Here is a 57671-nt window from a genome sequence, read left to right as displayed (position 1 = left end):
AATATTTGAGAATACATCACTGTTTTTCAGGGTTATACAAAGTATCCAAACTAGTGCAACTAGTAATAAAAACAATGCTACAGCCCAGATAATTGCAATTTGTTTATTCGTTTTTGCGTCTGTTTGGAAATCAACACCTTTATCTGCAAATTCAAGCTTGGCTTTAAAGGAATTTAGTTTTTCCTCTTCCAAAAGAATACTTTCAGTCCGTTTTTGAAGGTCTTCTTTAATCTGTTGTATCGCATTTGATTCTGCTTGAAGTTTTTCTCTTTCTTTCTCGGCCTCTTCACGAGCTTTTGCTAGAATCTTTTGTTTCTCATCTTCAGTAACAAAATCAAGATTTCGAACAGACAAATCTATATCATCCATCATTGCGCTAATTACGCTACGAAGTTGGTTCATAGAACTCAAAAAAGAATTATAGTCTATCACGCTAATATCTACTTCGTCAACTAATTCTTTGTAATCTGGGTTATTGTCAAATAATCTTTTAATATAGAGCTTGAGTTTATTACGAACACTTGTTAAAGTTGCCGTATCAAATTCTCCCCGAGATAACGCTTCATCAAGCTCTGTGAGCAATTCGAATAATTTATTTTTAATTTCATCCATAGTGTTGATTTGGTTAAGTGTGCAATATATCTGCCAACTGTGTTTTTTACGAAGTTTATTTCGTCAAAAAGCATATCGCTATGCCTACAAACACGTAAGAAACTCATTTATACACAACAAAGCAATACGTATTTTTACCTAATTTACAAGATAAAATATTGAAATAGAATCCGTAATAAAAAAAAGAAAGTCGCTTTATTTACCAGAAAAGAAAATCGCAAAGTATAACAAATAAAAAAAGCCTTGATCATAAATCAAGGCTTTTGTAAGAAAAATCTGTCGGACTGAGAGGTATCACAATCGAACACCTGATGCCGCTTTTGTTGTATTTTAATAAGGTTGGATGATTGAAAATAGGTTATAGGTTTATTATTTATAACGGTATGGCATCGCCAAATGTTGGGATTCTTTGCTTTAGAGTTTAATTGAAGAACGAAAGTTTAACCTTGTACAAAATGTTCAACCGAAGCCATTCAGCACCGATTTTGTCAATACTTTGCTGGCTGCTGGTGTTTTCTATTCTAATCCTCGTCAGCAATTGCTTCTTGTTCTAAAAATTCTTCGCTTGTTATTTGAGCGTCATTATTTATTGCTAAAACTTTTTTGAGTTCTTCTTTTAATTTTGTCTTTCTTTTTTCGTAAAATATTAAAAAGTCTTTAAACTCTATACTAATGTCTTCTGGTATATAATTGCTGGTTTTGAAATGTGTCTGATCATATTCATTTTTTCTGGATAACCAAATATTAAATGCAGTTGCGTTTTTTGACTCGTTTTGTCTGCCTTCTAAAAGTTGTAGATTAGGAATAGAATCTCTTCGTTTTAACCATTCATCGTGTTCTTCTTTATTCAGACCAATTAAGTTAAAATTGTCAATGTCAAATTTAGATGCAGGGTGTATGTGGTCTTGATGAAATTGAACTTCTTTATATTTTAAATTAGGATATAATAATGACAGAACAAAGAAAGATGAAGCACCTTTTCGGTATGACATAAAATTGTCTAACTCAATTTCAGTTATGTAAAGAGATTTTTTTGAAGGAAGTTCAAGTTTTAATATTTCTTCAAAAGAAAAATAATTGTTCTTTAATTTATAAACTGCTTTGCCATTTTCATCTTTTGATTGTGTTCGGAAAAAGTTTCTTAAAAATGCAATCAATTGGTCTTGTGAACTACCATAAATACCATTCAACAATGAATGTATTAGATATTTTTTTATGTCAATTTTTGTTGTATCGTTAATAACGCCACTTTTGTATATGTAATAAGCAATTATTATGGTCGCATTTTGAGAAGTTAGTAAACTTTGATTGAATCCAAATTCCACTAAAAGTTCTACAGTTTGTTCTATTGCATTTGCAATCTTTCTCCATTCATCTTTGATTTTTTGAACATTTTCAGATTTAAACGAATTAACCTTGTAAAGAATAGGAGCATCAGTCAAAACCAAACAAGAACGCATTAAAAACTCGTTTGAGAAGCCGAAACCATCGCCTTTTCTGTTGATTTTTTGTAATAGCGCTTCAATTTCATCTCTTCCATTGTCCCAAGTAGCGACAATAGTAGAAAATAACAAGTCTGTTTTATTTAATTGCGTTCCTCCGCTATTTACTCGTATGAATATTTTCAATATATCTTCTAAATCTTGCTTGTCAATTTCAAAGTAGTTAATAAGTTGGTCAGATGATATTCTTTTATATAAAGTTTCAAGCGTTTTTTTGACTAATCGTCTTTTCTCATTGAGAATATCTTTTTGTTTTTGGGTCTTACATTTTGAAATAAAAGAATCAATGATAACATCAATTTCTGGGTCAGCTTTCCATGTCAATATATCTCCGACCTTGAACCAAAACATATTATCTTCAAGAACTCTTTCATTTTCGTTTTCGTCTTGTTGCTTTATTTTTCTATAAATCCAATCTTCACTTTCTCCGTCTGTTAGAAATCTAAATTCAAAATTTTGTTCTTCAATAGTTTCAATATCATTTTCCGTGTTAACTCGATATGGTAATGAAAGTAAGTTTAGATAGAGTTTTGACTTACGATAAGCATTATCGTCTGCCCAACGCATATATGGTGCTTTTTCGGTGTGTGTTCCTTGGAGTCCAATATACATAGAGCTTAGTCTTTGTTGTCCGTCAAGTACGCCAATTATTTCTGTGTTTAAAAAACTCCCGGATTTCTTTATATTATAAGGATTTCTTTGATCGTATTCTCGTAGAAACTCATAAAAAACATAGTTATTTGCAACTTCTTTATTTAGATTCCAAAAAAGAAAAGTTCCAATAGGAAAGTTTCTCATTAATGAATCAAAAAGAAGTTCAATTTGAGGTTTACCCCAAACAAATTTTCTTTGTAAAGCTGGTAGGAAAACTTTACTTTCTTCTATCTCTTTTACAATTTGTAATATGCTTTTGCTTTTGTATGCCATTCCTTTGATCGTTGATTTTTTTGTGTGTTACGTTAGACTTGCTGCCAAGATTTCGCGGCTTTACGAACTTGCGAACTTCGGCATCCTAGACTTTCTGCTAAGATAAAATTTCTTGTAAGTGAAATGTGCAAAAATCACATTTTTCACTCGCAAAACCATTCTTAGCTGTAGTTTTTTAATAAGAACTAGAAGTGTTTCTAATTATGAAAACTAAATCTGCTTTTCTTTTAGACTCTTTTTCTTCAATTTTTTCATCGTTTTTCTCAGATGCTTTTGAAATAAGCGATTCTATGTCTGTTTCAAATTCGACTTTCTGGTAATTATTAAGAGTTTCGACAATATCTTGATATGTATATATTTTTACTTTAGGATTATATTCTCCCATACAACAAACAATTTCGGATAGTGGATGAGAGTAAACAGTGTGAAAATCAGAAAATTCCCAAGTGTTTTTGGACAAAGTAATACGTTCTACAGTATCTATGTCCACATAACTTAAACCAAGTTCTTTTTCACTGTAGAAATTACTACATCTATTAGTGCCATTATATCTAAAATTCCTAACACCGTTATAAAAAAGATAATTTACATGACAACCTTTATGAATTTGATAATCTCGTAACTTTTGCCATTGATATGTACCGAGCGAATTTCTGTTTAAACCATCATACATATTACCTAATTTTAAAAGTTTTGCTTGGAAAGCATAAAGCTCAAAATCATTAGTTCTACGCTCTATATAAATGTCAATATCTGAGCCCCATTTTTTTTCATTTCCTGGTTCAACAGCCCAAATTGAATAATTTAAATTATTAGAGTGATTAAGAATTTCTGAAAGCAGTTTTTTAGTGTAATAAATTTCTGCAGCGTTTACTCCTGCAGTATGAAATGAAATTATTTCATTCCAAATGCATTCTGAGACGTCTTTAATTAATTTACATCGATTCGTCCTTGATAAATTATTAGACATAGTTTTTAATTAATATCTTTTGTATCATATATATTTTTTTTTGTATTCTGTATTTTAAGTTGAATGCTTTCATGATCTATTAATTTATTATCCTGTGAAAATACTTCGTCAACAGTTTTTATAGCATTTATAAGCGCTACTTCATTTAGTTTTCCTTGTTTCAATTTAAATGCACTATATTCTTTATGAGAATTGTTTTTGAATGGAACATTATATCTTATAGTATGTTTTTTTAGAAATTGTTTACCTTTTTCAAAAGAACTCAAATCTTTAACTACATTTTCATCTATGATCGCCCCCCATTCTTGAGCTTCTGCAATATCATGGGCATAAACTAAACCTTTCCCATATAAACATTGTACACAATATGAACCGCCATTTATGTTTTTATTTTTACCTAAAACAACTTTAATATTCCCTTTTACAATAGAGCCTCTTAATGGGAAGTTATAACCAATTTCTCGCCAATTAAAATTATAAGCTACTTCAACTAATTCAAGTAAATCTTCTTGGTTACAAGTATTTGTCCAAAATAAAAGACTGTATCAGAAATACTTAAACAATTAATTTTAGACTCAGACAAGTCTGCAAGTAATACACCGTTTTTTGGTTCTTGATATTTTCCTTTTCCGAGACAGTTTTCTATATCTCTAAAAATATGTCCCATTCTACACATTAAAATTTCGTCTTCGTTGTTTTGGATAAATTGCTTGAAGCCCATGAAATCAAAATATGCAAGGTAAAGTTCTTTCTTCGTAAATGTTTTCTAAAATTACATCTAACATTGTTTTTACGAAACTTCCCTCTTTTTTTCGTAAAAAAGCTTTATAGCTCTATTTTATAGACTCACAAGAAAGCAATTTATACCCAACAAAGCAATACGTATTTTTACTTAATTTATTAAGATAAAATATTGAAATACAATTATTAATAAGAGAGAGTACCTTATTTGCCAGAGGAGAAAATGCTAAAAGTATTGTAAATAAAAAAAGCCCTGATTTACATCAGGGCTTTTTAAAAGTGGCGGAGAAAGAGGGATTCGAACCCCCGGACCTGTTACAGTCAACAGTTTTCAAGACTGCCGCAATCGACCACTCTGCCATTTCTCCAGTATGTTACAACCATTTCCTGATTGCGGTTGCAAATATAACAAGCTTTTTCGTATCTGCAAATCTTTATGACTAAAAAACAGTAAACTTTTTACAACAATAGCTTAATTCGCTCAAAATCAAAATACAATTAGTAAAAATAAACATAGCGTCAGTTCTACAAATTCGTTACTATACTATCTTTGAGAATCGAAACGAAAAGTATTTGCCCATTTCTGAGTTTATTTTAATAATAAAACTATGTATTATAAAACATTTGATCCGGCTTCGGAGTTACGCGAACTTATAAAATGCTATTGGATTCTGGAAAGTCCGGAAGAAGCAACACCGGAACGACAAACCATTGTTCCCGACGGTTGTATGGAAATGATTTTCCATTATGGCGATCTGTACCGGCAATACCTGCCCGACGGGAACAATATTCTACAACCCAGATGTTTTGTAATCGGACAACTCACCCAACCGTTGGAAATTGAGTCTACAGGAATAACCGGAATTTTTTCGGTTCGCTTTCACCCTGGCGGTTTTCTTCCCTTTACCAATGTTCCAATTCGGGAAATGGAAAATACCGCCGTTTCACTGGAACAACTATTTAGCAACGACGGACTCGAAATGGAACAAAAAATCCTGAATGCTTCATCGGTAACAGAACGTATTCAGTATATTGAAAACTTTTTACGAAATCGGCTAACCGACGCCAATACCATTGACCGGATTATCAAAACTACGGTTGAAACTATTTTAACCGCCAACGGTCAGCTAACCATTGAAACCGTTTCCAAACAAACCAATGTCAATCGCCGGCAACTGGAACGCAAATTTGCCACCGCTATCGGCTTAAGTCCCAAACAACTTTCTAAAACCGTACGACTTCAAGCGACTCTTAAAATGTTGCTCAGCAAACAATTTACCAGTTTTACCGCTCTAGCCCACGAAAATGAATATTATGATCAAGCGCATTTTAATAAAGATTTCAAAGAGCTAACCGGACTTACACCAAAAGAATTTTATGGTGATCAACTAAAAATGTCCGCTCTTTTTTATGGAACGGAATAGTAGTGTCGCATTTTTACAATTTTAAAAGCATCATATCCTGCAATTTTGTAGTGTCAAAAAACAATCAACTATGAAAACAAAATTAGCGTTACTGTTTGTCGGTCTTCTCATTTTAGGGGCCTGGACAGTACAGGAATCAACCGACATCAAAAAAGCCAATTGGATCATTGGCACGTGGGAAAACAAAACGTCCAAAGGTAGTCTTTACGAAACCTGGCGTAAAATTAACGATCACGAATACCGTGGCAAAAGTTATATTTTACAAGGAAAAGATACGGTCGTTTTTGAAACGGTTCAACTCGTTCAGGAAGGATCCAATCTGTTCTATATTCCGACGGTTAAAGATCAGAACAACAACCAACCGGTGCATTTTATTGCTAAAATAAGTTCCGAAAATCAATTAATATTTGAAAACCGACAACACGATTTTCCACAGATGATCACCTATACCAAAACAGGCACAAATACGCTAACCGCCGAAATTTCCGGTAGCAAAAACGGACAGGAACGGAAGCAGTCTTTTCCGATGAAGCGGATAAAATAAAAAGCGTTCCATTAGAACGCTTTTTTATCATTTTTTTAGAAATAGACTTCTCAAATTATAAATCGTTAATATGATTTAAAAGTCGGTCTACTTCGTCGATCGTATTAAAATAATGTGGTGAAATTCGAACCACGCCTTTTATTCCTTTTTTATCAAAATCAATCACGCCCGATTCACGAGCACTGATGCTACAATACACATCTCTTTTTAGCAATTCCTCTTTTAATGTTACAATTGGTTTTTCTCCTTTTGTAAATGTCAGGATATTGCAAGTCACAGAACCCTGATCAAAAGTCACTACTCCAGGTATCGTAGCGATATTTTTCCGAAGGTATGTCATTAACTGATCATTATAGGACTGAATGTTTTCTATTCCAAGACCTTTCTGATAACGGATAGCTTCTTTTAAGCCCAACAATAAAGCATATGGAAGTTCCCAATACTGAAAACGTTTCCCTTGTTCGATTAGTTCAAATGTATCTTCCGAACGCCAGATCGCTCCGGCTCCATCGATAAAAAGCGGGTGAATTCCCTGCTCCAGCATCCGATCCGAGATATATAAAAATCCCGTACCTCTTGGTCCGCGTAGAAATTTTCGTCCGGTAACACTCATAAAATCACATTTTATTTTGGCTACCGAAACCGGCAACTGTCCAACCGACTGGCAGGCATCCAATAAAAAGGTCAGTCCTTCACGTTCACAGATTTCACTCACTTTTTCAACATCCTGGACAAGACCTGAATTGGTAGGTATATGCGTTACACAAACCAATTTCGGCTTTTTTATAGCGATAAGACGTTCAAAATCTTCAAAATCGATATCGCCGTTTTCAGTATTTCGTACCTTTTGAATCGCAATCCCAAATCGTTTTTGCAATGATAAAAACTGCATTTGATTGGTCACATAATCATCGGCTGTAGTCAGAATCACATCCTCTTTTTGAAAATCGATTGCTGATAGTGCTTTGGCATAGGCATCGGTAGCACTATGCGCAAAAGCGATATTATGGGGTTTTGCTTCAATTAATTCAGCTACTTCGTTATAAAACTGTTGGATTTCGGCACTATTCCGATCGAAAGCCGCATAGCCACCATACTTTTCTTCTTCAATAAGATATTCCTGTATTTTCGCCATAACCGGTTTGGGCATCAACGAAGCACCGGCGTTATTAAAATATAATTTATCGAGACAATTGGGTGTGTCTTTTCGAATCTGATCCAGATTTAAGTTGGTATTATAAAGCATTACTATAGTCTAAACCCCTTTTAAAAAAGGCATTATTTTTTAAGAAATTTATAAAACTGTTTTTCGGTTTCCTTTTGAATCTGAACAAAATATGTACCGGGAGCAAGCTGTGCTGTATCGAGTTCTATCACTTCATCCGTTTTGGAAACTGCAACACGCATCGATTTCCCTAAAACATCGCATACCGTGATTTGATCAAAATCGACAGCTGTTAGATAAATCCGATCAGTAGTTGGATTCGGATACATCCGGATTCGTTTTTTAGTAAAATCGTTGTTGGATAATGCGGTAGTGGTAACCGTTTGTGTTTTGATTGCATTCGTATTACAGGCATTGGTTGTCAGGCTAACGGTGTACGTTCCATTGGTCTGATAGGTATGTTGTGGGTTTTGTATAGTGGCTGTTGCTCCGTCGCCAAAATTCCAAAAATAGGTTGTCGCGGTTGGATTTAATGATTCAAATTTATACGTTCGGTTTTGAAGGTCGTCCCATTTGAAATCGGATGGATTGTCATGTACTCCGACAAACCAGGTTTCAGGATGATCAAACACAATATTTTTTACGATTCCTTTGATCATATTAGCATCGTCTTGTGACAAATCACCCATAAATGGTGTTAATGTGGGATCCTTTTTAAAAAAAATGGTATAAAATGTAAACGCGGCAGCCATGGAACCGATATAGGATGGATGCGAATTATCTTCTACATACAACTCCATACCCGGATCTTGTTCCCGGATAGCGCGCCAGACTTTTGCTACCGGTGAAACCAGACTTTTATTATCGGTAGCCATTTGCATATACGAGGTATACAGGGCATTGTCCATTCCTTCATAGGTACACAACTGTGGGAGTCCGTTATTACAGTTTTGCTCATCGCCATACTTACGTCCCCAGGTCATATAAAAAACCGCAGAACCACACGGATTGGCTGTTTTAAACGCATCGACCAATTGCCGGGCATACGGATATACCATAGTAGCCACCTGTTGCTGTGGAAACGACGGCAACTGACTCTGTTCCTGTAAAACCACATGGTCCCAGTTCCCTTCAGCGATTTTATTCAACACCGTTGGATTGGCAGCATGCTGTTGAAAACGCGAACCACCGGGCGTATGACTATCATATTCTAAATGATCATTTGTAGATAGTGCTATTTTTTGGATTAACTCCGGCAGGTTGTTATAATACGTATAACTATTCCCTACAAAATATACCCTTTTGGTGGTCTGCGCATAACTCCAGGTTATCCATAACAAACACACGATAAGCAAGCTTTTAAATTTCATGGTTTTACCGAATTATATTTATTTTAAATAATGCAAACAATTCTTAAATAATATATACGAATATACTTAAGTATTCTGATATTTTTAATAAATCATCACTTCAAGTAATAAAAAATAGTAATTCCTATAATTAAAAAGCCCCCGGGACGATCCCGGAGGCTTTCACCTCACTAACTATCAACAAAATTTAATAATCGCCCTTACAGGCGGAATATTTAATTCCATCCACCACCTAATGCGCGGTATATGTTTACCATCGCATTCATTTGCTTCATCTTGGTTTCGATCAGGTCAAATTTGGATTCCAGAGCGTCACGTTGGGTCATTAAGACCTCCATATAATCGGCTCTTGCCGAACTGAAAAGATCATTTGAAATTTCAATCGACTGGTTTAAAGCTTCCACCTGTTTGGATTTCAGGTCGAAGGTTTTTTCCGTATTGCTGATCTTAGCCAACTGGTTGGCCACTTCGATATAAGCATTTAAAAGCGTACGCTCGTAATTATACACCGCCTGAATTTGTTTGGCATTGGCCGTATAATACGCTGCTTTTATAGCATTTCTGTTAATTAACGGCGCGGCAAGATCGCCGGCCAACGAATACAACAGGGATTCCGGTTTGATTAAATAACTTGGATTAAACGCCTGGTAACCGATCCCGGCCGAAATCCCCAAAGACGGATAAAACCGGGCTTTGGCCACTTTAATATCTAATTTGGCTGCAACAAGATCCAATTCGGCTTGTTTAACATCCGGACGGTTTTCCAATAATTGCGACGGAATTCCGGTATGAATCATATTGGGTACCAAACCGCTAAACGTAGCCGTGCTTCTTTCCACCGGTTGCGGAAAACGGCCTACTAAAAAGTTGATTTTGTTTTCCGTTTCCGTGATGCGTTGTTGAATATCGAATTGCAGACTTTTGGTATTTAACACCTGTGCTTCGAATCGGCGCACAGCCAGTTCGTTCACACGGGCTGCCAGTTTTTGTAATTTTACAATTTCCAGTGCATTTCCCTGGATTTCGATATTCTGTTTTACAATAGCCAACTGATTGTCCAAAGCCAATAACTCGTAATAGGAATTTGCAATTTCGGCAATCAGGTTGGTCACCGTAAAGTTTTTACCTTCCACCGATGCCAGGTATTTGCTTACGGCTGCTTTTTTAGCATTATGCAATTTATTCCAGATATCCAGTTCCCAGGTAGCATAGGCTCCAATGGAATAATCCTGTAACGGTTCCGGCATTTCTTTTCCGGGTTTGATCTCGGTATTGGCTTCCATCGCACCGATGTTTGTAAAACGGGCTACTTTATCGAAACCGGCCGAACCTTTTAATCCGATAAACGGTAGGTATTCTCCTTTTCGCGCCCGGATTTCGTTACGACTGATTTCAATCTCCTGCATTGTGATATTCAACTCCTGATTTTTCACCAATGCCGTATCGATAAGCGCTACCAGATATTTATCGGTAAAATACTCCTTCCATTTCATTTTTCCGGTATTCACCGAATCCTGTACTGCTGTTGTGTTATAGGCAGCCGGAACGTTTTTATTTTCCGATCTCCCCAACGTTGCAGGGGCTTTACACCCCGCAACCGTTAGTAGTAAACAGCTTACTCCTATACCTATATATGAATTTAATCGCTTACTCATTTTCTTGTTCTTCTTTTGTAAAATTATCTATCTGATGTACAAATTCGTGTGATAAAGAACTATCCTCTTCATCGCGTATTAATTTTCTTCCCGCTGCCAATGAGCCGAAAATATAATACAATCCCGGTACGATAATTACCCCGAAAACGGTTCCGAAGAGCATTCCTCCAAGTGCCGCAGAACCCAGTGTTCGGTTACCGATAGCTCCGGCTCCACTGGCAAGCATCAACGGAATTAATCCGGCGATAAACGCAAAGGAAGTCATCAGGATCGGTCGGAAACGCACTTTGGCACCTTCAATCGCCGCTTCGAGTATCGTGGCACCTTCATGGTGCTTCTGGACGGCAAATTCGACGATTAGTACAGCATTCTTACCGAGTAGTCCGACAAGCATGATCAATCCGATTTGCGCATAGATATCATTTTGAAGTCCCATCATTTTCAGTAATAAAAACGAACCGAAAACCCCAACCGGAAGCGAGAAAACAACCGCCAACGGAATGATAAAGCTTTCATATTGTGCCGCTAAAACGAAATAAACAAACGACAATACGATTAAAAAGATATAAATCGATTCATTTCCTTTACCGGCTTCGTCATACGAAAGACCTTCCCAGGCAATGTCATATCCTTTTGGTAATGATTTTTTAGCGACTTCCCGAACCGCCTGGATGGCTTCGGCTGTGGTATATCCTTTTGCCGGAAGTCCCTGAATAGCAGCTGAGTTGTACATGTTATAACGGGTAATCTCGTTGGGTCCCTGTGTTTTTTTCAATCGCATAAAGGCAGAATACGGTACCATTTCGCCATGATCATTTTTGATATACAGGTTTAAGATATCCGATGGCAGTCGTCTGAATTTAGGATCCGATTGTACGTATACTTTAAAGAAACGCTCGAATTTAATGAATCCCTGTTCATAGGTACTACCAATAAGGATGTCCAGATTCTCCATTGCTTTCCCGATAGATACTCCTTTTTGCATAGCCAATTGATTGTCTATCTCCAATTCATATTGTGGATAGTTGGCCGCGAAGAACGTGAACAAACCGGTTAACTCTTTACGTTTACCCAAATCTTCCATAAACTTTTTGTTTATTTTATCGAAGTCTTTGTAATCCACAGTGGTACTCTTATCCAAAAGACGCATGGAGAAACCACCCGACGAACCAAATCCCGGAATGGCCGGCGGTTCGAAGAATTCTATTTTCGCACCAAGACCTTTGGTTTTTTCTTCCAATTCTTCCATGATTTCGGTAACGGTGTGCTTTCTATCCGACCACTCTTTAAGGTTGATCAAACATGTACCGGCATTGGATCCCCTACCTTCTGTCATGATTTCATAACCCGCCAGTGAGGACACCGATTCTACACCATCCACATGCTCACAAATTTTCTGTAAACGTTGTGAAACCTGATTGGTTGTTTCCAACGTCGATCCCGGTGGTGTTTGAATAATGGCATAAATGGTTCCCTGATCTTCACTTGGAATAAATCCGGACGGAAGAATCTTATTCACAAAGAAAGTACCGGCACAGAAGGCTATCAATACTCCAAATGTTAGCCATCTTCTGCTCACGATCGATTTCAGTAGGCTTACATATTTACCGGTCATTTTATCAAAAACACGGTTAAAACTGTCCAAACTTTTGGTCAGTAAATTCTTTTTAACCTCTTTTCCGTGGTTATTTTTTAGTAACATCGCACACAATACTGGTGTCAGCGTAAGCGCGATCAAGGCCGAAATTACAATTGAACTCGCCATTGTAATCGAGAACTGGCGGTAGAACGTTCCAACAGGACCGGACATAAAGGATATCGGTACGAATACAGACACCATTACCGCGGTAATCGCGATAATTGCACCACTAATTTCACCCAATACTTTTTTCACCGCCTGATATGGTGTTATGTGTGGGAATTCTTCAAATTTGGCATGGACTGCCTCGACGACGACAATCGCATCATCGACCACAATACCAATAGCTAATACAAGCGCAAACAAGGTTACCAGGTTGATCGAGATTCCGAAAAACTGAATGACAAAGAAGGCACCAATCAAGGAAACCGGAACCGCCAAGATCGGAATCAGCGTAGAACGCCAGTCACCGAGGAAGATAAATACTACCAGTGCTACTAATATAAAGGCATCGCGTAAAGTATCGACAACCTGTTCCATAGAAGCATCCAGGAACTTCGATACGTCATAACTAATTTTATAATCCAATCCCGGAGGGAAGGTTTCTTTCATTTCCTCCAGCTTGGCTTTTACCTGCTTGATTACATCGTTGGCATTACTACCGTAGTTCTGTTTTAATACGATGGAAGCCGAAGGATGTCCGTCAAGGTTGGAATAGATATCGAAGAATTCACTACCCAGTTCCGCGCGTCCGATATCTTTTAATCGGATACTTTCTCCATCTGCATTGGCGCGGATAATTACATTTTCATATTCTGAAGGCTCGCTATAACGCCCTTTATAAGTCAATACGTATTCCAACGATTGCGCCTGAATACCGGAACTTTGTCCGATACGTCCCGGACGTCCCACGATACTCTGCTCGCCCAATGCTTTCATTACTTCATCTACCGAAACATTATAGGCACGCATACGATCCGGATTTAACCAAATACGCATCGCATAGGTTCTACTTCCTAATATCTGAGATCGGGCAACCCCTTTAATACGGTTAATCTCAGGAAGCATTTTTACGTTGGCATAGTTGTACAGGAATTTTTCATCCATGTTTTTGCCTTTCGCATATAGGTTGATATACATCAACATACTCGGCTGAATTGGTGTGATTACCACCCCTTCCCGTTGTACCAGTTCGGGTAATAACGGCATCACCTGATCCACCCTTGTTTTAACCCTTACCACCGCCTGATTCGGGTCGGTTCCGGGTTCGAAGATGATTCTTAAAGTCGCTTCACCGGCACTGGTCGCATCGGTTGCCATATAACGCATATCCTGAACCCCGTTAATCGCATTTTCTAATGTGATCAACGTTGATTTTACCAATACGTCGGCACTGGATCCCGGATAGGCGATAAAAATATTTACTGTCGTTGGCGCAATATCTGGAAATTGCGATGTAGGCAACTGTTTAATTGCCAGGGAGCCCATAAAGACAATCATAATCGAAATTACAATCGCAAATACAGGTCTATGTATAAATTTACTAAACATGTTTTCTCTTTTTAGTTATTCGATTATTCTGCATATAGCTCTAAATGCGACATAACATATTCGGGCTTCTCAAATTTGTAATTGATTTTTTCATTCTCTTTTACAAGACGAATTCCTTCGATAAGCACCTTATCAGTAAGTGCCAAGCCGCTTTTAATTACGAAAATATGCGGTAATTCTGCTGCGATTTGAATTTCTCTTGATCGCAATACATTGTCTTTATCGACTACATATACATACTTTTTGTCAAGGACTTCAAAAGTTGCTTTTTGAGGAATCAGGATGGCATTTTTAAGAGGAATTCCCATTTTGATATTCCCCGTTTCCCCATGGCGTAACAATCCTTTCGGGTTCGGAAATGTTGCTCTGAAGGCAATATTTCCGGTTTCATTATTAAACTCTCCTTCAATCGTTTCCACCACACCAGAATGATCAAACATTTTGTTATTGGCCATTAATAAGCCAACAGTTGGAGTGCTATTGCTATTTACTTTGGCTTTATAATCCAGATACTCAGCCTCCGGTACATTATAATATACCCACATTTTACTGTTATCCGAAAGATTGGTTAACAGATCACCTTCATCTACAAGGCTACCTTGTCTTACGTGAAAACGGTCGATGATCCCGTCGAACGGAGCACGGATTTCGGTAAATCCAAGGTGTACTTGTGTTAGTGCTAATTCGGCTTTTGCTTTATCCAATTTCGCTTTCGCCATAGCCAATTCATTTGGTGCAACTACATTTTTATCGGCAAGTCGTTTGGTATTTTTATATTCAATTTCGGCAAAACTCGCTTCGGCCGCAGCTTTTTGTGTTTCAGCCTGGTATAATTTTGGCATGATCTGGAATAACAATTGTCCTTTTTTTACAAATTGTCCTTCATCTACAAAAATTTTCTCCAGATATCCACGTTCCTGAGCTCTAAGCTCGATATGTTGAATGGAATGAATCTGGGACACATAGTCTTTGGTGATCATCGTATCCTTTTGAACAGGATTGGTTACCAGATATTTTACCTGATCTTCTTTTTCGTTTTCTTTTTTTGACGTACAGCCAATGGAACACAACAAGGTACATAACCCTGCGAGCATTAGGATTTTCTTCATAATGGTTTTGCTTTTAAGCAGTATAAAATTTTATTGATTTTTTAGTGTACGGGCATAGATATCCTTACTCCGAATCGGGCAAAAAAATCCCAGGAGCATGGAGCCGCAAAACAAATGTTAGTGGAGATAGCGTTTTAACGCCAATGGTAGTTTGAAATCAAATTCTGATAACGCGGAAGATGATAAATTTTTTGCAAGAAGGCAAAAACAAAAAAGGCTTACAAAGTTGTAAGCGCTTTTTTATGGTGTAGTAATCCCTAGCGGGTACTTGTATGTATAATACGGTAGTAAAATAATTATTTAACTCCAACCATTTTTTAGAAGACGTCAGTTCATTTTCTTCGGTCTCATTATCGGTAGGATATGTTTTATCATTTAATTTTTCTACGTGACATGAAGTATAATTTGTGATATCACTGAGTGCACTGTATACGCCAGCCTTCTGAAATTTTCCAGAATTACCACTTGTTTCATAGCCGAGAAACTGCTGATGTGCCGTTCGGGCAAAAACCCCAACAGTCCCTGTCAGCAGCACAAAACATAGTGCTATAAAAAGTCTAATTCTTAACTTCATAATAATGGATTCAAAATTATATAAAGTTGTGTATACAGACCTTTTAAGAAATGTTAAATTTTCAATAAAATAATACTTGTCAATACAAGCTGTTTTTCCGGTTATGAATCGGTTACAGGCATTCTCAAAACTTTCAAAAGCGAGAAAACAATTCTTTTAAAAACACATCCCCAAAGCAAGAACCAGAACACAAACAATTATATTTCAAACCTATAACAATTAATCCGATAACTTTCCTACATTTTCATTCTCGAAAACAGTAACCCAATACAATCTCGGTCATCGTATCAATAAGTTCTCTTTTATTATTTGTGCGTATTTTTCACTACATAATTTTTTCGAAATTCGTCTAATTTTTTAGGACTTCTGTTAATTAATCGTTCGTTTAAAGCGACTTCTATGTCTGACATCCGATAAAGGCATTTTCCTCTTAATTTTGTATACGGCAATAATTCGTCCTTACGCAAACGCTGTAATGTTTTGGTACTAATATGAAATAATTGACATACATCATAATTGTCCATCCATATTTCCTCCTGCTCTTTTGACGGTTTTGGTTTTGCGTCGTCTGCTTTAATGTATTCTTCAATTTTTGCAATTTTTGCTAATAGCATCTGATATGCTTTGCTTTCTAAAGTAACTAACTCCATAATTTCTGTTTTTTTCAATAGACAATAAAAGTTTCGTCTCCGTTAACGTTTTCTAAAAGTATCCCGATTTTTTTATTTTTATAATCTATTTGGCTCTTTCTTAGTATGTTTTGACCTATAATTCCTTTTTTTAAAACTCGATTTATTTTCTGTTTTCCAAAAGATAGGGCCGTCAAATCGTTATAAACAACGCTGCTTAGGTGCTTTTATTCAACTATTTCCCTACTCTATTGATTACCAAACTATAAATCATTAAATTGATTACCATTTCGTATAGTAACCTCAAAATCTGATGATATGATTAACTTTACCCAAACTGCATTCCGGTTTTTTAATAATACCCGATGTTTCTTTGCTTTTTTTCTCCTAATTTCCCTCACACCAGAAACTATAAAAGCGTGTACCCGTTTGGTTTACAAAGGCCCTAACAATACGATCATCACCGCACGATCCATGGATTGGAAGGACGAAATACCAGCGAACCTTTGGATTTTTCCAAGAGGAATGGAACGCAACGGGGAAGCAGGAAAAAACTCTTTGTTTTGGAAATCCAAATATGGTAGTTTGATCACAAGTGCTTATGATATTTCCACAACCGATGGTATGAATGAGAAAGGTCTTGTTGCGAATGTTTTATGGTTGGTCGAATCGAAATATCCGTCTTATGATTGGAATGGAAAACAAAAAGGCCTGGCTATTTCGGCATGGGCACAATATGTTCTGGACAATTTTGCGACTGTTAGTGAAGCTGTATCGGATTTAAGCAAAGAACGATTTGTCGTGGTTTCTGATTTTATTCCGGGTACCGATAAATTTACGACACTCCATTTATCGATTTCCGATATTTATGGCGACAATGCCATTTTTGAATATATTAATGGTAAACTGATTATTCATCACGATCCTACTTATACCGTGATGACCAACTCGCCTATTTTTGAAGAACAGCTGGCTTTACATAATTACTGGAAAAACATTCCGGGTAACATTATGCTTCCGGGTACCAATCGTGCAGCTGATCGTTTTACCCGAGCCAAATATTACCTGAGTGTGATTCCTCAAACAGATGATACCCGAATTGCTGTAGGAAGTGTTTTTAGTTTAATCCGAAATTGTTCGGTTCCTTTTGGCATTGCTACTCCGGAAGAGCCTAATATTTCTTCCACACGCTGGCGTTCGGTATCCGACCAGAAAAACCGCGTGTATTACTTTGAAACGGTACTAACACCAAATACCTTTTGGGTTGATTTAAAGAAAATAGATTTTAGAGAAAAAGCAACCGTTAAAAAACTGAGTCTCGAAAATCAGGAGACTTATTCCGGTGATACCCTGAAACATTTTAAAAATGCCAAGCCTTTTGTTTTTGCAGGGTTAAACTAATCCAATCCTTCATAAAAAGCCTATTCTTTCAAAATACGAAAAAGATAGGCTTTTTTAATTTGAAATGAATCTATCGGTTAATTAACAGCTTTTTATGTGCTTTAAAGCGTTTTTCAATTCCGGTTACCTCAACCCAATACATCCCTCCATTGGGTAAATCTCTTGCAGTTATCGTTCCGTTACCAGAGATTAATTTACATTTTTCATGGATAATTGCTCTTCCGATTCCGTCATACACAATAACAGTACAAGCTTCGTTTTCATATTGCTGATGTCCACTCAGACGAATATTGATCTGATTTCCTGTGAGCGGATTTGGATAAACCGCTAATTCTGTTTGCAAAGCTTCCCACGACGGATTGGCAAGTGTGCTCGTTTTTTTGAAAAATTTCCAGATTTCATCGGTATAGGAAATATCATTAATACCTTCACGAAGCCATATATTGTGTGGTCCATTATTCACTTTAAACAGTACTACTTCGGTATCATTAAAATTACTGGTATATGTAAAACGTTCCACAGTCATAGCATCTTTTGTTATTTTCGGAAATATAAAATGCTCCGGATTTAACCCTCCCAGATTGTGGGTTTTCCAGAAATCAATCAGATTGTCAACATTTAATCCAAAGGCATTATTATCATATCCGACAATTTCATCTTCAGTTCCGTGAAAATGGGCTATCGAAACCGGACGCGCCGGTATGTCTGGTGCTATTGGCAAGATTCCATTTCCGATAGTACCGGCAACCGAAGCAAACGATTGTATTTTATCACTTAACTCCAAAGCAAGTCGCTGTGTCATAAAGCCACCCATTGAGAAACCAAAGGCAAATATATTGTCCGGATTTATTGTATACTGGTTTGAGAATTTGTTTACTAAAGAGCGAATAAACCCTACATCATCTATATCTCTAAATTCATTTATATCAAGAGTTGCAAAACTTGCTCCGGAATTCCATCCTGTAACTTTAAATCCTAAAGCCGACCTAGCTAATCCCTGTGGGCAAACAACAATAATATTTTCCTCTTCGGCTAGTTTTTCAATTGCTATGATACGACTAAATTCGATCATGCTTTGAGATAGCCCGTGTAGTGCAAAAACCAGCGATGCCGGTTTTGAATCCTGATAATGCGAAGGTATATAAATCCTGTATTCCCGGATTATTCCACCATGTTCCAACGTTTCATTTTTCCATTGTGCCATTATTGGTAATGTCAATAAAAGCAAGAACAGCGTAATTTTTTCTTTCATTTTTATATCGTACAGATTGATTTAACATATGTATATTAGGTTACTTTTTAATTTGCTACTATTCTGGCAAATGACCTTTTGAAATTTTCCTTATTTTTTATTTCTATCAGATAAATCCCTTTTTTTAATACAGTTGTTATTATGCTGGCTTCTCCCAAAAGAAAAACACATTCTTTTTGTAAAATCGTTCTGCCTAAGTTATCATAAACAGAGACAACAAAGACCGTATCGGGGGGACTCGGAACATTTCCTGACAACTTAATAGTGAACCCATCACCATCAATCGGATTTGGATATACCGCTAATTCTGTTTGCAAAGCTTCCCACGACGGATTCGCAAGTGTACTCGTTTTTTTGAAAAATTTCCAGATTTCATCGGTATAGGAAATATCGCTATTATCTTCATCGTTTAGCCATCTGTGAAAACCGCCATTTATTTTAAACAATTCGATTATAGCGCTATTAAACTCACTGGTATACCGATAATGATCTACAGTAAGACCATCATTAATCCGATCCGGTAAAAAATGATGTTCCGCCTCGGGTTTACTTTTATTATTTTTTTTCCAGAACGCTAACATCATACTCACATTACTCCCATATGCATTATTCGTATACGCCACCACGCTATCTCCTGTACCGTGAAAATGAGCAATTGAAACGGGTCGAACCGAAATTGTTCCCAGTATAGGTAGCAAACTTTCACCTATGGTTCCGGCCACAGAAGCAAAAGCAGTTATTTTATCATTTAATTCCAAAGCCAACCTATGCACCATAAAACCGCCCATCGAAAATCCAAAAGCAAATACCTTATCCGGAACAATTGCATATTGTTCGGAAACCATAACAATCAGCGTTCTAATGAAGTCCACATCATCAATACTTTCATTAAATTGTTTTCCGGGGCCTATCCCTGCACCGGAATTCCACGCCGTATGCCCCAGAATTGTATCGTGCAATGCCTGTGGGCAAACGACAATGATTTGCTCCTGATTGGCCAAACGTTCTATATTTATGGTTTTACTAAATGCCTCCGAGGTGTCACTCATTCCATGTAATGCCATAATTAAAGAAGTCGATTGGGAAGGTTGAAAATTTTCCGGTATGTAGAGCCAGTATTCCCGTTCGAGAGTATTATGCGAGATTGTCCTATTAAACCATTGTGCCATTGCTGGACAGGTTAGCATCATTAAAAGTCCAAAAATTACTTTTTTCATTAATTCTATTTTTTATTAAAAACTCTCTTTTTGGTATTTCACAAAATAAAAAGTATTATAATGCTCCCCAAAGTGATGCACTCTTTTTCAAGAAAAATGACTTGTTTGAACAACTTCTCCCATAAAATCCAACCCAATTGTACATATTCGATTTTAACCAATTCAACCGCTTAACAATTACATTACGTATAGCATAGTTATCAAAAAACACAAATAATTCGCATTACGCCTGCACTTAAACCTAAAAATCTGTCATTTCATTTAACAAATAATTTAAACCGGTAACATTCTGTTTAATAAAGAATAACCTACAGCTTACTATAACACAATCTTAGAAACGGCAATTTTTAACACCTAGCCGCTATGTTTGTATCGTATTGATAATCAATAGTACAACCAAATCTTTTAATTTATGAAAACACATTTACACAAGACAATCGGCAATGCCGGTCTTCTGTTCACGGCCTTGCTGGCCTCGACTGTGATGTGGGGTCAGGTAACCTTACCGGGTACCTCTCCTTACTCCGAAAATTTTAACACCACACCAGGTGCAACGGGAACTACGTATCCTACGGGATGGACATCGTATAACGGTACGGCTGTGGACAATGCCATGACAGTGGGTAATGCTACTTCTAGTGGAGGTGCAAACTACAACTATGGGTCAAAAATCGGGATCCTTGGTTCTGGAAGTGCATTTGTACCAGGATCAATTGTATTGCGACTAACCAATACAACAGGTAAATCAAATTTAAAAATTTCGTATGATATAATCAAAATCAGAGAGCAGGCCCGTAGCAACTCTTTTGATCTTGAGATCAGTACGACCTCAGCTACCAGCGGGTTTACAGCGGTGAGCGGAGGAGCTTATGCATCCGGTACACTTGCAGAAGGTACCGTAACCAATTACACGAATATTGATCTTTCTGCCATCGACAATAACACCGGAAACGTATGGATCCGTTGGAAATACGATGAAATCAGCGGATCAGGTAGTCGTGACGGTATTGCTTTAGACAATGTAGTGGTATCATGGGCCGATGCTCCAACAGTAACTACTGTAGCTGCTTCAGCGATCACAGCATCTTCAGCTACACTTAACGGTACGCTTAATGCTAATGGAACAACTTCTGCTGCTGCTTTTAACTGGGGTACTTCTTCTGCTTACGGAAACAGCATTGCTGCCACTCCATCATCAGTAAGTGGAACCACTGCTACAGGAATCAGTGCTGTATTAAACACTTTATTACCGAATACACAGTATTTCTTCAGAGCTGTTGGAACAGCTGGAAGTGTTGTTTCTAACGGAGCAGGTGCTAACTTCTATACCGCTGCCAATGTTCCGGGAATTTTAACTGTGAACAATCCTGGAATTTACACTTTGGATATCACGGTAAACGCTACAACACAAAACAATAACCCTGCCGTTACAACGTATGCCATCCGTGAAATCAACGGAAGTTATGTACAGGCTAACGGTACTTTAGGCGTGAATCCTGTTTGGAGAACCGCTGCTCAATGGGGAACTATTACGGTTACAGGTCTTGCCGACAATACCGCTTATACTTTTGGTGTAAAAGCCAGAAATCAGGCTACTCCGGCAGTAGAAACTAGCTTTAGTGCCGATGTTACTGCCAGTACTTTAGTTAATACTTTACCAACATTAACCGTTGGTACAATCCGTGCATTCGGAGAGGTTTGTGTGAACCAGTTCTCAGAAGTACGTAACTTTATCGTAGAAGGAATCAACATGACTACAACTCCTTTGGAAATAGGTCCTTTAGCCGGATATGAGTTTTCAGAAACAGCAACAGGTCCTTTCGTTGCTACTTTATCTATCGCTCAGGCTGGTGGTACACTTAATCAGACAGTATACATCCGTTTTGCTCCAACAACTACCGGTACTCACAACGGAAACATTGCAATTGTTGGTGGTGGTGCTCCGGCTGTTACCATTGCAGCTTCCGGAACTGGAATCAACACGCAATCGACTATCACTACAATTGAAGCTGGTGCTTTAACAGCTGCTACTGCTAAAGTTACCTCTGAAGTAAGTGCCGAAGGATGTTCGACAGTAACAGAAAGAGGAATAGTTTATAGTACATCGGCTAACCCGGTAATTGGTGGAACCAATGTAATCAAGGTTACAGATGCCGGAACCGGTATCGGAAATTATGTTACCAGCTTATCTGGTTTAATCGGAGGTACGGTGTACTATACAAAAGGATACAGCGTAAATAACGGAGGTACAACATACGGTCAGGAATTGACGTTCACTACCGCTCCTGTTATTGCTCCTATCGCTACTGATGCTACTAACGTATCACACAACAGTTTCACTGCAAACTGGGATGCTTCAGAAGGAGCTGCCAGCTACCGTCTTGATGTGAGTGAATCGGCTACTTTTGGTTCTTCGGCTCCGGCTACTGATCTTTTCTTCTCCGAATATGTAGAAGGTACATCAACAAACAAATATGTAGAAATCTATAACGGAACCGGTGCTGCTGTTAACTTATCAGACTACCGTGTACGTTTATATTCAAACGGAAGCTCTAGTGCTTCAGGTTCGGCAAATGACGTACAATTATCCGGTATATTAGCTAACGGAAGCACTATAGTGTTACGTAACTCAGGAGCTTCTATCTACTCAGGAACAGCTACAGTGGTGGCTTCAGTTAACTTCAACGGTAATGATGCTGTAGCGCTTTACAAAGTTTCAACAAACGCTAACGTAGATATCATCGGAAGAATCGGTCAAGATCCGGGAGCAGCCTGGACAAGCGGTTCATTAAGCACTCTTGATCAAACTTTAGTTCGTAAAGCTTTTGTAACGTCTGGTGTAACGGTAAATCCAACTTCAGGATTCCCTACATTGGCAACAGAATGGGATGCTTTACCATTAAACGATGTATCGAACTTAGGTACACACACTTTCGCTGGTATCGCTCCTTCATTTGTTGCCGGTTATGATAACCTAACCGTAAATGGTACACAACATAACGTAACAGGTTTAACTCCTGAAAAACACTACTACTACCGTGTAAGAGCTGTTGCCGGAAACACAAGTGACAACTCAAACACTATCGAAGTAGTTACGATCGCGAACACACAACCTACATTCACGGTAACAGCATTGACTAACTTCGGTGAAGTTTGTATTAACGCTGTAAGTGCTGTACAAAGCATCACTCTTTCCGGAATCAATCTTACTACCGACACTATCGAAGTAGGACCAGCTGCTGGTTTCACTTTTGCAACTGATGCTACCGGACCATTTACATCGACTCTTTCATTAACACAGGCCGGAGGAACATATTCTCAGGTCATCTATGTACGTTTTGAGCCTACAACTGTAGCCGCTTATAGCGAAAACGTAACTATTGCTGGTGCTGGAACAGTAATCATCGTTGCTGCTGCCGGTACAGGTGTAAACAAAGTTGCTACTGTAGCTACTACAGCTACTGAGGTATTATCTGCTTATGCTGCAAAAGTCTCTGCTGAGGTAACCAACGAAGGATGTTCAACAGTAATCGAAAGAGGTGTTGTTATCAGTACATTACCTTCACCGGAAATCGGAGGAACTGATGTTATAGCCAGAGCTGATGACGGAACCGGAATCGGAGCCTATTCTGTAAACATTTCCGATTTATATGGACAAACAGTATACTATACAAGAGCGTATAGCGTAAATGCTGCTGGTGTAAGCTACGGTCAGGAATTGACTTTCACTACTGCTCCGGTACCTGCTCCGGTTGCTACAGCGGCTACAGCAGTTACTGCGGATAGCTTTATGGCAAACTGGGATGAAGTTTTCGGTGCAGAAAGCTACCGTGTAGACGTGAGTGAGTCTGCAACATTTGGTTCTACTGCTCTTGCTACTGACTTATTCTTCTCCGAATATGTGGAAGGAACTTCTACAAACAAATATTTAGAAATCTATAACGGAACCGGTGCTGCTGTTAACTTATCAGACTACCGTGTACGTCTATATTCAAACGGAAGTACCAGTGCTTCAGGTTCTGCAAACGACGTACAATTATCCGGTACTTTAGCTAACGGAAGTACAGTTGTAATCCGTAATTCAGGTGCTTCTCTCTATTCTGGTACTACTACTGTAGTTGCTTCGGTTAACTTTAACGGTAACGATGCTGTAGCGCTTTACAAAATTTCAACAAACGCTAACGTAGATATCATCGGAAGAATTGGTGAAGATCCGGGAGTAGCCTGGACAAGTGGTTCTTTAACTACACTTGACAAAACTTTAGTTCGTAAAGCGTCTGTAATTTCGGGAGTAACAGTAAATCCAACTTCAGGATTCCCTACATTGGCAACAGAATGGGATGTATTACCGGTAAATGATGTAACCAACTTAGGTACACATACTTTCTCTGGTTCAATTCCATCATTCTTACCAGGATATGAGAACGTAACTTCTTTTGGAGTTAGCCTACCGGTATCCGGATTAGTACCAAACAAAACGTACTACTACAGAGTAAGAGCTGTAGCTGGTAACACAAGTGGTAATTCAAATATTATCGATGTTACAACTGTTGAAACAGTAGCTAAAGTCGCTCAAAACCTTACTTTAGGTCAACCGGTTAACGCGATCACTATGTACAAACAAAACAATGTGATCAACGTTGTGTCTTCTACAGATGCAATCCAATCCGTAACTATCTTTGACCTATCTGGTAAAGTATTGTTCAATAACGATAACTTCAATGCTCAGGCAATTGCTATCGACAAATTAAACAACAACAATCAGGTGATCATCGTAAGAACGGTAACGGTCAACAACGAAGTGAAAACACAGAAAATGCTTTTCTAATCGCCCTTAATATTATATAAAGAAGGCTGTCTTTCGGGGCAGCCTTTTTGTTATTAGCAAAATCATTAGTATTCCAGAGCTAACTTCGTAAAACTTGCTGTTTTTTCGAGTTTCTGGTATATACGAATTATAACAAAGTAGAAGCATTTCTTCCCGGATGGGCATAAAGCACAGAAAGTGACGATATTTCATGAGGCCCGGCCATCAATTTCCCACTTGTTGAGACACTTACCGGCACATCTAACCACATAATAGCTTTTTTATCGTTTGAATCGACCAGATATAATTTTTCAACAATCCCGGTATTGGTATTATACTTACATCCCCAAAGGGAACGAGTATGCTGACCACTACGCATAAATGTTCCTATAGACAAAACACCTCTTTCCTTAAAACCATTAATGATAAAATCGGAAAACTCTTTTAAATTTTTAGGAAATTTATCATCATAGTATGTATGATCAAAAAAATGATCTGTATTTGGAAAAAGCTCCGGAAAATACTTAGGAAAATACCAGGCTACACCACTTACTTCATGCCCACCGACATTTGAAAAGTGCGAAGCAAAGGCATCAAAAATTGCCAATTGCCGGAAATTAGCATGCTCTCTACCCGGAGTAAAACCATTTGGAGCCCCAACGGGAAGTATATTCCCATCGGCTATATAACGATCCTGCCACCATTGAATCATATTCGTTGTAACTGCCGCCCAACACATATTTGAATCGTTTGAAAAACCACCCTGTCCAAAGGATTTATTGAGGTCGTACCATCCTGAATCCAGACTAACCCCCTCGGCAAAAAGTATTCCCGGTTTATGAGGAACATCAGTAAGCAAAGGAACTTCTACCAAAATTACCGCTGTTTCCCACTCGGTTACCTGAATTCTAAAATCAACAGCCTGTTTGATTGTTTTTACCGGTTTAATTTTTAATAAAAATTTCTTATTTCGGGATGCACTTTCAGAATTTTCGATCGTAATTATTTTTGTTTTACCCAGATTAGGGTCGTTTGGTGTAATATATATTTTGATCCGTTGACTCTGATAAAAGTAGGCTACATTTTCAGGCGTATTTACCGCTGTCAGTTTCGAACTGTAATTGGTTTTTCCCTGTGCTGGTAGTACTGTTACGGTATTGCTAAACAGAGCGCCTTCCTGTATTTGTAATCCTTCAACTTCTATCCGGTAACTATTATTATAAATAATACCTGCCGCGGCATTTTCTTCAACCTGTATATAAAATGCTGATGGAACCCTTTCCAAAAGCGCTTCAATTACAACCGGAGCTGCTTTATCGGATGCTATTGGAAGTACACTGGTACACATTGGAAAACCATCACCTATAAAATCTTCGGGCCGACGTGTACTTTTCAATTGAAGTAATTCTGCCTCCGTTATCGGATCGTTAGAGAAACTCATATTCGCGATTAAATAGGCTTTTAATCCCGTCTCTATTTCACTTTCCGGAATAGTAACCCTTATTTTTCCATTTTCAATTTCATGATAGCGATCCTCCTGAACCAATTCATCGCCATTATTCTGAAAAAGAAACAGACAAAGCTGTTTTATACTACGCTCCTTTTCCGTTGGGTCGATATCTGAAGTTTCGTTAAAATCATTCAACTGGATTTTAAACTCCAAAACCTTCATTCCGTTTACCGAATCGGCAGTAAAAACATCTCGCTCTTCAGAACAGGAAACAGGCGTAAAAACAAAAAGAATTATAATTAGAAAACCTATTATCGACATACCCGACGATACAAAATACTTATTCAGACTCATTATATATTTATATTTATTTAATCTACGGAATGGTACTATCAAATGAGGATACAGAACAATATTTTAAAACATCAAAACCATATACTACAAAGTTAATGGATACCCTTTCAAATTCAGGCAAATCTAACCGAGTCAAAAACAGCCCTTTTACAGACATTAATTTAAACGGTTCGCCCTTATGTTTCGAACCTGTACTTTACATTCAAAACCTAACAATTATCATGTTTTATCTGCAAATAGGTTTATTATTTTGCAGAAACCTATTAGAACCATATGAATTACTGGAAAAAAGTAACCGCTGCAGAACGTCAGCTCCGCATCCGGAAAGCGCTGGCAGAAAATGTTAACTTTTCAAAAGATGCCTCTTTAGGCTATCCCGCCTCCAAACTGGATGGCAAAGTATTTTATGAAGAAGCTCCCTTTTTAAAAGATGCCGCGATGCTACAATCGTTTGTTGCCAATCCAAACCATATTGGTTGTCATACATTTGGCACTTCCGAAAAGGCCTTTAAAGGGACGCAGGAAATCGAACGTGAGGTACTCAATATAATCGCAGTGGATATCTTCCATATCGAACCTGAAAAATTCGATGGTTATATCGCACCCGGAGGAACCGAAGCCAATATACAGGCACTATGGATTTACCGGAATTATTTTAGCAACACTTTTGGAGCGCATCCCAGTGAAATCGCAATACTGGCCTCAGAAGATACCCACTATTCCATCCCGAAAGGAGCTAACCTGCTGTTGATTGACTGGTTGAAAGTACCGGTAGATTTTGAGCACCGCTCCATCACAACGGAAACACTGGAAGCAGTATTGATCAAAGCCAAAGAAAACGGTAAAAAATATTTCATCGTAGTGGCCAATATGGGAACCACCATGTTTGGTTCGGTAGATGATCCGGATATCTATACTTCATTACTTGAAAAACACCAGTTGAATTATAAATTACATATCGATGCGGCCTATGGTGGCTTTGTGTATCCGTTTAGTAATGCTTCTTCTGAACTTGATTTCCGCAACCCAAAGATTAGTTCCATTACCATCGATGCTCATAAAATGCTACAGGCACCTTATGGAACCGGTATTTTTATCTGTCGCAAAGGACTTATCGAAAATGTACTCACCAAAGAAGCCGAATATGTAGAAGGACTTGACCTGACACTTTGCGGAAGCCGTTCCGGAGCAAATGCCGTTGCCGTATGGCTGATTCTGACAACCTATGGTGCCCACGGATGGTTTGAAAAAGTTTGTGTCTTACAAATGCGCACCACCTGGTTATGTCAGCAACTCGATCTATTGAAAATCCCATATTTCAGAGAGCCGTTTATGAATATTGTAACCATTCGGGCTTCTTTTATCCCGGAACAAGTCGCCGAACGCTTTAATCTGGTACCGCAAAAACACGACACATCCAACCAATGGTACAAAATTGTCGTTATGGATCATGTCGAAATCGAACACCTTAGTGCATTTATAACAGCCTTATAGGATATCATTATAATGACCAAAATATGATTGTACCCCATACAACCAGACATCCTTTATATAAAAAACGCAGCTGAAGTTCTGTTTCAGCTGCGTTTTTTATATTAGGAAACATTAATAGCAGTCCGTGAGTATCTGGTTGTGCGATTGATAATGGCTCAATTCCATACCACTCTGTTCTTTACAGACCATTTCCAATAGCGTCATAACATTTTGTTGCATAGCCAGTGATCCACAAATCATGATCACACCTCCCGATTGTAAGGTTTCGGCAATAAAAACAGCATCTCGTACCAGTAAATCCTTTACATACTGTTTTGCACCTTCACGCGAATAGGCTACATGCAATTGTTTTAACTTTTGTGAAGCAAGGCAGGAATCAATCCCATCCCGATACAAGTCAAATGAGGCTTCTCCCCTAAAACCGGAATACAAATAACAATTCGCCCCTTTATTTTCGTCCAGCATTCCTAAAAACGGTGCAATACCGGTTCCGTTTGAAATCATAATTACATTTCGGGCTTTTTTCGGAAAATGGAAATGTTTATTACCTACAATCCGGGCCTGTACTGTATCACCTGGTTGTAATGCATACAGATAGGACGATCCCAAACCTTCAGGATATAATTTTACACTTAACTGTACCGTATTGCCTACTTTCCCAATCGAATATTGCCGTTCCCGGTGATCATTTGCCGGGTAAATGGCTAATAAATCCCCAGACGTAAATTTTAACTTGCGCTGTGGTGCGATCTGAATCAGAAATGCACCGTCGGTATGGGCCAGTTCTGTTTTCGAAACAACGGTAAACGTTTTTAACCCCTTAGGTTTTCCCTGAAAATCAATCATCGATCCGGAAAAAGGAATTTCGGCTTTTTGCGACCAAAGGTTCGCCCAACGTTGGAAATCATCCGGAGATTTATCATTAACCGTATGAATATCCAGCAATGGTGTCGCCCATGTTTGTTGCTCCAGTATATTGTGAACCTCAAAAGCAAACTTACAGAAATCCGGGTAGGATTTGGATCCGAAGCCTAAAACCGAAAAGTGAACCGGTTGCTGTTGTGGTTGTTTTTTTAATAATGTCTGGAATTTCGCCGCATTTGTCGGTGCATCGCCCAAACCATACGTGGCCGTTAACAGGATAAGGTATTCTGCTTTCGGAAAAACCGTATACGCATTCAACTCGGCAATAAAGGACTTCTCTCCTTGTTTCAATAACTGTTCGTGAACGGCATTCGCAAAACGGAATGTCGATCCGTTTTCCGAACCTACCAAGATTACAAAACGACTTTCATCACTTTTAAATTTATTACGAACACGATGGCCACGTCTTTTTAACGTAATTGCAAAACCGGAATAAATAAAAAACAGAATATTCGCTGCCGCTATCGCCAGAACAATCGCCCAAACAGTACTCGAACGCCCGGTATGCAACGTCAGACTCAGATTCGACAAAAGTGTGGTTTGCGAATACGGAATTTCACTTAGGATATCACCAGTGATCTGATTCACAACCAATTCCCGGTCTTTTAGTTTAAACGTATAATAATCTTCTACATCTTCTGAAAACGGAAACTCAATGGACTGTACTTCGGATAAAAGTAAATGCTGAAATACTTTAAAATCGGATAACTTTTGAGCCGGTTCCGAACGAATGCCATCAAAATCGATATTGTGGGTTATCTTTTTTTCCGGTCCTAACAATTCAAAACGCACTAACGACAGATACGTTCCGGTAATTGTAATGATCAAAATCGGAATTAATGCCAGTCTTCCCAATAGTACATGGTAATACTGTGCGAAGTTTTCTTTAACAATCCGGGAAAAAAAACGTTTTAAACCGCGTTGCCGCTGGATTACCAAAACCGTTCCGGTACTCGCGATCAGAAACAATAAAAAGGCGGTTATGCCTATAAAAACCCTTCCGGTTTCGTGTAAAAAAAGCGAGCGATGCAGTGTGGTTACCCATCGGAAAAATTCATTTTCTTTAGGAACCGCTCCAAGCGACTTTCCTGTTTTCGGATCAATGTAAACCGTTACATCCTTACCATCGGCATCAATCACTTTGGCTATTACAAACTGATTGGCATCAATCGTTACATCGGTAATTTCGTCGTATTCCTTTTTCAGTACCGGTAGCAATTCAGCCACCGTAATCTGGTTGAAGTCAGCTGCGCGATAGGGTTGTGTTTTTTGCAGAACGGGTTCAAAAGCAAGCACAATTCCCGTTACGGAAGCGAGGGCTATAAAGAGAAAAGAAGATACAGCCAACGCGAGATGGCTGTATCTCCATAATGAGATTGTCATATTTCCTGTTGTTAATTCGGACTGATACGTACGTAACGGATATATCCCGTACCTTCATTTTTACCCGAAAGATTCTCGGTTGTTAACGGGAATTCGATGTCTTTCACACGATATTCCTGATTTTCTACAGCCGATTCGAATCGAAGGCTATAACCGGCATTAATCTTCGCATTTTCTAATTCCAGTACCGTAATGCTACGTTCACCACCCGAAACCGATGCTCCGGTAATGGCACTAAGATTAGCCGGTTTTTTAGTCTGGAATTTATGCCATTCTTTCAGGTCCTTGTACCATTTTTTATCATCACCCATCACATAAAGTGTTTTTTCATAGGCTCCTTTCGGATCGATTAACGATACCACAATATAAGCACCTTCACCGGGATAATTTGTCATCTGAACCATACATTTGTATTTCGATGATCCACCTTTCTGCGCCATTACGGTTGCTCCCGAACAAAATACCAACGCTAGGACAAGGGCTACTTTAAACAGTTTTTTCATATTCTTATTTTAAGAAATCTATTGCTACTTTATTTTTAGTCAATGTTTCGTTTTCAGAAGCCAGGTCATAGGCTGTTTCTTTAAACTCGGTCTGGATTGATTTTTTAGCGTCAAGATTGTTGATCAGATGCTTTAAAATCGTATCGTCCTGCGCTACTAAAGCCGCTTTATGTAAAGCAGTCATTCCTTCTTTATTCTTAGCATTTACGTCCGATTTATAGCCTTCGATAAGTTTGATCAACGACATATCGTTTTTTGCAACTGCCATATGTAGCAATGTATTTCCGTTTTTTTGAGGCGTAGCAACATTCAATCCGGTTTGTTCTATTGTTTTTAATTTGGCGCGGAACAACTCTTCTTTTTGCGGTGTATACGATTGCATTAAATAAGCCACTATATTATCACCATTGGCATCCACTGCTTTTACATCGGCCTCTTTACTTAACAACAAACGAACCACTTCGGGAGAATTGTAACGTGCCGCTAATAATAATGCGGTCGCTCCTTTTTTATTCGCCTGATTGATGTTTTTAACCGAAGGTAGTAAAATATTTAGCACTTCAAGATCGTTGTTACTGGCTGCTGCGTTCATAAAAGCGGTAGTACCATCTTTGTCCGGTTGGTTTATATCGACACCTTTAGACAGGAAATATTTAATAATATCACCTTGTTTGTCTTTTCTTACGATGGCGTGTAAAACGGTTTCTCCGTTTTTACCGGTAGCTGTCGGTTTAATTTTTAATTCTTCCAGATATTGGTATACGCCCAGTGTATTGGCGGTACTACGTGTTCCCTGACTGGCAAAGATCATCGCGTTATCGTTAAACTTCACTCCTTTTTTTAATAACGCTTTCAGGGTTTCGATATTTCCGGTTCTGGCGGCATAGTTAAAAGCCGTATTACCGTTGGCATCGGTACTTTTCAGATCCAGTCCTTTATTTACAAAGTAGTTAATCAAAGAAAAATCTTTATCATAAGCTGCAACTAATAAAAGTGCATTAGCCCCTTCGTGATCCACATCTTTTTTCAGATTGGCTCCGTTTTTCAGGCACAAATCATACACTTTGGTGTTTGTCTGGCCATTTGCAGCGGCAAAGTTCAATGGGGTATACCCTTTGTCATCCTGTATATCGGTTTTAGCACCTTTGCTTAATAAATACTCCATCAGATCGACATTTCCTTTATAAGCCGCCCAAAACAGATAGGTTCTACCATCGTGCGTTAGCTTATTTACACCGTTACCTTCTTGCGATAATAAAAACTTGATTGCATCATTAGAAACCCCTTCGGTTATGGCAAATACCACCGGATCAAAAGCATTGCTGTTAAGCTGTGAAGGATTCCCTCCTTTTTGGATTTCCGCTTTTATAGTGGTAATGTCAGGATTTTTTTTCCAGAAAGAGCGCTCTAAAAATACATTTTGTTGCGCGTGAAGCGTTACGGAAGCCAGTGTTATCGAAGCGATAAATAGCTGTTTGAAGTTTATAGTCATGATAATTTGGTTTTGAATGATACCGTTTTTTACAGCAACTACTGTAAAATCATAGTTGGGCAAAATTAATAAGAATCATTCTAAATAAAAAGCTAAATTATCACAAAATATAGATGGTTGCTTTTAATAGATGGTTGTTTGTATTTGTTTATCGAACATTTATTTATTTCCTACCATAAAATAGGCCAGACTTCCCAAAACCGGAAAAGCAAGTATCAGTATACACCAGATAATTTTTCTATCCGACTCCAATCTCGATTTACTCAGTCGAAACAAACTAAAGATGATAAATACAATCAAACATAACAGAAACAATTGCCAGTAAAATACACTCATTTTTTTATTTTTAAGATTAATAATCTCCCCTTATCCCATGTCTTTAAAATATGCCGTAAAAAAAGCAAAAGATGGATAGCCTCCATACTTACTAAGTGAAGGACTAAATCTTCCTTTTGTTATTAATCTACGCCTATATACTGTTCCAACGCTTTCAAAAAATAAATTATAATTAAAAATCCCTTCTACTGTAACTTCATAGGGAGCTCCTCTATCAACATTAAAATGATAAAAACTTTGGTTATAGGATACTCCTAATGTAAAGCCCGTAATATCCGTAAAAACATTGGTGATTGCATCAAATTGCCTGGCATCCAATAAATTTCTATTATAATTAAAGCTAAGATTCATATTCATATATAAAGCTCCACGAACCGGAAACTGCCCGGAATAATAACAATAATCTCTCAAATCCCAGTTTCTTCTATATCTTGTCGCAGTACTATTATCCTGTAATGTATCCAACACAGGCAACATCTCCTCTTCTCTTAAAATAGTATCTCTGGGAAATATCTTTTCCAAATCATCTAAAGACTTCAGCATTATACACTCTCCCGGTTTGATTTCATCTGTAAACGATACATTGGCCGGGTCTAATCCTAATTCTACTAACTTCTTTAGAATTAATTCCTTCGTATAATTTTTCTCTTCCTGACTTACATTTTTTTTTACCGTACCAGAATCATCGGAATTACACGAAACAAACAACAATACTCCTAAAAAAGGAATACTTATTTTTTTTACAATAGTAACGAATCTCATAATTTTCATTTTTTAAACGTTTACCAAAAGTTCCGTAAACATTAAAAAACAATAGCATAAATGACTCTTTCTTACTGCTTTTTGAACGGAAATACAACATTTAAAAACGATACAAATACAAAAACCGTAACCTATTGAACATTTTCAATAGGTTACGGTTTATATTTTTTAAGGATTCAGCTATCGGTATCACGAAAACGATACCAATCGTTCGTTGAATTATACTTGTTTGTGATGTTTACAATTCACCAGCAATTTTACCATTTGATCAAATTTCTGACGGTATTCGTCCGTAAAGGCACCTTCATGATCATATAATGCTTTACGCGCAATCGGAACACTAAAAGGTAGCGTCCAGGCCCGTAGTGATTTGGCCACGGCATCCATATTCGTAATACCGTTCATCGCATGACTTCCATCAGCCCAACAAACAAACCCGATCGTCTTATCCGTCAGATACGGTATTGTTTCTTTCGAACTGACTTCCAGCCAGTCCAAACAATTCTTCATTACACCGGTCATTCCGCCGTGATACAAAGGTGTTAACCAGATATGTATATCCGCATTGCGAAATACATGCGCCATCATCTCCACCGATTTAGGTACCGTATTCAGGGTAACGTCAAAAAGTGGAATTCCGGAATCCGGCAGATTAAAAACGGTAACATTCGCACCGGTCGCTTCGAATTCGGTTTTAAAATAATCGGCAATTTTATGTGAGGTCGCATTGGATCTTCTTTCCAACGCCCCATTAAATACAAGTACGTTCATCAATCACAGTAATTGGTTAATATTTCCGGATCACCTTAGGCAATCCCGGTTCGCCATATAGCAATGTGGCAACTTTACCGGCCAGAATAGTGCTTACGCAAATATAAAGGGCATCCGGTATCTGTTCGCTGGCCTTAACAGCCACTTTTTTATCAAAATACAAAGACAAATCGGCATTTTCAATCGCCTTTTCCCAGCTTTTAATCAGGTGTTCCTTTTCTGTTCCATAGGCAATTGACGCAGCTAAAGGCTTTAATTTTGTCGTGATCAACATATAAACCCATTGTGGAATAATCGCCTCAACAGAACAAACTACCGACACCGCTTTACCCGAAAAGTCTTCCCAATTTACGGAATCCATCGCAGTTCTAAAACTTTTTTCTATAATGATCAACTCTTCATATAAGTAGGGTTTTATATCAAATGTTACAAAAGTCATCTCGGGACGGTAGGCTTCTAAATCCAATCGTAAAATCCCGGAAGCCGTCACTTTATTTTCTATAGTTGTATCTTCAGTCATAATCCAAACGAATCCGATTGTACTTATGGATAGCTACAACCCACAAATTTCGCGCTAATCCTGTTTAGGTACAATCGCTATTTATTATTTTTGATTCTGAAGCAAATGTAGTAAATTTGTCCAATAAACCAAATAATCACTTTGTTTATTATGAAAATTAAATTACCGGAAAACGAAAGAGCCTTATGGATACTAAAAACCAAAGGCCCGCTTTCTGTTACAACCCTGGCCAAAGAACTGAATGTGACCACAGAAGGCGCGCGTTTTAATATTTTAAAGCTCGCTTCCGAGGGATTGGTACTATCGGAAACGGTTTCCAAAGGGCGCGGCCGACCGCAGCAAATCTGGTCGCTTACCGCTACCGGTAATTCCCGTTTCCCGGATACGCATGCGGATTTGACGGTAAAACTGATTCAGAAAACAAGGGAAATACTCGGGGGAAAAGCACTGGATGCCGTTATCGAAGCACATTCCGCAGAAATCCGGAACAGTTATCTGAACGCCGTATCGGGTGTAGACATACTTGAAAAACGCATTCAGATGCTAACCGAAATCCGGAACAACGAAGGTTATATGGCCGGCTATACCCAAGAAGATGATCATTTTTTGATATACGAAAACCACTGCCCGATTTGCGCCGCAGCTACCATATGTCAGGGGTTTTGCCGATCCGAGTTAGAAACTTTTCAGGCTGTTTTAGGCGAAGAAACAACCATAGAACGTCTGGATCATATTGTTTCCGGAGCGACGCGTTGTACTTATAAAGTTAGTTACAAAAAGAATCAGTAGCCCATTAATACCCTGTTTATACCGAAATACCATAAAAAAATAAATGTTGTATCTTTGCCCAAAATAAACACTATATGACCACTTTTGAGCAATTTAATCTTCCAAAATCCTTACAAAAAGCTATAGACGAAATAGGATTGACCACGCCTACTCCAATTCAGGAGCGTTCTTTTCCGGTAATTATGTCGGGACGGGATATGATGGGAATTGCCCAAACCGGTACGGGTAAAACATTTGCCTACCTGCTTCCGATTTTAAAACAGTGGAAATTTACGCCAACACATACTCCAAAAGTAGTGATCATTGTACCAACGAGAGAATTGGTGGTCCAGGTGGCTGAAGAAGTTGAAAAGCTATCCAAATACATGTCTGTTCGCGTATTGGGCGTATACGGAGGTGTAAATATCAACACTCAGAAAACCTCGGTTTACGAAGGTGTAGATATTTTAGTAGCTACCCCGGGGCGATTAATGGATCTGGCGTTGGATAATGTTGTTCGTTTTGACGAAATGCAAAAACTAGTCATTGACGAGTTTGACGAAATCCTGAATTTAGGATTCCGTTTTCAGATCACGTCTATTTTATCGATGATGAAACCGAAACGTCAGAATATTTTATTCTCGGCGACTATGACGGATGAAGTGGATGAATTACTGGACGAATATTTCGATTTTCCGGAAGAAGTTTCCCTGGCACCATCCGGAACACCTTTGGAAAAAATACGTCAGATTGCATACCATGTACCGAATTTCCTAACCAAAGTAAATCTTTTAAAACATTTACTAACGGAAGACGATAGCCTGGAACGCATCTTGGTATTCGTAAATAACAAAAGAGTTGCCGATATCCTGATGGAACATTTGGATGAAGACTTTTCCGGTCAGTTTGGAGTAATCCACTCCAACAAATCCCAGAATTACCGTTTGAATACGATGGCCGAATTCCAGGAAGGCAACCTTCGCGGTATCGTAACCACCGATATTATGGCGCGTGGATTGGATATTTCGGATATTACCCATGTGATTAACATGCAATTTTCGGAAGTACCGGAACAATATATCCACCGAATCGGACGTACCGGTCGTGCCGATAAAGAAGGTATTGCCATTAGCCTTATCGATCCGAAAGAAGAAGAATTCCAGGTTGAATCCGAATTACTAATGGAAAAAGAACTGGAAATATTAGAAATCCCGGCATCCGTAACAATAGAAGAAAAAAGACTGGAGTTCGAAAAAGAAAAACAAAAAGTAAAATTCCTTTTAAAAAGAACCAAACTCGACGGAGGTGGTGCTTTTCACGATAAATCCGATAAAAATAAAAAAGTAAACCTTGGTGGTCCGGGTAAACGAACCCCGCGAAAAACAAAACCGCGTAACCGCGCTGTAGAGAAGAACAGAGCCGCCAAACGAAAAAAGAAATAATTGGTACCCGAAGTAATGTCGAAAACTAAAAACTAATTACTATTTTTGACAAACATTAAAATACAATGCAATTCAAACATCCTGAAATTCTGTATTTCCTCTTTCTATTGGTTATACCAATTCTGGTTCATTTATTTCAATTGCGTCGTTTTAAAAAAGAATACTTCACCAATGTTCGCTTCCTGAAAGAAGTCAGTATCCAGACACGAAAGAGTTCGCAAATAAAAAAATGGTTATTGCTTTGTACGCGATTACTATTGTTAGCCTCTTTGATTCTGGCTTTTGCACAACCTTTTTTTAACGCAAAAGACACCCAAAATACAGCCAACGAAATGGTAATCCTATTGGATAATTCCTTTTCGATGCAAGCCAAAGGTAATCGCGGTGAATTGTTAAAACGAGCCGTACAGGATCTTTTGGAAAACACTCCGGACAATCAGCGGTTTTCATTAGTCACCAATACCGAAGCGTTTTGGGATACGGATATCCGTTCGATCCAAAAAGAGTTACAATCATTATCGTACAGCTCGGTCCCTTTCCGACTTGATTTTTTACGAAACAAAGTCGAAGCCCAAAAACCCAATGTTCCGAAAGATATTGTGCTCATTACCGATGCCGTACAAGCCGATCAAAACGCGGCGGTCATTCAGGAACAAAGTCCGGTCTATTGTATTATCCCAAAGGCCGAAAACAAAAACAACATCAGTATCGATAAGGTTTCGATCAACCAGCAATCCGATGATTTTTATGAGATCAAAGTGGCGTTAAGTGCTTATGGCGAATTACAATCCGAAATCCCAATGGCGGTTTATAACGGTAAAAATCTGGTTGCCAAAACTGTAATTGCATTTGACACCCCGAAAAAAAATATTGTATTCAATCTTCCGAAAAAAGATTTCCACGGTTATGTTTCTCTGGAAGACAATAGCCTGACCTATGATAACACGTATTATTTCAGTATTTCAAAACCGGAAAAATCCAATGTGATTGCTATCGGTGATGCCGACAAAAATGCATTTTTATCACGGATTTACACTCCGGAAGAATTCCAATATAAAAATACTACTTTAAGCACACTCGATTATAATACACTCGACAAACAAGACGCGATTATTATAAATGAGCTCAAAGAAATTCCGCAGGCACTAACCACTACTTTAAAGGCTTTTTACGACAAAGGCGGTACTATTGTGGTAATCCCGGCAGCGGAAACATCAGTACAAAATCTGACTTCATTTTCCGGGAATTTCGGAATCAGCAAAATCGGTTCCTTACAAAATACGCCGAAACAAATCACGAAAATAGCCTTTAACCATCCGCTATACCAAACCGTATTCGAAAAGAAAACCGATAATTTCCAATATCCGAAAGTCAACAGCACCTTTACGATTGGCGGTAATCCGGCCGGTATTTTAAGTTACGACGATCAGACGCCGTTTTTGAGTTCGGTAACCAATAAAATCGGAATGCTATACCTGTTTGCAGCGCCGATCAATAAAACAAACAGTAACTTCCAAAACTCCCCGTTAATTGTGCCTACTTTTTACAACATGGCACAAAATAATCAGAAAACCGGAATATCCGAATTTACAATCGGAGACAATCAAAGTCTGATATTGGACGTTATCTTATCGAAAGATGAAGTAGTAACGGTTCAAAACGAAAAATCGGATTTTATTCCAATGCAACAGCTCCTAAACAACAAGATCAAACTGTCCTTTGGAGACTATCCGGAACAATCGGGAAATTATGCTATCGCGAAAGGGAATACGATTTTGAAAAACATCAGTTTTAATCATGCGCGTACCGAAAGTGATCTGAGCCTGCACAACGAAAACATTTACGATAACTATACTAAAACCGACTCCATTGCCACTGTTTACAACGATATCCATTCGACGCGAACAGCCAGTGAAGCCTGGAAATATTTTATCATCGCAACACTACTATTTTTATTACTAGAACTACTGATCCAAAAATTCGTAAAATGAATGTAATTCTTAAAAACGCAACGATCATCGATACCGACAGTCCGTATCACAACCAAAAAACGGACCTGAAAATTATCGATGGTATTATCCGTGCTATCGGATCGAACCTTTCGAATGAAGAAGGCGCCGCCGTTATCGAACTGGAAAATCTCCATGTTTCCCAAGGCTGGTTTGACAGCTCCGTATCGCTTGGCGAACCGGGCTATGAAGAAAGAGAAACGATTGCCAACGGACTGAATGTTGCCGCCAGAAGCGGTTTTACCGATATAGCGTTACAACCCAATTCCGCTCCTGTAGTGGACAACCAGACCGAAGTTAATTTTGTAGTACACAAAGCCCGGGAAGCTGCCACACAATTACACCCGATTGGCGCACTGACCAAAAACAGCGAAGGAAAAGACCTGGCCGAATTATTCGACATGACCAATGCCGGTGCTGTGGCTTTTGGCGATTACAACAGAAGCCTGGACAACGCCAACCTGTTAAAAATCGGACTGCAATATGCGCAGGATTTTAACGGACTGATCATCGCTTATTGTCAGGATGAAAAAATAAAAGGAAACGGAGTGGTCAACGAAGGCATCGTGAGTACGCGCCTCGGATTAAAAGGAATTCCGACACTAGCCGAAGACATCCACGTAGCCCGTAACCTTTTCCTATTGGAATACACGGGCGGAAAACTACATATCCCTACTATCTCTACGGCAAAATCCGTAGCTTTACTACGCGAAGCCAAAGCAAAAGGCTTACAGGTGAGCTGTAGCGTTGCGGTACACCATTTGGTTATGACCGACGAAAAACTAACCGGTTTTGACACCCGTTATAAAGTAACACCACCTTTACGCGACGAACAAGAAAGACAAGCCCTGATTGCGGGCGTTCTCGATGGTACAATCGATATGATCACTTCCGATCACAATCCATTGGACATCGAACATAAAAAAATGGAATTCGACAATGCCAAAAACGGAACTATCGGTTTGGAAAGCGCTTTCGGAGCGTTAGCAGCTGTACTTCCAATTGACATTATCGTAGCACGCTTAACCGCTGGAAAGGAATTCTTCGGAATCAAAACACAATCCATAAACGTCGATCACAAAGCGAATTTGAGTTTATTTACAACCGAAGGAACATGGGAATTTACTAAAGCTCATATTCTTTCCAAATCTAAAAATTCTGCTTTTCTGGGACAACCGATGAAAGGAAAAGCCTATGGAATTTACAACCACGGAAAATTAATTCTAAACGAATAAAAGATGCAAAATACTGTAGAACAAGGCAAAACAACAGCTATCATCAGCTATATCACCATTATCGGAACCATTATTGCTATTTTTATGAATCTGGAAACTAAAAATCCATTTGCCGGTTTTCACATTCGTCAGGCATTTGGTACACACCTTGCTTTTTATGTCCTGGCTTATTTTGTAGGATATGCCGATAGCTGGATGGCTTCTTCTGCATTTTTTATCTTCTTTTTTGTGCTTTGGGCCTACGGAATCGTGGGTGCCTTCCAAAATGAAATGAAAATCACTCCTATCCTGGGAAAATACTTCCAGGACTGGTTTAAAAATTTAGCATAAAATGAGTCTATCGTTATTTCACCTCGTTAGAGAACCCAAAATCAAGTCGGATAAAAATCCGTTATTATTGCTATTGCACGGATACGGCAGCAATGAAGAAGATCTGTTTTCATTCGCTTCGGAACTACCGGACAATTATTATGTTATTTCTGCACGGGCACCGCATCCGATGCCGCCTTACGGAAATGCCTGGTATAGTATCCACTTTGATAGTGATGCCAATAAATTTTCGGATGACGATGAGGCGATCGAATCCCGTGATCTTATTAGTAAATTTATCGAGGAGTTAATCGAAACCTACCCTATTGATCCGACAAAAGTTACTTTGATTGGTTTTAGTCAGGGTGCTATTTTAAGTTATGCTGTTGCTTTATCCGATCCGGAAAAAATACAACGCGTAGTCGCTTTAAGCGGGTACATCAATCCGGCTATTTTGGCTGATGGTTATACCGATAAAGCACTTTCAAAACTGGATTTTTTTATTTCCCACGGAACCGTAGACCAGGTAATTCCGGTAGAATGGGCTCGAAAAGCGCCTGAATTTTTAAAAGCTTTGGGATTGAATGTCGTTTATAACGAATATCCGGTAGGACATGGAGTCGCTCCGCAAAACTTCTACGATTTTAAAAACTGGTTGCAACAAACCTTATAATAAACTAAAAAGTCCGGTAATCACCGGACTTTTTTATTGCTCGGGATTATCACTTCCCGTTACTTGTTTTTCTTCAGTTAAGGCACCTTTATATTTTACGATTCCTTTTTGGATCAGTTTTAAACCGCCTTCGGTTTCCAATGTCCAACCTGCTCCGTAATACGGTTTACCTTCTTTTTCCCGTGTCAGGATAACCGAATTATTACTATCCGGTAAAAACAACTCCGCCCGATCACCATCTTTTTCGAAAGTTACAAAACCACTGATAATTGGTTCTTCGATTTCTTCTTCCTCGTCAACGGTTGTTTCTTTTACCGGATTTAGACGGAAACCTTCTTCGAACACACGAATACAATCCTTTTTAAGTACCGACCAACGATAACCGGCAGAACCAACACATCCGTGTTCGTCCCGGTCAGTTCCCAGAACCATCGGTTTAGGACTCACTACAACCTCTTTTTCGTCATCGTGTTTTTTCATGATATAATCACAGGATACGAAAAGAAAACTGCATAAAAGTAAGGGCAATATTTTTTTCATTCTATTATCGTTTTGCTTCAAAAGTGCCATCGAAAAGAGACGCTGTTGAAATTTTAAATTTACAAAATAATCCTATTATTGTACCGTATTGGCAAACAAAATCGCATCAATACGTTCGAAATCGGTAGGCTTATCTTCGTTATAAAAATATTTTAACAGGACTTCCCCTCTAGCCGATCCGCTGTAAAAGTCGGCTATAATCCAACGGTGATTTAGTATTTTTATTTTACTGATAATAAATTTATTTCCATTAATGGGCTCATAGGGTACCAAACGGTTACCCATTTTAGCATCGTTAAGCGTTACCAGATCTTCTTTCACTTTGGCAGCGACTTTAGACACATCATAGCGTGAAAAATATTCCTGTGCATCATCGTCATAATCCAGAGAAAAATAATCACTGTCGTTTTTTTCTTCCCGGAGAGTCGTGATGGAATCCCGAACTTTTGTGATACGTGTTTTGGCATTTTCGAGTTCTTGACCTTGTGTTTTGAGGATTTTATTCGAGTTCATATACTGAAAAATATTAAACAGTAATGACAGGATAAAAAGATAAAGTATTGCTTTTTTCATAGTGGTTAAATTACAATTTCTAGGTTGTCATAGGCCAGGAATACATTTTCCGGCAGAGTTTGCTGCACTTCTTCGTGGAATCCCATATGATGACTGATGTGTGTCAGGTAAGCTCTTTCGGGCTGAATTAATTTAATAAACGCCAGTGCTTCCTCGAGATTAAAGTGGGAAATATGGGGTTCGATCCGGAGTGCATTTACAACAAGGACTTTTAATCCTCTTAATTTTTCGATTTCTTCGGGTTCGATCGTTTTTACATCGGTCAGATAGGCAAAATCACCTATCCGATAGCCAAACACCTGTAAGTTTGCATGCCATGCATTTACCGGAATCACTTTTTTACCACCGATTTCGAAATCGGAATCCTTCTCCACTTCCGTTACCGTTACGGATGGCGCACCCGGATAGCGGTTTTCGGTTTCAAATATATAATCGAAACGTCTTTTCAGACTTTCAATTACTCTTTTATGTCCATAAATTGGCATGTCGCCCTGTCGGAAATTAAACGGTCGGATATCGTCTAGTCCAGCTGTATGATCCGCATGTTCGTGTGTAAACAAAATACCATCGAGTTTACGACAATTGGCCGCCAGCATCTGTTGTCTGAAATCCGGACCACAATCAATAGCATACGACTGGTTTTCCCAGCTTAGTAAAGCGGAAACCCGTAATCGTTTATCTTTTGTATCGCGGCTCAGGCAAACCGGATGATCACTTCCAATTACAGGAATCCCTTGTGAGGTTCCCGTACCCAAAAAATACACTTTCAAAGTAGTCTTCTTTTTTACAAAAATAAGAATCTCTCTTTTAAAATAGTGAATACTCCCTGTGTTAAAAAACAATAGTTTCAGAAATTTAGAGCCAATCCTAATAATAACGGGAGATGACAGCTTATCAAAATCATTTTAAAACAACACGTACAATAGTTCACATTTTATTTTACATTCCTGTAATAGGGTCTGACAAAACGACTTACTAAGCCACTAACAACAGATAAACCTCAAAACCACTTGACTTTTTAGTTAAAAAGTCGGATATTGCACTGCAAATCAATGACGATCATGAAAGATAAGGAGCAACCGGAAGAAAGTCAACCCAAAAAAAGAAAAGTATCGCAAGGTCCGATAAAGGAAAAAGCCCGAACGATGCAAAAACTTGTTGATGCAGTGGGAATTGTCCTGAGATCGGAAGGTTATACAGGTCTCACTATTGCAAAAATAGCAGCAGCTGCAGGTTTAGACCGTAAACTGATTTACGCGTATTTTGGTGATGTAAACAATCTTATTGAAACCTATATCAGGAAACGGGATTACTGGGCGAATTCGTATGACGATGAAATAGTTCCAGACATCATTACGCAGAATCACGTCAGCGTAACGGATGGTCAACATTTTCTGCAAGGTCATTTTAATGCCTTTCTTGAAGACGTCGAGATGCAAAAAATGATCCTTTGGGAACTTAGTGAAGTTAACCCGCTTTTAATTGAAATTGCCGAATTACGAGAAAAAGTAGGCGAAGAACTATTCAAATATTCGGATCCCTATTTTGAAGGCACCGGTGTTAATATGAGAGCTATAACAGCCGTAATGATTGGCGGAATCTACTATCTTTCCCTACATGCCAAGACCAATGGCGTTACGATTTGCGGTATTGATGTTAACCAACCCGACGGAAAACAAGCCATTTTAGATGCGTTAGCACAAATTGTAGCTTTTGGCTATGAAGCTGCTGAAAAAACAAAAAAATAGTTCTTAAAATACCTTTATACAGCAACCGCTTTTCTAAGCGGTTTTTTTTATGTCTATATATTTTTTTTTACTACTATCTGTATTTTATTCAACCTGATTTCACAAAAGTATTTTTAAATTAAATTATTTATCATTTTGTTACAAATTATCAAACAATACTGATTTTAAAACGAAACATATGTTTTTTAACAATACAAAACCTATTAAAACAAAAATATAACCAATTTACCTGTTCAAAATATCTAAAAAAATAGATTGATTTTTTAAAATATTCACATTTTGCACCATTAATTAATCTTTTACTAATGATAATTTAATAAAAATAAGGCCGAATTTATCATTTCCAATAGAAGCAATATATTTTTTCAATAGATTTGTTTTCAACTAATTATCAAAAAATTTTAATTATGAAAAAATTTATTTTGATGGCAGCAATGATTCTGCCTTGTGTATTTGCTTCAGCAGCAACTTCTAAAAAAGTAGCACCAAACGCGAATCCTTCAATTGAATTAACCAGTAACATGGTATTAGGCCAAACTGCCGATGAAGTTGGAGAAGCTATCTATTTAGGCGTTTACGATGTATACGTGGATGGTGTCTATGTTGGAACTTATCACGTATTTTTAGTAATCAACTAGAAATATTCGCAAAATGTCTGTTACATAAATAACAGACATTTTGTTTTTTAGTCAAAATATCATATTTTTGATTAAGTCACACCAAAAGTTACAAATAAAGCCTCAATAAATAATATTCCTATGAAACGTTACATTTTTATCCTACTAACCAGTATCGGCATGAATCAGACTATCACGGCACAAACCTCCAAAATAACCTACGAAGAACAGGCAAATATTGAGAACCAGTTAAAAAATGTAACCGATCCGGCAACACGCGAACGTGTATCCAAATACCTCTCACAGGTTAAAACATTTACATTATACTACAAAGATGGTATCTCATTGTATAACGAACAAAATGCGAATGACACTTCCGAAAAAGACAGTGGATTAAATGAAAGCAACTCCAAATTCAAAACCGTCAACATCGGTAAAAAAAATGGTGGTATATACAAAAATCAAAAAACAAACGAATACCTTCAGGAAGCCGATCTGTTAGGCAAAGCTTTCCTTGTCTCGGACAAACTGGAGAAAATCAACTGGAAATTGATCAATGAAACAAAAAAAATTGGCGAATTCAATTGTAAAAAAGCCACAGCGGTTGTAAACGGTGAAAACGTTACTGCCTGGTATGCGCCTTCCCTTCCGATAAATGACGGTCCAAAAGACTACTGGGGATTACCAGGACTAATTATCGACCTGACAACGGATACCAAAACGTATCATGCTATAAAAGTCGCATCGATAGCGCAATTTGACTTTGAAAAACCTTCTAAGGGACAGAAAATATCCAAAGAAAACTATATAAAAGACCGAAACGAAAAAGTTGATCAACTAAAAAGAGGAATGGGGAATGTGTTAAACCAGAACTAAATGATCCGAACTTTTTTTGTACTGCTTATTCTAGTTATCCCCACGCTCCTAAATGCCCAGAACATTACCGGTATCCTAACCGACTACCAGTCAGAAAAGGGCATTTCCGGGGCAACCCTGCAACTCATCGACAGTCAGACGAATGCTACTGTAAGCTATGTATTATCCGATGATAGCGGGAAATTTACCTTAGCGCTCCCCCCCCCTGGAAATTATATACTGGAAATCAATCATATTGCATATGATCCGGAATATCATCAACTCAGCGTTTCCAATTCCGGAACTGAAATCCAGCTTCCAATTAAACTACGTCCTAAATCCAAACAACTCAACGAAGTAATCGTACAGGGTTCACGTGCAACAGCACAGCAAAAAGGCGATACGATTCGCTATAATATCAACGCCTTTACAACCGGAAACGAAGAAAAGCTTAAAAACATTATCGAAAAACTTCCCGGCCTTGAAATTGACGATAACGGCAAAATAAAATCCCAGGGAAAAGTCATCGAAGAATTACTGATCAATGGAAAACCTTTTTTTGGTAAAAACCATAAAATGGCCACCGAAAACCTAAATGCTAAAATGATTGACGATATTGATTTGATCAACAATTATGAAACCTTTGGCGCCATAAAAGACATCGAAGGAACCAATAACAAAAAAGCGTTGAACATCCATATCAAAGAAGAATACCTTGGCAAAATTACCGGAGATATTGCCGGATTATCGGCTTATGACGATCGGTATAAAATGCACAGCAACCTGTTTCGTTTTATGCCAAAATTTAATGCCAGTGCTATTCTTGACAGTAATAACCTGGGCGAACAGGCGATTAGTCTTCGGGATTATATGGATATGGACGGCAACATCAAATCAGACATCCGAAACAACGACATGGGCAATCCGGATTTCGGATCCGGGAAAATCCCAAAATTTCTGGTTGCCAACGAAAATAACAAAACCAGTCGTTCTCATACCGCGGCACTTAACATAAGCGCCATGCCAACAGATAAATTGAGTATTAACGCTTTTAGCATTTTAAATCAATCCCGTTTTACCGAACAACGTTGGGTTGAAAAAACATTTTTCAATACAACCAATCCACTACAATCCGAGGATGCTATAGCCGGTAAGATGACCTTTTTATTTAACCAGACAAAAGTAAATCTGGAGTACAAACCAAACAAAGATAACCTGATCAATTATTCCGCTATTCTGGATTCCGGACACGACAAAGGCCAACGGGACACCGAAAGTATTCTAAACGGTCAACCACAGAATTTTGAAGAAGACAACAAAGCGATCAAACTTAATTTCGGGCAACAATTGAGCTATGTTACCAAGCTCGCCCGTAATAAATTACTTTCGATAAATGCTTATCAGGAATTTAAAAAACAGGACAATCGTTATGATTTTCTCTCCGACCAGCAAACCTTACTTCCGCCCTATCAGCGGCTTGATCAGCAATATGTTTTTAAGAGTAATGAAATCGGTATTTTTAGCAAATACACGCAAAAAATAAGTGATCATATTGTACGTGGTAATGCCGGTTTTATCTGGAACCGTTCGTCTTTAGAACTCCTGCAATCGGCATTAGTCACTGGTCAGCCGCAAATTAATCGAAATAGTAATTATGCCTTTGCAGACGTATCGGTTAAAAAGGCGGTTTCCCTGTTACAATACAATGCCAAACTGGAATTCCGCAATTATTTTTTACAGCCATCTGGCACCACTAAAGCCTATCTGCTACCATTTGCACAAGTAAAACTCGCTTTTACCGATTTGCATTATCTGAGTTTAAGCTACAACCGAAACATTAGTTTTTATGCCAGCGACCTACAAAACAATTTTCTATATGCCGACGATTATCGGAATTATTACAACCCTAGTACTATTGTATTCGAGAAACCATTTGAACAAAATATACTGTCGCTCAACTATTTCAAGTTTGACCTTTACAATGGCTTTTTATTTTTGGCCAATTCGTCCTATTCCCGCAACAAAAACGAAAACACCAGCAACAGTATCAACGCCGGCAATTACAACTATATCGCCTATCGTAACGATGCCAGCGGTTATTCCTGGAACAATCTGATGAGTGTGGAGCAACGTATAAAACCGCTCAAATCCAAAGCAAAAGCGACATTTTCCTATTGGCTTACTGAGAGCTATAACTTCATAGGCGATCAGCAAAATGATTACCGAACTAATAATTTTTCGGTACGTTTTTCATTGATCAGTTCTTTTAAAGACAGCTGGTTCAATTACGAAGTAGGCAGTCAGTATTCGAATTATGAAACGCATTACCAACTCTTTGACAGCAAAATTTACACCCGTAAATGGACGCCATTTTTAAATTTTAACGGACAAATTAATGAAAGTCTAATTTACCGATTGGACAATAGTCTGGAGCATTTTTCGACTACCGATAGTGAGCGTCAGTTTTTTAAAACTGATTTTAAACTAACCTGTAAAAAACCAAAAACCCGTTTTAAATACTGGATCGAAGGCAATAATATTTTCAACATCAGCAATCCGGAAATAATCGCTACCAGTAACAGTAACAACAGTTTTAGCCGTGAAACCATCACCCGACTGGCCGGATATATCGGTTTCGGAATTGGTTTCGAGTGGTAATAAACTACATCAAACATAACGATTAACACCTTACTATTAACCTTAAAAACAAAAAATGAAAAAAATTTTTCTGGGAATTTTAGCAACTGGTCTACTTGTATTGGGCAGTTGCGACAACAAAGACTGGACCGAAGATTCGTCCGCAACAACAAATGCCATAGGGCAACGCTTACCCGATGAAGCGGTACAATTACAAAATCCCTATTCGGTAGCCAACATGCTCCAAGCCTACGCCGATCTTCGAACCGGAGGCGACATTGAAAGAGCCAAAGAAATTTCGGGTATAACTACAACCCATTTTTATGTAAAATTTAAACCCGAAAACGAAGACACCATGGATTTATTAAAACAAGACTCCACGCTTGTTGTGTATAATTATCCACTGGATGTAGCCTTTCCGGAAGGTTACGACACCAGTAGCTATCGGGACGAAGGTATTCCAGATGATCAACCAGGTTTTCAATATGCTGCTATTCCTGTAAATCGTCCAATGCCGGATGTGCAACATGAGATATTAGCCGAATTGTTTATTCCGGATGAAGATAAAATTGTAGACGGAAAAGGAGAAGTTCCGTCACCGGTACAAATAAACGGTATTTCAGCCGAAGAGCTTGTTGAGCATTCGTTATTACTCACCGGTAATCTGGAACCGGAAGAAAGAGGATTGGCTTCCCGCAGTAAATGGAGACCAGCCGGCCGCATCACGATGCAGGACGATCTGTTGGGCACTATTGGTGTAGAAGGTTTAAAAGTAGAAGCACGCAGATGGTTTACCACTCACGTTGGCTTTGTTAACTCCGCCGGATATTATAGTTGTGACGGAACCTTCCGAAATCCGGCCAACTACAGTTATAAATATGAGCGATACGATTTTGAAATCCGTAAAGGGTGGCTTTTTTCAACGGCTAAACTAGACGGTCCTAAAAAAACAGGTAACTGGGATGTGCATCATGGTACTACAAGCATTCACAGCTTCTACTCGACTATTTTCCGTGCCGCGCACCACTATTACTACAAAAACATCCTGGGACTACGAAGACCTCCACAAAACGGTTTCTGGAAAACCCAGTTAAAAATCAAAGCGATAAATGAAGTCAATACCGATTTCGACGGTAATGCCAATCCAGCCCGACGCTTTTTAGGACTAGGCAGTCATATCCACATATACAATCCGCAAAATAATCGTTTTGACACCTACGGAACCACCATACACGAACTGACGCATGCATCGCACTGGAGCATGAGTAGCGGCTCCAACTTTACAAACACCGAAAAAATTGTAAAAGAATCATGGGCTCGCGGTGTAGAAAGAAGCCTAACCCGTATGGTTTATACAAATTACGAAACGGGATATAACCGTTTGCGTTATACCGGAATGGTTCACGATGCTTTAGACGGATTTAAAACACGAATTTCCACGTCCTATTATACCGATTCGAATCCATTTACGCCATTAACCCGTTCGTATCAGGATCAGGTATCGGGTTATACCATTCGCCAGATGGAAGATGCACTACAGAATCAGAAAACCTGGAATGCCTGGAGAGACAAAATCAAATCGATGTTTGTCAATTCGACAGAAAACAACCTTGATGCAACTTTTACTTTCTGGAATACACAATGATAAAAACAGAAATGATCGGAACATTTGAGACATTTAGAAGAAACTTTTGTCTCTTACCAACAGCGAACAAAGTATTCTTTTTCAATTTTTCGCTAAAATGAACGGATCAATCTTTATAGTTAATTTTTGACAATGCCGGTCTTATCTGACCGGCATTGTTATAAATACACATGGTAACATCGCAAAAAGTACTGCAATACTGTTTATAAGGTCTACGCAACCCTTTTTTAACATTAAAAATAGGATTATTTAGCTTTTATTAGACCCCCTATTTTGTTAACTTTGCAGTATTATGGCATTTATGAAAAACACAGATAACGAAATTACACTTAAAGGCGACCGGGAAATTGAACACATTCCGGCCCTTAAAGAGAAGGCACTCCGTATTAACCTTAACAAAAACATTTACGGGACATTTGCCGAAATCGGTGCCGGACAGGAAACGGTAAGGCATTTTTTCAGAGCCGGAGGTTCTTCCGGTACTATCGCAAAAGCAATGTCGGCCTACGACAAAGATTTTAGTGATGCAATTTATGGCGTGGAAGATGATGGACGTTATGTTACTGAAAGCCGCTTAAAAAAGATGCTTTCTCACGAAATTCAACTGGTGGAAGAGCGTTTAAAAAGAGACAAACACCCAAGCAAAATGTTCTTTAGTTATGCGAATACCGTAGCCACTATCGACTTTGCCAAACAATATAAAGGCCACGGATGGGTAGGTATCAAATACCAACTGGATCCGGAGGAGGACTACAACGAGATTATCCTTCACATCCGTTTTAAGGAAAGTGATTCAAGATTACAACAGGAAACGCTAGGAATTTTAGGTGTTAACCTTATTTACGGGGCTTTTTACAAATACAACGATCCAAAAAAATTACTGCGTTACCTATACGATCACCTGGACAAAGATCAGTTGGAAATTGACACGATCAATTTTTCCGGTCCGCGTTTTAAAGATGTCGACAACCGATTAATGAGTTTACAGCTTGTTAAGAACGGAATGACCGATGCAGTAATGTTTGGTCCGGATGGTAATAACGTACTTCCGGCAACAATACTATACCGTAAAAACATTCTGGCGCTACGCGGAAGTTTCCGCCCGGTAACCAAGGTTAATATGGACATGTACCAGAAATCGTACGAGATGTTCCTTCAGGAGAAAAAAGTAGACAAGGATAATACGATGGTTATTTTCGAAATTACATTATCCAACCTGCGTTCGGAAGGTGAAATCGATGAGCGTGACTTTATGGATCGTGCCGAATTACTTTGTTCGTTAGGACAAACGGTTATGATTTCGAACTTTCAGGAGTATTATAAAGTGGTCGAATATTTCTCCGAATACTCCAAAGCAAGAATGGGATTGGCAATGGGCGTTAGTAACCTGATTGATATTTTCGACGAAAAATACTACCGTCATCTTAGTGGTGGAATTCTGGAAGCTTTCGGTAAACTATTCTATCGCGATTTAAAAGTTTTCCTTTATCCGATGGAAGATGAAGATGGAAATGTGATCACGTCACAAAACCTGAAAGTACACCCGCGTATGAAAGAATTATATAAGTTTTTTGCTTACAACGGCAAAGTGGTTGACATTACCGATTTCGACAAAGACCACCTTAAAATCTTTTCCCGTGAGGTTCTAAAAATGATTCACGACGGACAAGAAGGTTGGGAAGATATGTTACCGGAAGGAATTTCGGAATTGATCAAACAAGACCATCTCTTTAGTTGTGGCGATCAATAAAAACAGAAACATCAAAATATACCTATTTAAAAAAATAAAACCTGTCAGATAATCTGACAGGTTTTATTTTTCATCCTTATTTTAAAATCTGATCGGCATGTGCTTTGGTTTTTACCTGAGTAATCACCTCTTCGATTACACCTTCTTCATTAATCACAAATGTAGTACGATGGATGCCGTCGTATTCTCTTCCCATAAACTTTTTCGGTCCCCAAACACCAAAAGCCTGAATAACCGATTTATCCTCATCGGCCAGTAACGGAAACGGGAATTCATATTTATCTTTAAACTTTCCCTGCGCTTTGGCACTATCGGCACTCACACCTAGCAATTCGTAATTATTCGCTTTAAAGCGTTCAAAATTATCTCTTAAATCGCAAGCCTCGGCGGTACATCCCGGCGTATTGGCTTTCGGATAAAAAAACACCACCAGTTTTTTTCCTTTGTAATCGGCCAGTGTATGCGTTTTCCCATCCTGATCCACTCCTGAAAAATTCGGAGCCTTATCTCCTTTTATTAATGTCGTCATAACCGTATATTTGTTTTTATAAAAGTAGAAAAAATGACCAAAGAAGACAAAGTCGAATTTGTTATAAGAACGTTAAACGAAATCTACCCGGAAATTCCGATTCCTTTAGACCATAAAGATCCTTATACGCTGTTGATTGCCGTGCTATTATCAGCACAATGTACCGATGTGCGCGTCAACCAGATTACACCTTTGCTATTTGCCAGGGCCGACAATCCGTATGATATGGTAAAAATGAGTGTCGAAGAAATCAAAGAAATCATACGTCCCTGCGGACTTTCTCCGATGAAATCGAAAGGAATTTACGGCTTGTCGCAGATTCTGATTGAAAAACACAATGGTGAAGTACCTCAGGATTTTGACGCTCTGGAAGCGTTACCGGCTGTAGGCCATAAAACAGCAAGTGTCGTGATGTCGCAAGCATTTGGCGTTCCTGCTTTTCCGGTAGATACCCATATTCACCGATTGTTGTATCGTTGGAACCTATCAAATGGAAAAAACGTACAGCAAACCGAAAAAGATGCCAAACGTATCTTTCCACGGGAATTATGGAACGATCTTCATTTGCAAATCATTTGGTATGGCAGGGAGTATTCGCCGGCCAGAGGATGGAATCTCGAAAAAGACATTATCACACAAACCATAGGGCGGAAATCGGTTATTGACGAGTATTACAAGTCTAAAGTTAAATCGAAACCATAAAAAAACATCCCGATATTTACTATATCGGGATGTTCCTTAATTAGCAATAGACTCAAACGTCAAATCACCTACTTTGACAATAGTCAGCGCTTTTGAATAGCTGAGTAAAAAACTTATAGTTTCTTTTTTAGGTAACATTGTTTGACTTGCTATTTTTTTCTTAGAGTAAAGTTTTGCCATATTTGCGATTTAGGATATACATAATAACGCAAAACAAGCTCTAATATTGTTTAGTTTGTCAAAACTATTTGATTTTTTTCAATTACTTTTCTAAGGTTCATTAACGCGTAGCGCATACGTCCCAAAGCGGTATTAATACTCACCCCGGTAAGATCGGCGATTTCCTTAAAACTAAGATCCTGATACATACGCATTACCAGCACCTCTTTCTGATCTTCCGGTAGCTCTTCGATCAGGCGTTGTAAATCGACTTCCACCTGTTCGCTGATGATTCTGTTTTCAACATTCGGGCTGTTATCCGTCATGATTGAAAAAATAGAAAACTCTTCCGTTTCCCTGTGGTATGGCATTTTTTTCGATTTTCTAAAATAATCCACGATCAGATTATGGGAAATACGCATTACCCAAGGCAGGAATTTACCTTCTTCATTGTAATTTTTGGATTTCAGTGTTTTGATGACTTTAATAAAAGTATCCTGGAAAATATCTTCTGTTATTTCCCTGTCCATTACTTTAGAATAAATAAAGCCATAAATTTTGGACTGATGTCTTTCAATTAATGTAGCCAAAGCGGTTTCATCACCTCCTACATAATTTTTCACTAAGACAGCGTCTGGAAGTACAACATTAGCCATAACAATACCTTTTAGTTTTTGGTTTGGAATTTTTGAGAAATTGTGTCTAAAAAGTATTTTTATCCTATAGGCGAATGTTAAATTGGAATTAATATTAAGCCAAATATAACATAATTTTTTATTACAATACTAGCCAATTCTAAAAATTAACATATTTTCCTATAGTAATTTCCGTTGTTTCTTAAAGAATTTTCAACGGTATCCCCTGCTTTTAGCGGGGTCTTATAACCCCGATAACTTTTTTTCGGGAAACACAATATTCTATCGTAAAATACTGTTTTTGCTTATCTTTGTATTCTATGAAAACTGACATTACCACACTGGAGCCCAAAAAAAATATTATCATAAAAGGGGCACAATTACACAATTTAAAGAATATCGATGTAGCGATCCCGCGGAACAAACTGGTTGTAATTACCGGTCTGTCCGGTTCCGGAAAATCAAGTTTGGCTTTCGACACCTTATATGCCGAAGGACAACGCCGTTATGTAGAAAGTTTGTCTTCGTATGCCCGTCAGTTTTTAGGAAGGCTGGACAAACCCAAAGTGGAATACATTAAAGGAATTGCGCCAGCCATTGCTATCGAACAAAAAGTCAACACGACCAATGCCCGTTCAACAGTTGGTACATCGACCGAGATTTACGATTATTTAAAACTGCTTTATGCCCGGGTTGGAAAAACCATTTCTCCCGTTTCCGGCAGAGAAGTTAAAAAAGATACTGTTACCGATGTGGTAAACGAAGTCAAAAAGCTCCCTTTGGATAGCAAATGGATGCTATTGGCTCCAATTCACCTGGAAGAAGGCCGTAAGCTGGAAGACAAATTAAAAGTTTTACTGCAACAGGGTTTTGCCCGTATTTTGGTGGATACCGAAATGGTACGCCTCGATGAGATTGATCAACATAGTTTAGACCATAAGGATGTATTATTGATCATTGACAGGATCATTGTAAAAGACGACGAAGAATTTTTCAATCGTCTGGCCGATGCCGCGCAAACCGCATTTTACGAAGGGAAAGGCGAATGTTATTTACAGGAACTCAATACTGAAAAACGTATTGTTTTCAGTACTAATTTTGAGATGGACGGCATCACCTTTTTGGAGCCGAATGTCCATTTATTTAGCTTTAACAACCCGTATGGTGCCTGTCCGAAATGTGAAGGCTACGGGAATGTAATTGGTATCGATGAAGAGCTCGTAATTCCAAACACCGCACTTTCGGTCTACGAAAACGCCATTTATCCGTGGCGTGGCGAAAGCATGGGCTGGTACCGCGATCAGTTAGTAAACAATGCTTATAAATTTGATTTCCCGATTCATAAACCGTTTTTCGAATTATCGGAAGAACAAAAAAGCCTGATCTGGAAAGGGAACCGTTTTTTTACCGGACTGGATGACTTTTTTCAGGAACTGGAAGAAAAGAACTATAAAATTCAGAACCGGGTAATGCTATCCCGTTACCGTGGTAAAACAAAATGTAATGTTTGTAAAGGAAAACGGCTCCGACCGGAAGCCAATTACGTACATGTGGGAGGCAAAACCATATCCGATCTGGTTGATCTTCCGATTAAAAATCTGATTGGATTCTTTAAAGAGCTAACCTTGTCCGAATACGACGAAAAAGTAGCCAAACGACTGTTAATCGAGATCAACAACCGTTTGCGCTTTCTGGATGAAGTAGGCTTAAATTACCTGACGTTAAACCGGAATTCAGCCACCTTGTCCGGAGGAGAATCACAACGTATCAATTTGGCCACTTCGTTAGGTAGTAGCCTTGTTGGATCGATGTATATTCTGGATGAACCGAGTATCGGCTTACACCCAAAAGACACCGAACGTCTGATCAAAGTACTTGAAGACCTTCGCAATCTGGGTAATACCGTAATCGTAGTAGAGCATGATGAAGACATCATGAAAGCAGCCGACATGATTATCGACATCGGACCGGAAGCCGGAACCTATGGCGGTCATTTGGTTGCACAGGGAACGTATGAGGAAATCCTGAAAGCCGATTCGCTAACGGCACAATATCTCAACGGAAGTATGGAAATCGCAGTTCCCCAAAAAAGACGCAAATTCAAAAATCATATCGATGTTATCGGAGCGCGTGAAAACAACCTTAAAAACATCGATGTCACCTTCCCATTGGAATGTCTTACGGTAATCACCGGAGTTTCCGGAAGTGGAAAAAGCACACTGGTCAAAAAGATACTTTTCCCGGCCTTACAAAAACAACTGGAAGGCGTGGGCGAAAAAGCCGGTCAGTTTAGCGAATTAAAAGGTAGTTATTCGCATATCAAACACATCGAATATGTGGATCAGAATCCTATTGGGCGGAGTTCCCGTTCCAATCCGGTTACCTATATCAAGGCCTACGACGATATCCGGGATTTGTTTTCCAAGCAAGCAGTATCAAAAATGCGAGGCTATCAGCCGAAACACTTTTCGTTTAACGTAGACGGTGGGCGCTGTGAAACCTGTAAAGGGGAAGGCTCCGTGACGATTGAAATGCAGTTTATGGCCGATGTACATCTGGAGTGTGAAACCTGTAACGGAAAACGCTTTAAAAAAGAAATACTTGAAGTGAATTTTGAAGGCAAAAATATCGACGATGTGTTAACCATGACGATTGACGATGCCATTGCTTTCTTTGATCAGCATAAACAAACCAAAATCACACAAAAGCTACAACCCTTACAGGACGTAGGATTAGGATATGTACAATTGGGACAGTCGTCATCCACGCTTTCCGGCGGAGAAGCGCAACGGATCAAACTGGCTTCGTTTCTGGTTAAAGGGGTTACCAAAGAAAAGGCATTATTCGTATTTGACGAACCAACAACCGGTTTGCATTTCCACGATATCAAAAAACTATTGGCTTCTTTTGATGCCCTACTCGATAAAGGTCATTCAATCATTGTGATCGAACACAATCTGGATCTGATCAAATGTGCCGATTATATTATTGATATCGGTCCGGAAGGCGGTGAAAACGGTGGAAAACTGATAGCTTTTGGTACACCGGAAGAAGTTGTCAAAAACCAAAACTCCGAAACCGGTAAGTATCTAAAAGAGAAATTGTAAGCATAAAAAAATCCCGTTCCAAATGGAACGGGATTTTTTTATGGTGATAAGAAACCTGACAGGTTTAAATTAATTCCGATAAATTTAATTGCCAGACTTTTCAAAATTATTTTAATTTGCAATCTCTCAAAAAAGAAAGTATTTTTTGAGAAAAAGAATATCAAACCTAAAAAACAAATTATGAATCGTTATTTTTTAACTTTTTTACTATGCCTTATCACCTCATTAGGCTTTTCACAAAAAATCAAACTGAAAAAGGAAAAAATCTTTTTGGATGACAAAGAATTTTTATCCTGTGAGAAAGGTGGTGCTTTCGGTGCCGTTGCATATGAACTCTCCGAATTAAACACGAATAAGCGTATCATAATATTGGTACAGAATGATGGTGGTACTCATATGGAAATAGCTGATGACTATACACAGATTAAATTCTTAACAAAAGGAGAACAAGCCGAAATTCGAGGCGGAAACATTTATAACGCGATCAAATTACTTCTAAAAAATGGTGTTTTAACTCCAGAAGGCACATTGGATGAAAGTCAAATCGATCTTTTTATAAAAAATTACGATGAGAAAATCTCTGAAAAAACCAGAATTATAAGATAAAAAAATGGCCGATTTTTAATCGGCCATTTTTTTATTCAATTACTATTTTTTTCG

The 57671-nt window shown here is 38.4% G+C and carries 48 protein-coding genes and 1 tRNA gene (2 of these 49 only partly in view); 20 read left to right on the top strand and 29 right to left on the bottom strand.

The genetic code is table 11. The features are described from left to right. The 5 genes from ABFU83_RS03695 to ABFU83_RS03675 form a co-directional block, all read right to left on the bottom strand. Positions 1–612 carry the 5' portion of a hypothetical protein gene (locus tag ABFU83_RS03695; protein ID WP_347069044.1) on the bottom strand. The gene continues 390 nt to the left of window position 1, outside the view, so 612 of the gene's 1002 nt are visible here — the first part of the coding sequence; the start codon lies at positions 610–612; its stop codon lies off the left edge, out of view. Positions 613–1133: 521 nt separating this feature from the next. Beyond that, positions 1134–3041 carry a DUF262 domain-containing protein gene (locus ABFU83_RS03690; RefSeq protein ID WP_347069042.1) on the bottom strand — a complete coding sequence of 636 codons (1908 nt, stop codon included), beginning with the start codon at positions 3039–3041 and terminating at the stop codon, positions 1134–1136. Positions 3042–3216: 175 nt separating this feature from the next. Further along, positions 3217–4011 (bottom strand): hypothetical protein, encoded by a 795-nt coding sequence (locus ABFU83_RS03685; protein WP_347069040.1) that lies wholly within the window; start codon positions 4009–4011, stop codon positions 3217–3219. Positions 4012–4016: 5 nt separating this feature from the next. Continuing rightward, a complete protein-coding gene (locus tag ABFU83_RS03680; protein ID WP_347069038.1) occupies positions 4017–4277 on the bottom strand; it encodes a hypothetical protein in 261 nt (86 codons plus the stop codon). A 755-nt stretch (positions 4278–5032) separates the two neighbouring features. Continuing rightward, positions 5033–5120, bottom strand: a tRNA-Ser gene (locus ABFU83_RS03675). Between the two features lie 240 nt (positions 5121–5360). Between ABFU83_RS03675 and ABFU83_RS03670 the strand changes: the two genes are divergently transcribed. Both ABFU83_RS03670 and ABFU83_RS03665 read left to right on the top strand, forming a co-directional pair. After that, positions 5361–6176, top strand: a complete 816-nt coding sequence (locus ABFU83_RS03670) for a helix-turn-helix domain-containing protein (RefSeq protein ID WP_347069036.1) — start codon at positions 5361–5363, stop codon at positions 6174–6176. A gap of 70 nt (positions 6177–6246) precedes the next feature. Beyond that, positions 6247–6720, top strand: coding sequence for a DUF6265 family protein (locus ABFU83_RS03665; RefSeq protein WP_347069034.1), 474 nt, complete (start codon positions 6247–6249; stop codon positions 6718–6720). A 55-nt stretch (positions 6721–6775) separates the two neighbouring features. Here ABFU83_RS03665 and ABFU83_RS03660 read toward each other — a convergent pair whose 3' ends face one another. The 7 genes from ABFU83_RS03660 to ABFU83_RS03630 all read right to left on the bottom strand — a co-directional run bounded on the left by ABFU83_RS03660 (position 6776) and on the right by ABFU83_RS03630 (position 16433). After that, positions 6776–7966 (bottom strand): aminotransferase class V-fold PLP-dependent enzyme, encoded by a 1191-nt coding sequence (locus ABFU83_RS03660; protein ID WP_347069032.1) that lies wholly within the window; start codon positions 7964–7966, stop codon positions 6776–6778. Between the two features lie 32 nt (positions 7967–7998). Next, positions 7999–9255, bottom strand: a complete 1257-nt coding sequence (locus ABFU83_RS03655; protein ID WP_347069030.1) for a PKD domain-containing protein — start codon at positions 9253–9255, stop codon at positions 7999–8001. A 215-nt stretch (positions 9256–9470) separates the two neighbouring features. After that, positions 9471–10910 (bottom strand): efflux transporter outer membrane subunit, encoded by a 1440-nt coding sequence (locus ABFU83_RS03650; RefSeq protein ID WP_347069028.1) that lies wholly within the window; start codon positions 10908–10910, stop codon positions 9471–9473. Then, positions 10903–14100, bottom strand: a complete 3198-nt coding sequence (locus ABFU83_RS03645; protein WP_347069026.1) for an efflux RND transporter permease subunit — start codon at positions 14098–14100, stop codon at positions 10903–10905. Before ABFU83_RS03645 ends, ABFU83_RS03650 begins: the two co-directional genes overlap by 8 nt. Before the next feature lie 23 nt (positions 14101–14123). After that, positions 14124–15209, bottom strand: coding sequence for an efflux RND transporter periplasmic adaptor subunit (locus ABFU83_RS03640; RefSeq protein ID WP_347069024.1), 1086 nt, complete (start codon positions 15207–15209; stop codon positions 14124–14126). A 157-nt stretch (positions 15210–15366) separates the two neighbouring features. Then, positions 15367–15783: a hypothetical protein gene (locus tag ABFU83_RS03635; RefSeq protein WP_347069023.1), complete on the bottom strand. Its 417-nt coding sequence runs from the start codon at positions 15781–15783 to the stop codon at positions 15367–15369. Between the two features lie 305 nt (positions 15784–16088). Next, positions 16089–16433: a helix-turn-helix domain-containing protein gene (locus tag ABFU83_RS03630; protein WP_347069021.1), complete on the bottom strand. Its 345-nt coding sequence runs from the start codon at positions 16431–16433 to the stop codon at positions 16089–16091. A gap of 297 nt (positions 16434–16730) precedes the next feature. Here ABFU83_RS03630 and ABFU83_RS03625 point away from each other — a divergent pair, with 297 nt between their 5' ends. Beyond that, positions 16731–17813 (top strand): linear amide C-N hydrolase, encoded by a 1083-nt coding sequence (locus ABFU83_RS03625; RefSeq protein ID WP_347069020.1) that lies wholly within the window; start codon positions 16731–16733, stop codon positions 17811–17813. 70 nt (positions 17814–17883) lie between these two features. Here ABFU83_RS03625 and ABFU83_RS03620 read toward each other — a convergent pair whose 3' ends face one another. Continuing rightward, positions 17884–19065 (bottom strand): T9SS type A sorting domain-containing protein, encoded by a 1182-nt coding sequence (locus ABFU83_RS03620; RefSeq protein WP_347069018.1) that lies wholly within the window; start codon positions 19063–19065, stop codon positions 17884–17886. 47 nt (positions 19066–19112) lie between these two features. Beyond that, positions 19113–20282, bottom strand: a complete 1170-nt coding sequence (locus tag ABFU83_RS03615; RefSeq protein ID WP_347069017.1) for a T9SS type A sorting domain-containing protein — start codon at positions 20280–20282, stop codon at positions 19113–19115. A 412-nt stretch (positions 20283–20694) separates the two neighbouring features. On the opposite strand from ABFU83_RS03615, the gene ABFU83_RS03610 reads away from it, so the two are divergent. Next, the gene (locus ABFU83_RS03610; RefSeq protein ID WP_347069016.1) at positions 20695–25110 is read left to right on the top strand and encodes a lamin tail domain-containing protein; all 4416 of its coding nucleotides are present in this window, start codon (positions 20695–20697) and stop codon (positions 25108–25110) included. A 127-nt stretch (positions 25111–25237) separates the two neighbouring features. Here the strand turns inward: ABFU83_RS03610 and ABFU83_RS03605 are convergent, their stop codons facing one another. Continuing rightward, positions 25238–26893 carry a hypothetical protein gene (locus ABFU83_RS03605; RefSeq protein WP_347069014.1) on the bottom strand — a complete coding sequence of 552 codons (1656 nt, stop codon included), beginning with the start codon at positions 26891–26893 and terminating at the stop codon, positions 25238–25240. A 273-nt stretch (positions 26894–27166) separates the two neighbouring features. Between ABFU83_RS03605 and ABFU83_RS03600 the strand changes: the two genes are divergently transcribed. Next, on the top strand, positions 27167–28387 hold the full coding sequence (locus tag ABFU83_RS03600; RefSeq protein ID WP_347069013.1) for an aminotransferase class I/II-fold pyridoxal phosphate-dependent enzyme: 1221 nt from the start codon (positions 27167–27169) through the stop codon (positions 28385–28387). A gap of 111 nt (positions 28388–28498) precedes the next feature. On the opposite strand, the gene ABFU83_RS03595 is transcribed toward ABFU83_RS03600, so the two are convergent. The 7 genes from ABFU83_RS03595 to ABFU83_RS03565 all read right to left on the bottom strand — a co-directional run bounded on the left by ABFU83_RS03595 (position 28499) and on the right by ABFU83_RS03565 (position 35078). Continuing rightward, positions 28499–30694, bottom strand: a complete 2196-nt coding sequence (locus tag ABFU83_RS03595; protein WP_347069012.1) for a PepSY domain-containing protein — start codon at positions 30692–30694, stop codon at positions 28499–28501. A gap of 11 nt (positions 30695–30705) precedes the next feature. Beyond that, on the bottom strand, positions 30706–31197 hold the full coding sequence (locus ABFU83_RS03590) for a DUF2271 domain-containing protein (protein ID WP_347069010.1): 492 nt from the start codon (positions 31195–31197) through the stop codon (positions 30706–30708). Positions 31198–31201: 4 nt separating this feature from the next. Then, positions 31202–32689: an ankyrin repeat domain-containing protein gene (locus ABFU83_RS03585; protein WP_347069009.1), complete on the bottom strand. Its 1488-nt coding sequence runs from the start codon at positions 32687–32689 to the stop codon at positions 31202–31204. Between the two features lie 159 nt (positions 32690–32848). Beyond that, positions 32849–33025 carry a PLDc N-terminal domain-containing protein gene (locus tag ABFU83_RS03580; RefSeq protein WP_347069007.1) on the bottom strand — a complete coding sequence of 59 codons (177 nt, stop codon included), beginning with the start codon at positions 33023–33025 and terminating at the stop codon, positions 32849–32851. A gap of 30 nt (positions 33026–33055) precedes the next feature. Continuing rightward, positions 33056–33787 (bottom strand): hypothetical protein, encoded by a 732-nt coding sequence (locus tag ABFU83_RS03575; protein ID WP_347069006.1) that lies wholly within the window; start codon positions 33785–33787, stop codon positions 33056–33058. Positions 33788–34006: 219 nt separating this feature from the next. Then, positions 34007–34558, bottom strand: coding sequence for an NADPH-dependent FMN reductase (locus ABFU83_RS03570; protein ID WP_347069005.1), 552 nt, complete (start codon positions 34556–34558; stop codon positions 34007–34009). 16 nt (positions 34559–34574) lie between these two features. Beyond that, positions 34575–35078 carry a DUF2480 family protein gene (locus ABFU83_RS03565; protein WP_347069004.1) on the bottom strand — a complete coding sequence of 168 codons (504 nt, stop codon included), beginning with the start codon at positions 35076–35078 and terminating at the stop codon, positions 34575–34577. 150 nt (positions 35079–35228) lie between these two features. Between ABFU83_RS03565 and ABFU83_RS03560 the strand changes: the two genes are divergently transcribed. The 6 genes from ABFU83_RS03560 (at position 35229) to ABFU83_RS03535 (ending at position 41514) form a co-directional block, all read left to right on the top strand. Then, on the top strand, positions 35229–35867 hold the full coding sequence (locus ABFU83_RS03560) for a metalloregulator ArsR/SmtB family transcription factor (RefSeq protein ID WP_347069003.1): 639 nt from the start codon (positions 35229–35231) through the stop codon (positions 35865–35867). A gap of 74 nt (positions 35868–35941) precedes the next feature. Further along, positions 35942–37288 carry a DEAD/DEAH box helicase gene (locus ABFU83_RS03555; RefSeq protein WP_347069002.1) on the top strand — a complete coding sequence of 449 codons (1347 nt, stop codon included), beginning with the start codon at positions 35942–35944 and terminating at the stop codon, positions 37286–37288. Between the two features lie 65 nt (positions 37289–37353). Beyond that, complete coding sequence (locus ABFU83_RS03550) at positions 37354–39279, top strand: BatA and WFA domain-containing protein (RefSeq protein ID WP_347069001.1); 1926 nt, start codon at positions 37354–37356, stop codon at positions 39277–39279. Continuing rightward, positions 39276–40532, top strand: coding sequence for a dihydroorotase (locus tag ABFU83_RS03545; RefSeq protein WP_347068999.1), 1257 nt, complete (start codon positions 39276–39278; stop codon positions 40530–40532). Before ABFU83_RS03550 ends, ABFU83_RS03545 begins: the two co-directional genes overlap by 4 nt. 3 nt (positions 40533–40535) lie before the next feature. Next, positions 40536–40862: a hypothetical protein gene (locus ABFU83_RS03540; protein ID WP_136402002.1), complete on the top strand. Its 327-nt coding sequence runs from the start codon at positions 40536–40538 to the stop codon at positions 40860–40862. Position 40863: 1 nt separating this feature from the next. Continuing rightward, entirely contained in the window at positions 40864–41514 is a 651-nt protein-coding gene (locus tag ABFU83_RS03535; RefSeq protein WP_347068998.1) for an alpha/beta fold hydrolase, read from the top strand. 33 nt (positions 41515–41547) lie between these two features. On the opposite strand, the gene ABFU83_RS03530 is transcribed toward ABFU83_RS03535, so the two are convergent. The 3 genes from ABFU83_RS03530 to ABFU83_RS03520 all read right to left on the bottom strand — a co-directional run bounded on the left by ABFU83_RS03530 (position 41548) and on the right by ABFU83_RS03520 (position 43397). Beyond that, a complete protein-coding gene (locus tag ABFU83_RS03530) occupies positions 41548–42054 on the bottom strand; it encodes a hypothetical protein (RefSeq protein WP_347068996.1) in 507 nt (168 codons plus the stop codon). A gap of 75 nt (positions 42055–42129) precedes the next feature. After that, positions 42130–42627: a hydrolase gene (locus tag ABFU83_RS03525; protein WP_347068995.1), complete on the bottom strand. Its 498-nt coding sequence runs from the start codon at positions 42625–42627 to the stop codon at positions 42130–42132. Positions 42628–42632: 5 nt separating this feature from the next. Beyond that, complete coding sequence (locus ABFU83_RS03520; RefSeq protein ID WP_347068993.1) at positions 42633–43397, bottom strand: MBL fold metallo-hydrolase; 765 nt, start codon at positions 43395–43397, stop codon at positions 42633–42635. Positions 43398–43688: 291 nt separating this feature from the next. Between ABFU83_RS03520 and ABFU83_RS03515 the strand changes: the two genes are divergently transcribed. From ABFU83_RS03515 to ABFU83_RS03490, 6 genes are all read left to right on the top strand, one after another. Then, a complete protein-coding gene (locus tag ABFU83_RS03515; RefSeq protein WP_347068991.1) occupies positions 43689–44375 on the top strand; it encodes a TetR/AcrR family transcriptional regulator in 687 nt (228 codons plus the stop codon). 407 nt (positions 44376–44782) lie between these two features. Then, entirely contained in the window at positions 44783–45013 is a 231-nt protein-coding gene (locus tag ABFU83_RS03510; RefSeq protein ID WP_347068989.1) for a hypothetical protein, read from the top strand. A gap of 120 nt (positions 45014–45133) precedes the next feature. Next, the gene (locus ABFU83_RS03505; RefSeq protein ID WP_347068987.1) at positions 45134–45868 is read left to right on the top strand and encodes a GLPGLI family protein; all 735 of its coding nucleotides are present in this window, start codon (positions 45134–45136) and stop codon (positions 45866–45868) included. After that, positions 45869–48505 carry a carboxypeptidase-like regulatory domain-containing protein gene (locus tag ABFU83_RS03500; RefSeq protein WP_347068985.1) on the top strand — a complete coding sequence of 879 codons (2637 nt, stop codon included), beginning with the start codon at positions 45869–45871 and terminating at the stop codon, positions 48503–48505. A 55-nt stretch (positions 48506–48560) separates the two neighbouring features. Continuing rightward, on the top strand, positions 48561–50129 hold the full coding sequence (locus ABFU83_RS03495; protein ID WP_347068983.1) for a hypothetical protein: 1569 nt from the start codon (positions 48561–48563) through the stop codon (positions 50127–50129). Between the two features lie 301 nt (positions 50130–50430). Beyond that, positions 50431–51879 (top strand): TonB-dependent receptor, encoded by a 1449-nt coding sequence (locus ABFU83_RS03490; RefSeq protein WP_347068981.1) that lies wholly within the window; start codon positions 50431–50433, stop codon positions 51877–51879. 76 nt (positions 51880–51955) lie between these two features. On the opposite strand, the gene bcp is transcribed toward ABFU83_RS03490, so the two are convergent. Then, positions 51956–52408: a thioredoxin-dependent thiol peroxidase gene (gene bcp / locus ABFU83_RS03485; RefSeq protein WP_136402013.1), complete on the bottom strand. Its 453-nt coding sequence runs from the start codon at positions 52406–52408 to the stop codon at positions 51956–51958. 33 nt (positions 52409–52441) lie between these two features. Here bcp and nth point away from each other — a divergent pair, with 33 nt between their 5' ends. Next, positions 52442–53110, top strand: coding sequence for an endonuclease III (gene nth / locus ABFU83_RS03480; RefSeq protein WP_136402014.1), 669 nt, complete (start codon positions 52442–52444; stop codon positions 53108–53110). 36 nt (positions 53111–53146) lie between these two features. On the opposite strand, the gene ABFU83_RS03475 is transcribed toward nth, so the two are convergent. Continuing rightward, positions 53147–53290, bottom strand: a complete 144-nt coding sequence (locus tag ABFU83_RS03475; RefSeq protein WP_168732740.1) for a hypothetical protein — start codon at positions 53288–53290, stop codon at positions 53147–53149. Between the two features lie 50 nt (positions 53291–53340). Continuing rightward, entirely contained in the window at positions 53341–53925 is a 585-nt protein-coding gene (locus tag ABFU83_RS03470; protein ID WP_347068978.1) for a sigma-70 family RNA polymerase sigma factor, read from the bottom strand. A 299-nt stretch (positions 53926–54224) separates the two neighbouring features. Between ABFU83_RS03470 and uvrA the strand changes: the two genes are divergently transcribed. Both uvrA and ABFU83_RS03460 read left to right on the top strand, forming a co-directional pair. Next, positions 54225–57011, top strand: coding sequence for an excinuclease ABC subunit UvrA (gene uvrA, locus ABFU83_RS03465; RefSeq protein ID WP_347068976.1), 2787 nt, complete (start codon positions 54225–54227; stop codon positions 57009–57011). A 180-nt stretch (positions 57012–57191) separates the two neighbouring features. Continuing rightward, positions 57192–57617 carry a hypothetical protein gene (locus ABFU83_RS03460; RefSeq protein WP_136402017.1) on the top strand — a complete coding sequence of 142 codons (426 nt, stop codon included), beginning with the start codon at positions 57192–57194 and terminating at the stop codon, positions 57615–57617. Positions 57618–57648: 31 nt separating this feature from the next. On the opposite strand, the gene ABFU83_RS03455 is transcribed toward ABFU83_RS03460, so the two are convergent. Continuing rightward, positions 57649–57671: the 3' portion of a M28 family peptidase gene (locus ABFU83_RS03455; RefSeq protein WP_347068973.1), read on the bottom strand. It continues 1171 nt past the right edge of the window; only the last 23 of its 1194 coding nucleotides appear in the window; the start codon falls outside the window, past its right edge; the stop codon is at positions 57649–57651.

Origin of the sequence: Flavobacterium sp. WV_118_3, from assembly GCF_039778605.1 — a bacterium.
Taxonomy (GTDB): Bacteria; Bacteroidota; Bacteroidia; order Flavobacteriales; family Flavobacteriaceae; genus Flavobacterium.
This window is presented reverse-complemented; position numbering and strand designations above follow the sequence as displayed.

Bases quoted from the DNA above. Each gene is read 5' to 3' on its own strand.
- ABFU83_RS03620 (WP_347069018.1), bottom strand. From the start codon at position 19,065: ATGAAAGAAAAAATTACGCTGTTCTTGCTTTTATTGACATTACCAATA.
- ABFU83_RS03635 (WP_347069023.1), bottom strand. From the start codon at position 15,783: ATGAAGTTAAGAATTAGACTTTTTATAGCACTATGTTTTGTGCTGCTG.
- ABFU83_RS03545 (WP_347068999.1), top strand. From the start codon at position 39,276: ATGAATGTAATTCTTAAAAACGCAACGATCATCGATACCGACAGTCCG.
- ABFU83_RS03615 (WP_347069017.1), bottom strand. From the start codon at position 20,282: ATGAAAAAAGTAATTTTTGGACTTTTAATGATGCTAACCTGTCCAGCA.
- ABFU83_RS03540 (WP_136402002.1), top strand. From the start codon at position 40,536: ATGCAAAATACTGTAGAACAAGGCAAAACAACAGCTATCATCAGCTAT.
- ABFU83_RS03565 (WP_347069004.1), bottom strand. From the start codon at position 35,078: ATGACTGAAGATACAACTATAGAAAATAAAGTGACGGCTTCCGGGATT.
- ABFU83_RS03655 (WP_347069030.1), bottom strand. From the start codon at position 9,255: ATGAAATTTAAAAGCTTGCTTATCGTGTGTTTGTTATGGATAACCTGG.
- ABFU83_RS03640 (WP_347069024.1), bottom strand. From the start codon at position 15,209: ATGAAGAAAATCCTAATGCTCGCAGGGTTATGTACCTTGTTGTGTTCC.
- ABFU83_RS03505 (WP_347068987.1), top strand. From the start codon at position 45,134: ATGAAACGTTACATTTTTATCCTACTAACCAGTATCGGCATGAATCAG.
- ABFU83_RS03610 (WP_347069016.1), top strand. From the start codon at position 20,695: ATGAAAACACATTTACACAAGACAATCGGCAATGCCGGTCTTCTGTTC.
- bcp (WP_136402013.1), bottom strand. From the start codon at position 52,408: ATGACGACATTAATAAAAGGAGATAAGGCTCCGAATTTTTCAGGAGTG.
- ABFU83_RS03600 (WP_347069013.1), top strand. From the start codon at position 27,167: ATGAATTACTGGAAAAAAGTAACCGCTGCAGAACGTCAGCTCCGCATC.
- ABFU83_RS03495 (WP_347068983.1), top strand. From the start codon at position 48,561: ATGAAAAAAATTTTTCTGGGAATTTTAGCAACTGGTCTACTTGTATTG.
- ABFU83_RS03605 (WP_347069014.1), bottom strand. From the start codon at position 26,893: ATGAGTCTGAATAAGTATTTTGTATCGTCGGGTATGTCGATAATAGGT.
- ABFU83_RS03550 (WP_347069001.1), top strand. From the start codon at position 37,354: ATGCAATTCAAACATCCTGAAATTCTGTATTTCCTCTTTCTATTGGTT.
- ABFU83_RS03580 (WP_347069007.1), bottom strand. From the start codon at position 33,025: ATGAGTGTATTTTACTGGCAATTGTTTCTGTTATGTTTGATTGTATTT.
- ABFU83_RS03575 (WP_347069006.1), bottom strand. From the start codon at position 33,787: ATGAGATTCGTTACTATTGTAAAAAAAATAAGTATTCCTTTTTTAGGA.
- ABFU83_RS03555 (WP_347069002.1), top strand. From the start codon at position 35,942: ATGACCACTTTTGAGCAATTTAATCTTCCAAAATCCTTACAAAAAGCT.
- ABFU83_RS03670 (WP_347069036.1), top strand. From the start codon at position 5,361: ATGTATTATAAAACATTTGATCCGGCTTCGGAGTTACGCGAACTTATA.
- ABFU83_RS03665 (WP_347069034.1), top strand. From the start codon at position 6,247: ATGAAAACAAAATTAGCGTTACTGTTTGTCGGTCTTCTCATTTTAGGG.
- uvrA (WP_347068976.1), top strand. From the start codon at position 54,225: ATGAAAACTGACATTACCACACTGGAGCCCAAAAAAAATATTATCATA.
- ABFU83_RS03570 (WP_347069005.1), bottom strand. From the start codon at position 34,558: ATGAACGTACTTGTATTTAATGGGGCGTTGGAAAGAAGATCCAATGCG.
- ABFU83_RS03685 (WP_347069040.1), bottom strand. From the start codon at position 4,011: ATGTCTAATAATTTATCAAGGACGAATCGATGTAAATTAATTAAAGAC.
- ABFU83_RS03515 (WP_347068991.1), top strand. From the start codon at position 43,689: ATGAAAGATAAGGAGCAACCGGAAGAAAGTCAACCCAAAAAAAGAAAA.
- ABFU83_RS03470 (WP_347068978.1), bottom strand. From the start codon at position 53,925: ATGGCTAATGTTGTACTTCCAGACGCTGTCTTAGTGAAAAATTATGTA.
- ABFU83_RS03490 (WP_347068981.1), top strand. From the start codon at position 50,431: ATGAAAAACACAGATAACGAAATTACACTTAAAGGCGACCGGGAAATT.
- ABFU83_RS03500 (WP_347068985.1), top strand. From the start codon at position 45,869: ATGATCCGAACTTTTTTTGTACTGCTTATTCTAGTTATCCCCACGCTC.
- ABFU83_RS03475 (WP_168732740.1), bottom strand. From the start codon at position 53,290: ATGGCAAAACTTTACTCTAAGAAAAAAATAGCAAGTCAAACAATGTTA.
- ABFU83_RS03650 (WP_347069028.1), bottom strand. From the start codon at position 10,910: ATGAGTAAGCGATTAAATTCATATATAGGTATAGGAGTAAGCTGTTTA.
- ABFU83_RS03645 (WP_347069026.1), bottom strand. From the start codon at position 14,100: ATGTTTAGTAAATTTATACATAGACCTGTATTTGCGATTGTAATTTCG.
- ABFU83_RS03560 (WP_347069003.1), top strand. From the start codon at position 35,229: ATGAAAATTAAATTACCGGAAAACGAAAGAGCCTTATGGATACTAAAA.
- ABFU83_RS03535 (WP_347068998.1), top strand. From the start codon at position 40,864: ATGAGTCTATCGTTATTTCACCTCGTTAGAGAACCCAAAATCAAGTCG.
- ABFU83_RS03595 (WP_347069012.1), bottom strand. From the start codon at position 30,694: ATGACAATCTCATTATGGAGATACAGCCATCTCGCGTTGGCTGTATCT.
- ABFU83_RS03625 (WP_347069020.1), top strand. From the start codon at position 16,731: ATGATTAACTTTACCCAAACTGCATTCCGGTTTTTTAATAATACCCGA.
- ABFU83_RS03630 (WP_347069021.1), bottom strand. From the start codon at position 16,433: ATGGAGTTAGTTACTTTAGAAAGCAAAGCATATCAGATGCTATTAGCA.
- ABFU83_RS03690 (WP_347069042.1), bottom strand. From the start codon at position 3,041: ATGGCATACAAAAGCAAAAGCATATTACAAATTGTAAAAGAGATAGAA.
- ABFU83_RS03525 (WP_347068995.1), bottom strand. From the start codon at position 42,627: ATGAAAAAAGCAATACTTTATCTTTTTATCCTGTCATTACTGTTTAAT.
- ABFU83_RS03585 (WP_347069009.1), bottom strand. From the start codon at position 32,689: ATGACTATAAACTTCAAACAGCTATTTATCGCTTCGATAACACTGGCT.
- nth (WP_136402014.1), top strand. From the start codon at position 52,442: ATGACCAAAGAAGACAAAGTCGAATTTGTTATAAGAACGTTAAACGAA.
- ABFU83_RS03660 (WP_347069032.1), bottom strand. From the start codon at position 7,966: ATGCTTTATAATACCAACTTAAATCTGGATCAGATTCGAAAAGACACA.
- ABFU83_RS03460 (WP_136402017.1), top strand. From the start codon at position 57,192: ATGAATCGTTATTTTTTAACTTTTTTACTATGCCTTATCACCTCATTA.
- ABFU83_RS03590 (WP_347069010.1), bottom strand. From the start codon at position 31,197: ATGAAAAAACTGTTTAAAGTAGCCCTTGTCCTAGCGTTGGTATTTTGT.
- ABFU83_RS03530 (WP_347068996.1), bottom strand. From the start codon at position 42,054: ATGAAAAAAATATTGCCCTTACTTTTATGCAGTTTTCTTTTCGTATCC.
- ABFU83_RS03510 (WP_347068989.1), top strand. From the start codon at position 44,783: ATGAAAAAATTTATTTTGATGGCAGCAATGATTCTGCCTTGTGTATTT.